Origin of the sequence: Reyranella sp. (assembly GCF_004297405.1) — a bacterium.
In the GTDB taxonomy this organism is placed as follows: Bacteria; Pseudomonadota; Alphaproteobacteria; order Reyranellales; family Reyranellaceae; genus Reyranella.
Genome location: NZ_SCVC01000042.1, coordinates 169,542 through 226,247 on the forward strand (window position 1 = coordinate 169,542; position 56,706 = coordinate 226,247).

Genomic DNA, 56,706 nt, shown 5'->3' on the forward strand with positions numbered 1-56,706 from the left:
TCGTCGCGGATGGCGAGAAAGCCGCCGATGCCCTCGAACGTGCCTTTCTCGTCGTAGACCTTGGCGAAGATCAGATGAAGGCGCGAGACGCCGCCGCCGGTGATCCAGTGCTTGCGGCCGTTCAGGACGTAGCGATTGCCCTTCTTGTCGGCGCGCGTGGTCATGCCGTTGGCGTCGGAGCCGGCCTCCGGCTCGGTGATGCAGATCGCCGGCTTGTCGCCCGACAGCACCATGTCGGCTGCCATCTTCTTCTGCTCTTCCGAGCCATAGGCCATCACCGCGCTGATCGCGCCCATGTTGGTCTCGACAGCAATGCGGCCGGTGACGGCGCAGGAAGCGGACAGTGCCTCGATCGCCAGTACCGCGTCGAGCCAACCTTTGCCCTGGCCGCCATATTGCTGCGGAATGGTCATGCCGATCAGCTTGGCGTCTTTCAGCAGATCGACATTATCCCAGGGATACTGCTCGGTACGATCGACCTCCGCCGCTCGCTTCGAGACGGGACCTGATGCCAGCTCGCGGGCACGAGCCTGCAGTTTCACCTGATCGGGCGACAGTCCGGACGCGTTCATCGCAGCAGCCTTTGCAAGAAGTGACTAGCGGCCCAGCGTATAGAACTCGTCGTTCGGACGCATCCGGGTGACGTTCGCCATACGATTGGACAGCGCGAAGAACGAAGCAATCGCCGCAATGTCCCACACGTCATCGTCGTTGAAGCCGTGCTTGGCCAGGGTGGCGAAATCGTCGTCGCCCACGGCATAGGCCTCGAACGACACCTTCATGGCGAAGTCTAGCATGGCGGTCTGGCGCGGCGTGATGTCGGCCTTGCGATAGTTGATGGCGACCTGATCGGCGATCAATGGGTTCTTCGCCCGGATACGCAGGATGGCGCCGTGCGCGATGACGCAATACTGGCACTGGTTGGCGTTGCTCGTCGCCACGACGATCATCTCGCGCTCGGCCTTGGTCAGGTTGCCGGGCTTGTCCATCAGCGCGTCGTGATAGGCAAAGAAGGCCCGGAACTCGTCCGGCCGGTGCGCCAGGGCGAGGAACACGTTGGGAATGAAGCCGGACTTCTCCTGAACGGCGACGATCCGCTCTCGAATGTCGGCAGGCAGGTCGGCCAGAGCAGGAAGGGGGAAACGGCTGGCGGGCAGCGAAGCAGGGGAAGACATAAATCGATCTCCAGCGAGGTCAGGCATTTGCAAGGCGCGGTGAGGAATAGCCTCTCGTGCCGCTGGGATCGATGCTGAAGATCGCCACAGGTTCGCTGCGACCGCGAACGACCACACTGCCCAAGGGGCTGAAAGAAAATTCCCCGTTGCAGTTCGAGCGGGTGCTTTCGGAAACCAGGATCCGCGTGCCGTGTTGCTTGTTCAGTTCCTCGAGCCGTGCGGCAAGGTTCACCGTATCGCCCAGCAAAGTGAAGCTCATACGCTGGCCGGCGCCGACCGAACCGCCGATCACGCCGCCGGTGCTGATGCCGATGCGCGTTGCGAACGACATGCCGACGTCGCCGAAGGTGCGGCTGCCGACCGCGCGCTGGATATCGAGGGCAGCCCGCACGGCCGCCGAGGCGTGGCCATCGCAGGCCAACGGCATGTTGAAGGACGCGAACAAGCCGTCACCAATGAAGGTATTGACCACGCCGCCGTGAGCGCGGATGGGCGCCAGTACCGTCTGGAGATATTCGTTCAGGGCGATCACGAGCTGGTCTGGCGGCAGGTGCTCAGCAATCGTCGTGAAGCCTTCGATGTCGCTGAACAGGATCGTCGCATCGCGCGTCTCGCCAGCCAGGACACCAGCGCCTTCGCGCCGCAGGATGGTGGCGGCGACACTTTCATCAACGTAGCGGCCGAAGGTCTCGCGAATGCGCTCCCGCTCCCGCAAGCCTTCGATCATGTTGTTGAATTGACCGGTGAGCTCGCCCACCTCGTCGTTCGAGGTGACAGGGATGCGCTGGCTGAGGTCGCCCTTGCTTACCTTGGTCATGGCTTGAGAGAGGGTGCGCAGCGGCCGTAGCAGCGAGCGGCTGATGTAGAAGGCTGATATCGAGACACCGACGACGGCCGAAGCGACGTCGACAAGGATCTCCATTTGCTGGCGATCGCCCTGGTAGGAAAAGAGATCGACCAGAATAGCCGCCAAGGGGCCGATCGAGATGACGACCAGCGCGACTACCAACTTGTTCCTGTAGCGGCCAAAGAACAGGCCGAGATTGCGGCCCTGATGCCGGAAGATGAAGGTGCAGAGCTGCGAGAGATAATCGCTGACGACGAAGTAGGTGAAGGTGAAGTAGAGCACCATCAGCACGGCACAGGTCGCGATGAAGTCGGCAATCGCCGGCACCGGAATGTTCGAGGCCGTGGGGCCGGCCCACAACGGCGAGGAGAGGCGGACGGCCCAGGTGATGAAGGTGAGTGCGAACACCCGCTGCGCCGTCAGCAGAGGGAGCTGCGTCAGCCGTCGCTGCACTTCGTCGAAGGGAATCTCGCCGTTGAGATAACGCCGAACCGGCTGAAAGAGCCGGGAGATGGCGAGGAAGTTGATGCCGACCAGCATGAGGGCGCCGAATCCCACGACGATCGGATAGTTGCGCCAGGTGTTGGCGATGACGGCGTAGATCGTGACGATTGACAGGTCGAGGAAGAACACCGACGTCGCCATCCAGAAATAGCGGCGGCTGATCGCGGCTACCTGTGCAGGCGTGGCCGGAATGATGCCGGAAGAAGACGCCGAAGAAGATGCGGTCGAGGTGTCGCTCATGCCGGAGGCCCCACACGATAGACAACGACGTCGCCACGATGGCCGCGCACGTCCGTGACACCCAGCCGCTCGCAGCCTTCGACGGCGCCGGCCGCGAGCACCGTACTCTCGGCCGCCAGGATCGTCGTGCCGAACTTCTTGTTGAGCTGTTCGATGCGTGAGGCGACGTTCACCGCATCGCCCAGCAACGTGTAATTCAGTCGGTTTTCAGTGCCGATCGTGACGCCGATCACCGGTCCAGTATTGATGCCGATGCGGGTCCGCAGTCCGGCCTTGCCGGCGAAGGGGGCGGCCGCAAGGGCTTGCTGGATCTCGATAGCCGCGTTCACGGCGGCAGCGGCATGATTGGCGATCGGCAGGGGCAAGTTGAAGCTCGCGAACAACCCGTCGCCGATGAAATTGTTCACAACGCCGCCATGACGCTGGATCACCGGTACGACGGTGCCGAGATAGGTGTTGAGCAGCGCCGCGATCTCTGTCGGCGTGGCCCCCTCCGAGAGACCGGTAAAGCCTTCGATGTCGGTGAACATCAGCGTGGCTTCGGCGGTCGTATCCACGGTGCGGCCGCTGCGTCCGCTGTTGCCGAGGATCGCGGTCGCCACGCTCTCACTCACGTATTTGCCAAAGGTATCGCGCAGATACTCCCGCTCGGCGAGGCCTTCGACCATCTGATTGAAGCGGCTGGCGGCATGGCCGAGCTCGTCATTGGTCGTGACGGGCAGGCGCACGGTGTAGTCGTCCTCGGCGACCCGCCGCAGGCCGCCATCGAGGCGATCGATCGGCCGGGTCAGCGCCTGGGAAATCCAATAATAGACGAAGGCGGCACCGGTCAGGGTGAGGGCGATGTCGGACGTGGCCTCGCGTATCAACCGCGCGCCCGAATAGCTGGCAATGTCGGCGGCCAGCAGGATCAGGCCGGAAAACGACAAGAACACCATGGCCAGCGCGACCTTGTTGCGAAACCGGCCGTGAAATGTCGCCATGTTGACGCCGTGTATCCGAAACAGGTGTTCGCACAAACGGTCGAAGTAGGCACTGACGACGAAATAGGTCAGCACGACATTGAATAGGGCACCGACCACGATTGTGGCGATGGCGTCTGTCAGCTGTGCCGGCTCCAACGTGGCGCCGAAGGAGATGCCGAGCTGATGAGAGAGCACGCGCATTGCCAGCATGGGAGTGTAGAGCACCCCCACGACGATGGCTGAATTGTAGGGCAAGCGGGCGAGTTGCGATTCGATCTGTCCGAACCTGGTCTCGCCCGAGACGAACCGCATGACCGGACGGATCAGCCACCAGGCACCCAAGCCGACGCCCACCAGCAAAAAGCAGGAGGCGATCACCAGAGTCGGGAACAGGATTTCAGGAGCCTGGTGAATCAGCGCGTAGATCGCGTCTGAAATCACATCGACCGCAAACGGCACCGCCATCGCCGCATAGTATCGGCGCTCGATGCTGGCCGACGCCGCAAGCGGCGCCGCATCGGTCGTGGCGGTCATCCCGCCGATATAGTGTGGAAAGCGGTCGAGCGGAATGGCTCCACCGCTTTCCTCCCCATTTGAACCGGAAAAGACTTTACGCTGTCAGTTCGCGTGCAGTGATGCGGTAGCGGAACTTGTCGGGATCGAGCGAATCGAGGAATCCCGACCGGTTCTCGGCCTGCGGGTACATCAGGAAGGCGATGGGTGGCTCCTTGGAGCCCGGCAGCTTCAGATCGTGCGCGACATTGTAGGCAAGCCAGTTGCCTTCCCAGGAACCGAACAGGGCACGACGGGCAGCAACGACCTTCGGATCGGTCATGGCGAGGTTGGCCGGTGGTTCCTCGAGGACCACCTTGCGCACGTCGGCCGGATCGACAGGGGTCCAGCCGGAGCCTGCGAGCCAGACCTCGGCGCGGCAATGCTGGGCCTTGGAAACGACCTCGGAGCCGGCGCCCAGCGCCTTGAAGCCGAACTCCGACGGCATCACGCGGATGCCATAGACATCGCGCGCCGGCAGACCGGCTGACCGGGCGAGACCGACATAGAGCGCATTCAGGTCTGCACACTTGCCGTTCAGGTTGCCGGTCTTGATCATGGTCGTAATGTCGCCGACGCCGCAGCCCAAGGTCTTGGCATTGCGGAAGGTATTTTCGACCACCCAGTCGTAGATCGCGCGTGCCTTGGCGACGTCGCCCTGCTTGCCACGCACGATCTCGTCGGCCGTCTCCTTCACGATGCCATCGGTTGGCAGGAAGGTGGTCGGCATCAGGTTCAGCTTGCGCTCGGCATCGCTCAGCGCAGGCGCGTTGCCCTTGCCCGGCACGACCGAGCGATTCTGGGCCTGGACCTGTGCGGTAACTTCGATCACGGGCGACGACTGATCGGCGGCCCATTCGACCCGCAGCATCTCGGTGCCATACTTGGGATCGCGCACGCGTTCGGCAACGCGCGCATTGCCTGTCCAGGTGACATTGCCCGGCCGCTGCCAGTCGGAGGCTTCAAAGGTCGGCAGCGGTATCCATGCCTTGGTGGCGCCTGCCGTCGGCTCGACCTTGGTGGTGAGCACGTAGCTGCGCCAGCCTTTGGGAACAGGGGCATAGGTGACGGCCTGCGCCGAGGCCAGGCGTGGTGCCAAGCCCAGCGCGCCGGCGGCAACGCCAGCCTTCAAAAGGTCGCGACGATTCATCTTTCAATCCTCCCCAATGGCGATCATTGCCGGGGAGGATGGTCTTTCCCGTCGTCAGGAAGGATCAGGGCCGTCCCGGATCAAGCCCGCGTCGCACGCGACAGCGGCAAGTACCGGAAGGGCGAGGATTGCAGCGCCGCGGCGGCGCCGTCAATGTTTCCTAGAGGCCGAGATAGGCTTGGCGCACGCGATCGTTGGTCAACAGCTCGGCGCCCGGCCCGTCGAGCTCGATGCGGCCGTTCTCCAGCACATAGCCACGATGGGCGATCTTGAGCGACGCCATGACATTCTGCTCGACCAGCAGAATGGTGAGACCTTCCTCGTTGAGACGACGGACGATGCGGAACACTTCCTGCACGATCGTGGGGGCGAGGCCGAGCGAGGGTTCGTCGAACATGATGAGCCGTGGTTGACCCATCAGGCAGCGCCCGATCGCCAGCATCTGCTGCTCGCCGCCAGAGAGCGTGCCGGCGGCCTGCTTGCGTCGCTCGGCAAGCCGCGGGAACAGGGTGAACACCCGTTCCAGTGTCTGTTTCTCGGCGGCGCGCGCATGCCGGGGCGTCGCGCCCATCTCGAGATTTTCTAGTACCGAAAGATTGGGGAAGACCTGCCGCCCTTCGGCGACATGACCGATGCCGACTTCGCAGACACGATAGGAAGGCCAGCCGGTGATGTCCTGACCATCGAAACGGATCTTGCCCTGCGCCGGCTTTTCGATGCCGTGGATCGCGCGAATGAGGGAACTCTTGCCCGCACCGTTGGCGCCGACGATCGCCACGATCTCGCCGGTCGCGATGGTGAGCGAGACGCCGGCCAAAGCCTGGGCGTCACCATAGTAGAGGTCGATACCATCGACCTGCAGGAGGGGGCCGCTCACGCTTCTTCCTCGCCGAGATAGACGTCGAGGACGGCCTGATGGCGCGCGATCTCCGCCGGCGTGCCTTGCGCGATCTTCTCGCCGTAGCTCACGACAACGACTTCTGCCGCCAATGCCATCACGGCGCGCATCACATGCTCGATCAGCAGGACGGTGAGACCGGTGCGTGCGTTGAGGTCGCGCAGAAAGGCGACCATCACATCGACCTCGGTCGGGCGCAGGCCCGCCATGACCTCGTCGAGCAGCAGCAACTTGGGCTCGGTCGCCAGAGCCCGCGCCACTTCGAGGCGCTTGCGATCGGGCAGGGTGAGGCTTTCCGCGGCCTGGTTGCGCCGGTCATGGAGGCCAAGCCCCTGCAGAATATCGGCGGCGGCAGCACGGGCGTCGGTAAGGTTCGGCCGCCGATGCAGGGCGCCAACCGTCACGTTCTCCAGCACGCTCAGCCCCTTGAAGGGCTTCACGATCTGGAAGGTGCGGCCCACGCCGGCATCGCACACGAGGTCGGGGCGCAGGCCGGAGATCTTCTTGCCGTCAAGGTTCACCTGGCCGGCATCCGGCCGGTAAACCCCGGCAATCATGTTGAAGATCGTGGTCTTGCCTGCACCGTTCGGACCGATCAGCGCGTGGATCGCTCCGGCCGGCACGGCGAAGGAGACATCGTGCACCGCACGCAATCCACGGAAGTTCTTGCCGACGCCGGCAAGTTCGAGGTGCGCGCCGCTCACCGCCGCTTCTCCCCGAAGCCGAAACGGTCGGCGAGCCATGGCCAGACACCAGCGGGGCGGTACATGACGATGATCAGCAGGGCGAGGCCGTAAAAGATCTGCTTGATGCCCGAGATATGGAAGACTTCGCTGAGGTCGGTGAAGATCTCACCGAGGCCGGTCAGCACGACGGCGCCGACGATCGGGCCGAACAGCGTACCGAGTCCGCCGATGATGGGCGCCAGGGTGAATTCGATGGATCGGCCCATGGCGAAGGCCGTCTCGGGGAAGAGGTTGTTGTAGTAGAAGGCGTTCCAGACACCGGCCAGCGCCGTCATCGCGGCCGAGATCACCACGGCGATCATCTTGCAGCGAAGCACCGGCACGCCGACAGCCTGGGCCGCCTCCGCATCCTCGCGAATCGCGAGCCAGTAGCGGCCGAGCCGGCTTTCCAACAGGAGACGGCACAGGATGAATGCGCCGACCGCGAGCGCCAGGATCACGTAGTAGAAAAGGATCGGCCCGCCACGCAGGTTCAGCAGGTTGACGGTGGCGTCGACCTTGAGGAACAAGCCGCCCGAACCACCGACCCAGCCCCAGTGATCGAAGGCGATACGGGTGAATTCACTGAAGGCGATGGTGAGCAGCGCGAAGTAGACGCCGGCCAGGGAGAAACGGAAGCCGAGATAGCCGACAACTGCACCGGCTGCGGACGCCGCCGCAACGGCGACGAACAGCCCAGCCCACGGGCCGATGCCATAGTGGAAGAAGAGGCCGGCCGCGATATAGCCACCGAGCCCGGCATAGAGAGCATGGCCCAGCGAAAGCTGGCCGGCGAAGCCCATCATGATGTTCCAGGCCTGACCGACATAGGCGAAGTAGAGGATCAGGATCAGGACGGAGAGGCCGTATTTGCCGAGAACGGCCGGCGCGACCAGCAAGCCCACGAGCAGCAGGCCAAGACACCAGAGCGCACGCGAGGGCACGCCATCGGTCAGGCGGCGTAGCAGGTTCATTGGCTGTTCTTGCCGAGCAGGCCCTGCGGCCGGAGCAGCAGCACCAGGATCAGGATGCCGAAGCTCACCATGCTCTTGAGGGAGGGCTGCAGCAGGAGGCCGGCCACGGCCTCGCTGACGCCGATCAGCAGGCCGCCCAGCAGCGCGCCGGTCATGCTGCCGAGTCCGCCCACGATCACGATCACGAAGGCGAGCAACGTGTACTCAGCGGCGAGGAAGGGCGTCACCGGGATGATGGTGATCATCAGTGCGCCGGCGGCACCCACGCAGGCGGCGCCGACACCGAACGTGAAGGCGTAGAGACGCTTCACGTCCAGGCCGACGACGAGGGCGCCCATGTGATTGTCAGCGGCGGCGCGGATCGATTTACCGATGCGCGTGCGGGTGAAGAAGAGCCAGAGAAGGCCAGCAATCGCGACCGCAACCAGCGCCGCATGCAGGCGCACGGCGTCGAACACCAGGGGGCCGAGTTCGTAAGAATCGAACTGCGACTCCATCTGCACGCCCCGCGAATCGGGGCCAGCGATGGCAAGGCAGGCGTTGACCAGAAGGATGGCGATCGCCAGCAGCAGCAGGAACTGCTGATGCTCGGGCCGGCCGATGAAGGGCGAGATGACGCCGCGCTGCAGGGCATACCCTGCAACGAAGAAGACGGCGGCGATCAGCGGCAGGCTCAGCATCGGCGAGACCTGCAGATATTCGAAGCCCATCCAGGCGAGGTACATGCCGACGACCATCAGCTCGCCATGCGCGAAGTTGACCACGCGCATGACGCCGAAGATCACCGACAGGCCAAGCGCCATCAGCCCGTAGACCATACCGGTCAACAGGCCCTTGGTGATCGCCTGGGCGAGCGAGAGAAGAAAGTCGGACGTCAAAGTGCTAGGTGCGCCGCTTGTCGTTCCAGCTGGGCATCGGGAAGACCAGCGGGGCAGCCGCGGACTCGAGCGGCAGGACGACGGTGGGCTTGCGCTTCAGGTTCTCGACCGCCGAGGCCTTGATGTTGACGTTCTGGCCCTTGGCGTCGAACTGGATCGGCCCTCCGATCATGACGTGCTGGTCGATCTTGCTCTTGCGCAGGGCTTCCATCAGGTCACCCGGCTTGGTCGACTTGGCGGTGAGCCAGGCGTGGGCGGCGATCAGGATGCCTTCGAAGGTGAAGCCGCCGTTCAGGTCGAGCTGGTCGTTGGGATATTTGGCGGCGTGGCGCTTCTCCAGCGACTGGGTCATGGCCGACTTCGGGTCAAGCCACGGCACGTTCGAGATCATGAACTCGCCGTACTTGCCCATCGTCTTCAGGAAGTCCTGCTCGTAGAGGCCAGGCGCGCCCGGGTTCAGGACACCCATCGGCTCCCAGCGCTGCTTCACCATCTCCTGCACGAGGAGCTTGGCGTCGTTGAGGCGGCTCACCGGCAGCAGCAGCTCGGCCTTGGTCGCCTTGGCCTTGCCGACTTCGACGGCGAGGTCCTTGGCCGCTGGATCGTAGCTGATCGTGTCGACCAGCTCGTAGGGCATGTCGAGCTTGGGGAAGAGCGCCTTGATGCCGTTGATCATCGACGTGCCGAACGTGTCGTTCACGCTCATCAGCACCGCCGTCTTCGGCGTCTTGCCCGAGACCTTGAAGATCTCCTTGTGCAGCGCCAGCGCGCCGGTGATCAGCATCGGCGCCGTCGGGAAGTTACGCACAACGAACTTGTAGCCCTGCTCCGTGATCTGCGGCGCTGCCGCGATGTTCACGATCAGCGGCACGCCGCGCTGTTCGCAGACCTGGGCGATGGCGATGGTCTGGCCGGAGTCGAAGGCACCGACCAGCATGTGGCAGCCGGCATCGATCGCCTTCTCGGCCTGCGTGCGCGCCACGTCGGGCTTGGTCTCGGTGTCGTAATTCACGATGTCGATCTTCACCGGCATCTTCATGTCGGCGAACACCTCGTTGGCGACGTCGGCGCCACGGCGGCAAGCCTGGCCGATCTGCGCCTGAAGGCCCGACGTCGGCAGCAGCAATCCAACCTTGAGGTTGGCCGGTCCGCCCTGTGCCAACGCCTGACGGATCGGCAGCGGCGCCCCAAGGAGCGCGGTACCGGCCAAGGTCGCCTGTCCGAAGCGACGGCGGGTGAATGTGTTGCGGCCGGTCATTGCGGCTCCTCCCTTTGAATTTGCTGGCCGGACTATAGAGACGGACCGGCCGCCGTGCTAGGTCGGCCGGCATGATGCATACGCTCGCCGACCTCAACCATGCGGCTTCCGCAGATTTTTGCGCGGCCGTTGGCGAGACGTTCGAGTTGGCACCCTGGGTGGCGGAGACGGTGGCCTCGAAGCGACCCTTCGCCAGCGTGACGGCCTTGCATGAAGCCATGATGGGCGTCGTGCGTGCCGCGCCGCGTGAGCGTCAGCTCAAGTTCCTGCGCGGACATCCCGATCTGGCCGGCAAGGCGGCCCGCGCCGGTACGCTCACAGATGATTCGCGGCGCGAGCAGGCAAGCGTTGGCCTCGATTCCTTGTCGGAGATGGATTTTCAGCGGTTCCATCGCCTGAATGATGCCTATAAGGCGAAGTTCGGCTTTCCCTTCATCGTCTGCGTGCGTCGACACACACGCGATTCGACCCTCGACCAGTTCGAGCGCCGGCTGCGCCACGACGCAGCCGGCGAATTCGCCACGGCCCTGCAGGAGATCTTCTTCATCACGCGGTTGCGTATGGCGGCCAAGGTGACGGGCGAGGGTATGCCCAGGGTCAATGGACGCCTCAGCACGCATGTTCTCGACACACATGCAGGTCGGCCAGCGGTCGGCATCGCCGTCGAGCTCTACGAATTTGCCGGCAAGCAGGCACATCTGATCGCGACCGCAGTGACCAACGCGGATGGCCGCACCGATGCGCCGCTGATCGGCAATCGGCCGCTGCCGATCGGCCGATATGAACTGCAGTTTGCGGTTGGTGACCACTTCCGCAGCAGGGGCATTGAGCAAAGCGACCCGCCGTTTCTCGATATCGTGCCTTTGCGCTTTTCCATTGCCGAGCCGGAGGGGCATTATCACGTGCCGCTGCTCTGCACGCCCTGGAGCTATTCGACCTATCGCGGAAGTTAGAGAGACGGAGGAGAAACAATGACGAGCTATAGCGACGTATCCTTGATGATCGACGGCGCCTGGACCAAAGGCGCTAACGGCCGGACGATTCCGGTCATCAACCCGGCGACGGAAGAAGTGATCGGCCAGGTCGCGCATGCCGAGAAGAGCGATCTCGATCGCGCGCTCGCCGCCGCCGAGAAGGGCTTCCAGCAGTGGCGCAAGGTCTCGCCGTTCGACCGCTACAAGATCATGCGCAAGGCCGCCGAGCTGATGCGCCAGCGCGCCGACGAGATCGCGCCGATCATGACCTTGGAGCAGGGCAAGCCGGTGATCGAGGCCAAGGGTGAGACCATGCTCGCCGCCGACATCATCGAGTGGATGGCCGAGGAAGGTCGCCGCACCTATGGCCGCATCGTTCCGGCGCGCTTCGAGAATGTGTACCAGCTCGTGACGAAGGAGCCGGTCGGTCCGGTCGCCGCCTTCACGCCGTGGAACTTCCCGATCAACCAGGTGGTGCGCAAGGCCTCGGCCGCGCTGGCCACGGGCTGCTCGATCATCGTCAAGGGTCCGGAAGACACGCCCGGCTCGTGCGCCCAACTCATCAAGGCCTTCGTCGATGCCGGCGTGCCGGCGGGCGTCATCCAGCTCGTCTACGGCGTGCCGTCGGAGATCAGCGAGTATCTGATCCCGCATCCGATCATCAAGAAGGTGACCTTCACGGGCTCGACGCCGGTCGGAAAGCAGCTCGCGGCCCTGGCCGGCGCGCACATGAAGCGCGTCACCATGGAACTGGGCGGCCATTCGCCGGCCATCGTGTTCGAGGACGCCGATGTCGATCAAGCAGTGAACATCCTGGGCGCCAACAAGTTCCGTAATGCCGGGCAGGTCTGCGTCGCGCCGACCCGCTTCCTGGTGCACGAGAAGGTCTATCCGGAGTTCGTCGAGAAGTTTACGGCCTACGCCAAGAACCTGAAGGTCGGTAACGGCCTCGACGCCGACACCCGCATGGGTCCGCTCGTTGCCGAGCGCCGCCTCCATGCCATCGACGGCTTCGTGAGCGACGCCATCGCGAAGGGCGCCAAGGTCCAGACCGGCGGCCAGCGTAAGGGCAACAAGGGCTACTTCTACGAGCCGACCGTCCTGACCGACGTGCCGCTCGACGCCAAGATCATGAACGACGAGCCGTTCGGCCCGCTGGCGCCGATCTCGCCGTTCAAGGATTTCGACGGCGTGATGAAGGAAGCCAACCGTCTGCCATGGGGCCTCGCGGCCTACGCCTACACCACGAACAGCAAGACCATGACCAAGGTCGGCGCTGCTTTCGAAAGCGGCATGGTTTCGATCAACCACCATGGCCTGGCGCTGCCGGAAGTGCCGTTCGGCGGCATGAAGGACTCGGGCTATGGCTCCGAGGGCGGCATCGAGGCGCTCGAGGCCTACCTCAACACCAAGTTCATCAGCCAGCTCGGCATGTAGGCCCGACCGACTTCGACGAAACGAAGCCCTTCTCCGAGCGATCGGAGGAGGGCTTTCTTTTGCGAAACTCCTCGCCCTTCGGAACGACGGACAATCGGCCGCTCGCCTTTTGCTCGCCACGACCTATATCGGTGCCGTCTTTCCTTGGGGGTGCAGACTGATGAAGCGCAGAGATCTCCTCGCAGGCCTTGCCGGCGTTCCACTCGTGGCCGGTCTCGGCGCAACGGCGGCAGCGCAGGAAGCCTATCCCAACCGGCTGGTGAAGATTTTGGTGCCCTTCGGGCCGGGCGGTTCGACCGATATCATCTCACGCCTGATCGGCAAGCAGCTCGAGACCATGACGGGCAAGCCTTTCGTCGTCGAGAACAAGCCCGGCGCCACCGGCATGATCGGGACCACGCAGGTCAAGAATGCACCGGCCGACGGCTATACGATCCTGCTCGGCTCGACCAGCACGCTGGGCGCCAATCCCAGCCTCTACAAGACGATGACCTACGATCCGTCGGACTTCACGACGGTCGCCGTCAACGGGGCTACCGGCAACTTCATGCTGGTGAAGCCAGACGCGCCGTACAAGACGGTGAAGGAGTTCGTCGAATACGCCAAGAAGCAGCCCAAGCCGCTCTTCTCCGGCTATGGCAACGCCTCATCGCGCGTTCCCGCGGCGCTGTTCGAGGTCACGACCGGCGTGAAGTTCGAGGAAGTCGCCTATCGCGACGCCGTTGCTTCGATCCAGGATCTCAACGCGGGCCGTGTCGACTGCGTGTTCCCTGACCAGGTGGTGGGCGAGAGCTATGTCCGCTCGGGTTATGTGCGCGCGTTGGCCGTCACTTCGAAGGAGCGCTCGCCGCTCTTCCCCGATGTTCCCGCGATCGCCGAAACCTATCCGAGCTATGTGATCATTGCCTACTCGTGCTTTTCCGTGCGCAAGGAGACGCCCGATGACATCAAGAAGAAGCTGAACCGCCTGATCATGGATGCGATCTACGAGCCGGCGATTCTGGAGCGTGTGAAGCAACTCGGCTTCATCCCGCCGCCGAAGGATTGGACCATCGAGCAATGCGATGCCTTCGTGGCCAAAGAACGCGAGGATTGGACCAAATACATCAAGCTCGCGAAGATCGAACCGCAGTGAACTTTCTCGCGCTTACCGTGCGGATTGAACGAAAACCCGGGGCGGACTAGCCTCTACCCATGCCTGCAGCACTGACGACCCGAATACGGGCGGCTGCAGGCGGGGGAGGAGAGCATGCCGGGAGACGGGACGACCGCCTTGGCGGTAGCGCACCGCTATTGGTCGCGGCTCGAAGATGGGATGAACCTGATCGCGGCCGCGGCGATCTTCTTCCTGATGTTTGTCGGTGTCTTCCAGATCATCGGGCGCACCGCCTTCAACACCGCCATCTACGGCTATATCGACTACATGGAGCAGGCGAGCGCGTTGTTCGCCTTCCTGGGCATCTCCTATGCCCAGCGGGTCGGCGCCCATATCCGCATGGACCTGCTGCTGCGTGGCTTCTCGCTGCGCTTCCTCTGGTCGATGGAGCTGTTCGCGGTCCTGGTGGCCATGCTTGCCATCACCACCCTGATCGACTCGACCTGGCAGAACTTCCTGCGCGCCTACCAGCTCGGTGACTCGACGATCGACATCAAGTTGCCGGTCTGGCCGACCAAGCTGCTGGTGCCCTTCGTGCTGGCGGTCCTGTGGGTGCGGCTTGCCCTGCAGGCGGCCGACTATGCACGGCTGATCCGCTTTCCCAATGCTGCGCCGATCGCGGTCCCGGTGATCGAGACCATCGAGGTGCAGGCGCAGAACGAGATCCAGGAAGCGCTGGGTCGAGAAGAGAAAACGGCAGGGGAGAAGCGGCCATGAGCGTCGAACCGCTGACCCTGGGCATCCTGGGCTGTGCTCTGCTGATCGCTCTCTGCGTGATAGGCGTGCGCATTGCCTTCGCCGCCGCCGTCGTCGGCGCCTTCGGGCTCGCCGTCCTGACAGGCTTCGGTCCCGGCCTGCAGACCGCCGGCGTCGTGCCGCATGCCTCGGTCGTGAACTACACGCTGAGCGTCCTGCCGATGTTCATCCTGATCGGCTACCTCGCCTACTACGCCGGCATCACGCAGGCTGCTTTCGAGGCGGCGCGACGCTGGCTGGGTTGGCTGCCGGGCGGTCTGGCAATCGCTACGGTCTATGCCGTCGCGGGCTTCTCTGCCGTCTCGGGCGCCAACACCGCGGCCGCGGCCGTCTTCGCCAAGGTGGCGATCCCCGAGATGCTGAAAGCCGGTTACAACAAGCGGCTGGCGGCCGGTGTCGTCGCGGCCGGCGCCACGCTCGATTCACTGATCCCACCCAGCGCGCTCCTGGTGGTCTACGGCATCATTACCGAACAGTCGGTCGGTAAGCTGCTGGTCGCAGGCTTCGCGCCCGGGATCTTTTCGGCCTTCGTCTATACCGCGATCATCCTGGTGATGTGCTGGCGCAACCCGAGCTATGGCCAGCCGATCCGCGGTTATACCTGGCCGCAACGCTTCAAGTCGCTGCCCGGCACGCTGCCCATCGTGCTGGTGATCGCCATCATCTTCTATTCGATGCTGTTCGGCTGGGCGACGCCGACTGAAGCGGGAGCGTTGGGCGCACTCTGCGTCTTTGTCATCGCGCTGATGAATGGCATGAAATGGCCCGAGCTGCGCGGTGCGTTACTCGAGACGGCGCGGCTCACGGCCGTGATCTTCACGGTCATATGGGGCGTGTTGATCTTCGTGCGCTTCCTGGGCTTCGCAGGCCTGCCTGAGCAGCTTGCGACCTGGGTCACCAGCCTCAACGTGCCGCCACTGGCGATCCTGCTCGCGATTTATGCGATCTATTTAATCCTCGGCACGATCCTGGAGGGCGTCGGCATGTTCCTGCTGACGCTCCCGGTCGTTTTCCCCGTTGTCGAGGCGCTGGGCTACGATCCGATCTGGTTCGGCATCATCCTGGTGAAGCTGAACGGAATCGCCACTCTGTCACCGCCTGTCGGGCTGGTCGTCTTCGTGGTAAACGGCGTGCGGCCAGACATCTCGGTCGCTGATATCTTCCGAGGTATCTGGCCTTTCATCATTGCCGATATCATCACCATCGCCTGCCTGACGGCCTTTCCCGAGATCGTTACCTTCATTCTGGAAGCGGCAGGCTGATCGCCTACGACTTCGGTTCAACTCCGGCCTGCTTCAACAGGAAGTTGAGCAGCTCGCGCCCGGGGATGCCTTGGGCTTCGCGCTTCACGACCCACTCCTCCCAGACCGGATCAGCGCCGGCCTTTCGGAAGGCAGCCAACTCGTCTGGTGTGAACTTGAGGAAGGTGAGTTTCTTCTTGAACAGCGGGATGTTCTTGTCGTCGGCCTCGGCATAGGCCTTCTTGACTGCCGCATGGCCCAGTTCACGGGCCTCCTCGAGAAGTGCCTTGTATTGCGGTGGCAGCTCGGCGTAGCGGTCGACATGGATCAGGGTCGGGCAGCCAACCGAACCCAGCATCATGTTCTCGGTGAACCACTTGCCGACCTCATAGGTCCGGTACGACTGGTGCGCGTAGGTCGAGGGAAAGGCAGCGGCGTCAACCGTGCCGCGTTCGAGCGAGGTATAGACCTCCGTTGCGTCGACCGAGGTCGGCACGGCGCCGAGTTTGCGCATGGCTTCGCCGATGCCGGCGAGCGCACGCACGCGCATCCCCTTGAAGTCCTCGACCGTCTTCGGCGCCTTGCCGCGGCCGACGAACTCGTTGTTGGGCAGCAAGGCCGACATGTAGGGGATCGCATTCCAGCCAGCGAACTCCTTCAGCACCAGCGGGTGCTTGTGGAAGGCATTGTGAACCTTTTCCTGCACCGTCGTGTCCGGGATCGGCAGGAAAGGAAGATCGAGCGCCGAATAGACCGGCAGTTTTTCCGGATGGTAGGAGGCGCAGATGTTGGTGGCGTCCAGGCTGCCGATCTTCAGGAGGTCGAGCAGTTCCTTCGGATTGCCGAAACTCTCATAGCCGATCTGGATCTTGAACTTGCCGCCGGTGCGTTCGTCGAGGAACTTGCGCAGCGTCTCGACATTCTGGGTGGCAGCGCGCGGCTTGCCCCAGGCGCCCAGCTTCCATCTCACTTCCGGCCCATCGACGATCTTCGCCTGGGCGAACGCACTACCCGACCACGCAACTACGCTGGCTACCACGACGGCAGCGATGGCCATGCCCTTGAGACGGTGCATTGATGCCTCCCGATGTTTCCTCCAAAACTTCTTCTTTGGTCTGGCCGCCGTAGCGGCCAACCTGGAAAGCCTACCTCATCGGCAGACGGGACGGTAGCGACGGCTCGACCGTGCCGTTAAGCTCCCGGCCGCATGGGTGGGACGACATGAACCGGATCTCGCGGCGCACCGCGCTGATGGCGTTGGCGGCAGCCGGCATTGGAGCAGCGGCAGGGGGAGCGCGTGGCGCAGGCTGGCCGACGCGGCCTGTCTCGTGGATTGTGCCCTTTCCGGCTGGCGGCGGTTCAGACATGTTCGCCCGTCCCATCGCCGTGCGGGTGAGTGATCGCCTCGGCCAGTCGATGGTGATCGAGAACAGGCCTGGCGCCGGTGGCACGATCGGCACGGCCGTGGCAGCGCGAGCGGCGCCAGACGGATACACGTTGCTGGTCGGCGATACCGGCCTCATCTACGCGCCAGCCGTTTATCCGAAGGCCGGCTTCGACTTCACACGCGATTTCGCGCCGGTCGCTGCCTTCGGGCGGGTGCCCTATGTGCTGGTGGTCAATCCCGCGCACCTCGATGTCCGCGATCTCGCAAGCTTCATCTCGGCGGCCAAGGCGAAGCCGGGCTCGATCGATATTGGTTCGGCAGGCCTAGGCACCGTCACTCACCTGGCCATCGGTCTGTTCGAGGATCGAGCCGGGATCGAACTCAACCACGTGCCCTATCGCGGCGGCGCGCCGATGCTCCAGGATCTGCTGGCCGGCCAGATCGCAGCTGCCTTCGTGTTGCTCAGTCCGGTCGCAAGCTACGTAAACTCCGGCAAGCTGCGCGCGCTTGCGATCGCTAATCGTCGCCGCGATGCCTTGCTGCCAGGGGTGCCCACCATGCACGAGGCGGGCCTTGCCGAGTTCCGGATGACGACCTGGTTTGGTCTGTTCGCGCCACGGCGAACGCCTGACGAGATTCTCGATCGGCTGCACGGTGCCGTGCAAGCCGCACTCGTCAGTGACGACGTCCGGCGCCTGTGGCTCAGCCAGGGCGCGCGCGTCGAACTGGAAAGCCGGGCCGCGTTCACTGATTTCATTCAGCGCGAGAGCGTGCGGTGGAACCGCATCGCCAAGGCCGCCAACATCGAGATGGAGTAGCCGATGAACGTTTCACGTCGCGTCGCGCTCGGCGGCCTCCTGGCGATGAGTACCGGCACGCCGTTGCTTGCCGCCGACTGGCGGCCGACGCGGACCATGAACTGGATCGTGCCATTCCCGCCCGGCGGCTCGAACGACACCTTTGCCCGGCCGATTGCAGCCCATGTCGGCGAGCAGTTCGGCCAGCCGGTCGTGGTCGACAATCGTAGTGGGGCCGGCGGCACCCTGGGTGGCATGATCGTGGCCCGGTCGCGACCCGACGGCTGCACACTCCTCGTCGCCAATTCGGCACAGACTTTTGCGCCGGTGGTCTACGCCGAATCGGGCTTCGATTTGGCGCGCCTTTTTGCGCCGGTCAGCCTCCTGGCCAAAGTGCCCGTCAGCCTCGTCGTCAATCCAGCCAAGCTCGACGTAAAAGATTTCGCAGGTTTTCTCGCGGCGGCGAAGAAATCGCCCGGCGCCATCAACATCGGCTCATCGGGACTCGGCACCATGCCGCATCTCGCCATCGAACTCCTGCAGCAGCGCACGGGCATCAGCCTGACGCATGTTCCCTACCGGGGCGGCGGGCCGGCTCTGCAGGACCTGATCTCGGGGCAACTCGACGCAACGTTCCAGCCCCTCAGCACCATAGCGTCCTACGTGCAATCCGGCCGCCTGCGGGCGCTTGCCGTCGCGACGATGGCACGCGAGCCGGTGCTGCCCAACGTGCCGACCTTTGCCGAGGTAGGGGTTCCCGATTTCGATGTCAGCACTTGGTACGGCCTCTTTGCTCCCAAGGCGACGCCGATTGCCCCGCTCGATGCCCTGCACGCAGCCGTGCAGAAGGCACTGGCCGCGCCAGATGTGAAGCATATCTGGCAGGAACAAGGCGCCCGCATCGTTCTCGAAAGCCGCCAGGCATTCGGTGACTTTGTCACTCACGAGATCGAGCGTTGGAGTGCGATCGCGCGGAAAACCGGCCTGCCGATGGAGTAGGCGCTTACGTTTCGCCGCCGCCGTTCACCTGGATCATCTGGCCGTTGATGTAGGCGCCGCCGTCGGCCACCAGCAGCCCGACCACCGAGGCGATCTCCGCCGGCGTACCCATGCGGCCGAGCGGCACCTTGGCCATCGTCTCCTGGCGATGATGCATCGATGCCGCGTCACTCTCGACATCGGCGGCGATGGGTCCCGGCGAGATGGCGTTGGTGGTGATGCCCTTGGGGCCAAACTCCTTGGCCAGTGCCTTCGTAAGACCCCAGGCACCGTGCTTGGCCACGGAGACCGGTGCGCGGCCGGCATAGCCATGGATGGCGTTCATGCCGGTGAAATTGACGATGCGGCCCCAGTTCTTCGCCATCATGCCGGGCAGGCAGGCCTGTGCCAGCCATACCGCGGCATCGAGATCGACCGACAGGACGCGCCGCCAGTCGGCCTCCTGCATTTCGAGGAAGGGCTTGGCCGGTCGCAGGGCCGCATTGTTCACCAGCACGTCGACCGCGCCGAAGCGCTTGATAGCTTCGTCAGCGATGCGCCTGCATTCCTTTGGGTCGCCGATATCGGCCATCGCGACCACGGCATCGACGCCGGCGCGGGCCGCTTCCTTGGCGACGGCCTCGCAGGCTGCGCGGTCCTTCGAGCCGTTGATCACGACGTTGAAGCCCGCACCAGCCAGCTCCAGTACACAGGCACGGCCGATATTGCGGCCGGCGCCGGTTACCAAGGCAGTTCTCCGCACCGCAGTCATCTTCTATGCTCTCGCTTTGTTTATCTTCGAGGGCGTTACGTGGAGCAAAGAACGATCCCGCTCGGCGAACGCCCGGCGCGACTGTGGACTGGCGGAAAAGGTGACGCAATCGTGCTGCTGCATGGTGGCTGGGCCGGTGCCGAGGCCTATTGGTCGACCATCACCGATGATCTCGAAAAATCGCATCTCGTCGTCGCTCCGGAGCTCCCGGGTATCGGCACGGTCGACGAGCCTCCGTTGCCAACGTTCAGCGCCTACGCGGCCTGGCTGGCGGCGCTCCTCGATGCGCTCGGGATCGAGCGCGCCGTCATTGTCGGCAACTCCCTCGGCGCATCTGTCGCCTGGCGCTTCGCTGGTGACTATCCCGAGCGTTGCCGATCGCTGGTGATGGTGAACGGCTATCCGCCGCCGGCCTATCCGTCGGGGGTGCGCTGGCTGGCCGCCAAGACACCCCTGCGCGCCATGGCGCGAGGCAACGTGGCGCAGTTCTACGGCCATGAAGTGCTGGGCCTCGCCTTCCACGATCGCGCCAAGGTGCCGGCCGGCATTGCACAGTCGCTCGAGCGCTTCTCGCGGGCCGACATCGATCGTGTGCTCGACATCATGCTGTCGGGCGAACCGCCAAGCCCCCCACCCAAGTCGAAGACCTTGCTGATCTGGGGGGAGGCCGACCGTTCGCCCGTGTTCGACAAGCAGGGCGCCCGGAAAATGCGGCAGTCACTCGATGAGTCGAAGTTGGTGACAATTCCCGAGGCCGGACACCTGCCGCAGGTCGAGCGGCCGGCGGAGTTCCGCCGGGCTCTGCGCGATTTCCTGAAGGCCTAGATCACGCCGCCGGACTTGAGGGCGGCAATCTTTGCCGGGTCGTAGCCCAGGTCCGACAACACCTCGTCGGTGTGCTGGCCAAGGTCGGGTGTCGGCTTGAGAGCTGCAGGCTGCGGAAAATCCGAGAGGTTGATCGGCTGGCCGACGACCTTGATGTCGCCAAGCTTGGGATGGTTCACCGGCCGGGCAATGCCGAGATGCTGGACTTGCGGCTCGGCGAAAGTCTTGTCGATCGTGTTGATCGGCCCGCAGGGCACGCCCGCCTTGTTCAGTGCCTCGATCCAGTGAGCCGAGGTGTTGGTCCGGGTCACTTCGCCAATGCGTTCGTTCAGGGCCTTGCGGTTCTGTGAGCGCAGCGTCGGGGTGGCATGCTCGGGATGGTCGATCAGCGTAGCGGCGCCCAGCGCCTCGGCGGCACGCTTCCACATCTTGTCGCCGGCCGCGGCGATGTTGATGTAGCCGTCCTGGGTGGGGAACACGCCGGTCGGAATCGATGTCGGATGGTCGTTGCCTGCCTGCTTGGCCACCTCGCCCTTCATCAGCCAGCGCGATGCCTGGAAGTCGAGCATGAAGATCTGCGCTTCGATCAGCGAGGTATGGACCCACTGGCCCTTGCCGGTGCGCTCGCGATTGTAGAGCGCCAGCATGATGGCCTGCGCCAGTAGCAGGCCGGAGGTGAGATCGGCGATGGGAATGCCGACCCGCATCGGTCCACGGCCCGGTTCGCCGGTGATCGACATCAGGCCGCCCATCCCCTGGGCGATCTGATCGACGCCGGGACGCGCCGCATCGGGGCCGCTCTGGCCAAAGCCCGCGATGGAGCCATAGACGATGCGCGGGTTGACCTTCGCCACCGTGTCGTAGTCGACCTTCAGGCGATGCTTCACGTCGGAGCGGTAGTTCTCGACGATGACATCGGCCTTAGCCGCGAGCTTCATGAAGATCGCGTGGCCCTCGGCGCTCTTGAGGTTGAGCGTCATCGACTTCTTGTTGCGGTGCAGGTTCTGGAAATCGAAGCCGTGCCGCGCTCCGCCCATAGAGTCGTTCTTTTCATCGGAGGGCGGCTCGATCTTGATCACATGTGCGCCCCAGTCGGCGAGCTGGCGCACGGCCGTGGGGCCCGCGCGATGCGCGGTCAGGTCGAGGACCGAGAGATGGGAAAGCGGCAGGGCGGTCATGGCCTACTTCCCCTTGAAGACCGGCTTGCGCTTCTCCATGAACGCGCGACGGCCTTCCCTGAAGTCTTCGCTGTCGAAACAAGCCTCGACCATCTTGTCGAGCTTCTTGTGATCCTGCTTGGACTCGGGCTTGGCGATCTCACGTGCCGAGGCCTTGGCGAGCGCGATGGTGAGGGGTGCATTCTGGGCGATGGCGCCGGTGATGCCATCGACCATGGCGTCGAGTTCGGCATCGGAAGCGACGCCGTGAACCAGGCCCATATTGTAGGCTTCCTGTGAGGAATACTGCTTGGCCGTGAACAGGAACTCCATGGCGCGCGGCAGGCCGACGATGCGGGAGAGGCGTTCAATCCGGAGGAAGCCGTAGCCAAGACCGAGTTTGGCAGCCGGTACGCCGAAGCGGGCGCCCTCGTTGCAGTAGCGCAGGTCGCAGCAGGCGGCGAGGTTCATGCCGCCGCCGATGCAGTAGCCGGTGATCTTGGCAATGGTCGGCTTGGGAAAGTCGTAGAGCGCCTCGTAGCCTTCCTTGGAGATCGCGTCGTATCGCACCTGCGCTTCGGCGTTGGCGCGCTCGCTTTCGAACTTGGAGATGTCGGCGCCCGAGACGAAGGCCTTGCCGCCGGCGCCGCTCACCACGACGCAGCGGATCTCCGGATCCTGGGCGAAGCCCTTCAGGATGCTGACGAAGCCGTCCCACATGTCGAGCGACACGGCGTTGAGCTTGGCCGGATTGTTGAAAACCAGATGGCCGACCTGGCCCTCGCGTCGCCCGATGATCTTCTGTTCCTGCATGCCGGTATCCCTTCGGTGAGGGGCGGGAATATACAACACGATTGTCATGGAGCGCGAAGCCAAGCATCCTCGACCGGCAGGGAGGAAACGTGGCCTCAGTCGAACTGAAGGGCCTTTCCAAGCACTACGGTAGCGCTGCCGCGGTAGACAATGTGTCTCTGCGTGTCGAGCACGGGCAACTCGTCTGCCTGCTGGGGCCGTCGGGCTGCGGCAAGACCACGACCTTGCGGCTGATTGCGGGTTTCATCGAGCCCTCGGCAGGCGAAATCGAGGTCGGTGGCAAGGTCCTGTCGTCACTATCGCGCACCGTGCCGCCGGAAGGCCGCAACATGTCGATGATTTTTCAGAGCTATGCGCTCTGGCCGCATATGACCGTGGCGGAGAACGTGGCCTACGGTCTCAAGATCCGGAAGCTAGATCGCTCCACCATCGACACCAAGCTCAAGGCGATCCTCGGGATGGCGAGGCTCGAAGCGCTGGCGGACCGTTATCCCGGCGAGCTGTCGGGCGGACAGCAGCAGCGCGTGTCACTAGCCCGCGCGCTCGTGGTTGAGCCGGAAACGTTGCTGCTCGACGAGCCGCTCAGCAACCTCGACGCCAACCTGCGCGAGGAGATGCGTTTCGAGATCCGCCGCCTGCACGACCAGTACCGCTACACCACCGTCTACGTGACGCACGACCAGGCCGAAGCCATGACGACGGCCGATCTCATCGCTGTCATGAACAGGGGCAAGGTCGAGCAGCTCGGACCGCCGGAGGAGATCTATGCCCGGCCACGTTCGGAATTCGTGGCGCGCTTTATCGGCGGCTCCAACATTCTGCGCGGGCAGGCATTGGATGATGTGCGTGTGTCCGTGGCAGGCAAGGCACTGCGCACGACGGGCCGCAAGCTCCAGGCCAGTCGCCCCATCTCTCTTTCGGTTCGCCAGCACGAGATCGGCATTGGCCTCGAGGCACCTCCTGTGGGGAGCGACAATCACCTTCACGGCGTCGTGACGCGGCAGGTCTTTCTCGGTTCGACGCGGGACTATACCGTCGCGCTCGATGACAAAACGGAGTTGCGCGTGACGGCGCTGCCTAGCTGCATCATCGCGCCAGGCCAAGCCGTGTGGCTCCATCTGCCGGCAGAACAATGTCGGGCCTTGGCGGAGGACGTGCCATGACCAGGAAGCTAACGCGACGCCATGTGCTTGCTGCTTCGGTGGCGACGGGTGCGGGCGCCTTCGCTACACCGGTGCGCGGCGCGCCGCCCGAGGCGCAAAAGATCACGCCCGCCCTGATCGAGGCGGCCAAGAAGGAGGGAAAGTTCTCCTGGTACACCTCGGTCGACCTCGCCCTCAGCGAGAAGGTCGCTAATGCCTTCGAAGCGAAGTATCCGGGAGTGAAGGTCAAGGTCGAGCGCTCGGGTGCGGAGCGCAACTATCAGCGCATCGGCCAGGAATATCAGAACAAGATCTACAATTGCGACGTCGTGAACAGCTCTGACGCTGCTCATCTCATCGTCTGGAAGCGTGCCAGCATGCTGGCACCGTTCGTTCCGGAGGAAGTCGCGCAGTACTTCCCGGCGGCGCACAGAGATCCCGATGGAATGTTCGCCTCCTGGCGCATCACGCTCTGCCCGGTTGCCTACAACACAAAGCTGGTGAAGGTGGAAGAGGCGCCAAAGTCCTATGCCGATCTGGTAGATCCGAAGTGGATGGGCAAGATCGTCAAGGCGCATCCGGGTTACAGCGGCACGATTATGACGGCGACCCAGCAGCTCAGCCGCGATCTCGGTTGGGCCTGGTTCGAGAAGCTCGCCAAACTGAAGGTGATGCAGGTTCAATCGGCAACGGAGCCACCCAAGAAGCTGGCCCAGGGCGAACGCGCGGTGATGGCTGACGGCGGCGAGTACATTGTCGAGGAGCTGAAGACGCGTGGCGAGCCGGTCGAGATCGTCTATCCGACCGAGGGCACGCCGCTGATCACCGGCCCTTCGGGGATCATGGCGCGGGCTCCCAATCCCAATGCGTCGCGGCTGTTCCACGCATGGTCGATGACGCGGGAGGCCCAGCAGCTCAACATCGATGTCGGTGCACTCCGCTCCGCCCATGCGCTAGCCAAGGATCGTCCGGACATGAAGAAGTTCTCCGACATCAAGACCTTGCGCGAGGAGCCGGACGTGGTCGCTGACCAGGCCGATGCGCTCAAGGCGCAGTACCTCAAGATTTTCAAGGTATAGACAATGCGCCGTCGCTCGCTGGTTGCCGCTGGTCTTCTTCTTCCGTTCGGAGCACGCGTCCTTTCGGCTGCCCCACCGCCGCAAGCGATCACGCCGGAGCTGGTCGACGCGGCCAAGAAAGAGGGAAAGGTTACCTATTATACTGCGATGGATCTTTCCGTCGCCGAGCCCGTGGCCAAGGCGTTCGAGGCGAAATATCCCGGCATCAAAGTTGCGGTCGAGCGCACCGGCGCGGAGCGGCTGTTCAATCGCATCGGCCAGGAAGTCGGCAGCAACATCAAGCGCGTCGACGTGGCCAACAGCTCCGATGCGGCGCACTTCATCGTCTGGAAGCGACAAGGCTGGCTGGAGCCCTTCCTGACGCTCGACATGGCGGAGAACATTCCAGCCGACCAGCGCGATCCTGATGGCACCTTCGTCAACCAGCGCACCCATCTTTCGGCCATCGCCTACAACACCAGCCTGGTGAAGCCGGAGGATGTGCCCAAGGGTTTCAACGACCTGCTCGATCCCAAGTATGTGGGCAAACTGGTGAAGGGCCATCCCGGCTATTCCGGCACCATCATGACGGCCACGCACCAGCTGGCGAAGGCACTGGGCTGGGCCTATTTCGAGAAACTGTCCAAGCAGAAAGTGCTTCAGGTCCAGTCGGCGACGGAGCCGCCCAAGCGTATCGAGGCGGGCGAACGCGCCATTGCCGTCGACGGCAGCGACTATCTCTTCTGGATGGCCAAGGAGCGGGGCGCCCCGATCGAAGTCGTGCATGCCATCGAGGGCACGCCGCAGATCTCCAACCCCATGGCGATCTTCAAGGCGGCGCCCAACCCCAACGCGGCGCGCCTCCTGGTGGCGTGGATCATGTCCGCCGAAGGACAGCAGTTCATCGTGAACCTCAGTGGCCAGTATCCGGCGCACAAGCTGGTCAAGGCCAAGGCCGGCCGGCCGGCGCTCGCCTCGATCAAGACGCTGCCGGAGGATCCTGCCGAGGTCGAGAAGAGCGCGGACGAGATCAAGACGCGGTATCAACGCCTCTTCAAGGTATGACGCGCGACCTTTCGCGCCCGATCCTGCTCGCCGTCAGCGCATTGCTCGCGGCGATGATCGTGCTGCCGGTGGGCTGGCTGTTGGTGGTGAGCCTGACCGACAAGGAAGGCGGCGCCACGCTCGCCAACTTCGTCGCTCTCTTCACCGATCCCACTTTCGTCGATCCGCTCGTCACGACATTGATCATCGCCTGCTCGGTCAGTGTGATCTGCTGTCTGGTCGCGGCACCGCTTGGCTGGTTGGTGGCCCGAACCGACATGCCGCTGGCCCGCACCGTCCGTACACTCGTCATGGCTTCGCTGGTGACGCCGCCCTTTGTCGGCGCCATCGCCTGGGAGATGCTGGCTGCGCCCAATTCCGGCCTGTTGAACCAGCTTTGGCGTCTTGTCAGTGGCATGCCGGCCGACGAGGCGCTGTTCGACATCTACAGCCTGACCGGCCTGATCTTCGTCATCTCCTGCTACACGTTCCCCTATGTCTTCATCCTCGTCGCCAACGCGCTCGACCGCATGCCGGGCGAACTCGAGGATGCCTCCTCGATGCTGGGGGCGAAGACATGGCAGACGGCCCGCCGCATCACCGTGCCGTTGGCGCTGCCGACCTTGCTCGCCGGTGCCCTGGTCGCGTTCCTGCAGGCACTGAACCTGTTCGGCTCGCCTGCCATCCTGGCGATCCCGGCGGGTTTCCATACGCTCACGACCCGGATCTGGAGCCTGTTCCAGTTTCCGCCCAAGCCGGAGCTCGCAGCCGCCGCCTCGGTCCCGCTGCTGGTGCTCACCATCCTGCTGCTACGGGCCCAGGCGATGGCGCTCGGCCGCCGCGGCTATGCGGTGCTCGGCGGCAAATACGGAGCACCGCGACCGATTCGTCTCGGCTGGCTCAGAGGGCCGGCTGTGGCGCTGGCCCTGTTCATCCTCGCCATGCCGCTCTTCCTGCCCTATGCGGCGCTGTTCAATTCGGCCTTCTCGCGCGTGGCCTCGCGCATCGTGACGCCCGAAACCATCACCCTGCACAATGTGCGCTTCACCTTCCTCGAACTCAGTTCGACGATGCCGGCACTCAAGAACACCTTCCTGCTTGCGACCGCGTCCGCGACCTTGGGCGCGCTCCTGGCGCTGCTCATCGCCTACATCGTGGCGCGCAAGGCTGTGAGGGGACATCGCGTGCTCGCCTTCCTCGCCACGGCGCCGCTGGCCATTCCGGGCATCGTGCTGGGCGTCGGGCTTTTCCTCGCCTACACGCGACCGCCGCTCGCGCTCTACGGCACGCTGTGGATTTTGCTGATCGCCTTCGTCACCATCGAGCTGCCGGCCGCCTATCAGCAGCTCGGATCGGCCTTCCATGCAGTCCATCCCGAACTCGAGGAGGCCGGGCGCATGCTGGGAGCCACACAGTTGCGCACTTTGGCCGATATCACCGCACCGTTGCTCCGGTCGGCGGTGATCGCCACCTGGTGCTTCATCTTCGTCGCGACCATTCGCGAGCTGTCGGCGGCGGTGATCCTGTTCACCTCTGAGACCAAGGTGCTCTCGGTACTGATCTTCGATTTGAAGGAGAGCGGGGATGTCGGCGCCATCGCCGTGCTCAGCCTCTCCATGGTGGCGATCACCACGGTCGTGATCGCTGCCGCCAACCGGCTGCATGCCCGGCCGCAGGTGCGCCCGGCAACCTAGAACAGCAAGGGCTCAGCGCTCGATCAGTTTGAACGACGCGAAGAAACGCCGGCTGTTGTCGGTGTCTTCCTGGTCGGGCGGCGCGGCATAGATCGACTGGTAGAGTGTGTTGTTGCGATAGACCATGAGATTAACGATCACCAGCTTTGATTCGGTGTCGTACAAGGCCACTCGACGGGCCGGGATGTTGCTGATCGTCAGCCGATTTTCTTCGCGCAGCTTGCTCTTGCCGTCTTCCAGCATCCCGTCGCGCGCTGCATCGAGCGCCTCGTCGGCTTCCATGCCGGTGCTCTCCGGATAGACGGTGTACATGCTGACGTAGCCAGCCTGCCCGACTTCGACCGATGCGCTATGGGTTTCCACGGGGCCGGCTGCGGACTCCGATGTTTCGGATTCGATGGTCGGTTCGCCCGGCAGGTCGATACTGAAACCGGCGCCTACCGGCCGATATGTCGACCATTGCTGTCCGTGCGCGCCCCACGGCAGGGCGAGCGCGAGCAACAACGGCAGGACGAGGCGACGAAACACAGAACCCTCCCAATCGGATGCTGCGCTAGTTCAGGATCGCAACATCGTCAGGTGTGATCGGCTTGTCGAGCAGCCCGAGCTGGTCGAGCGTCTTGATGGTGGCTTCCCAGCCGGCGCGTGTCTGCTGCCCGGTCGGTGGTCCCGAAAGCTGTTGTGAAACCGTCGCCATGCTGCGGTCGATGTAGCGCGGTGCAAGCCGCGGGAAGATGCGGGAGAAGTGCATGGCAGCGTCGGCCGGCCGCTCCCTCACCATGTTGTAGCCTTCCTGTACCGCTTCCTCGATCTTCTGTGCGATCTCGCGCTTCTCCGGATCAGCCCAGGCTGCATCGTTCACGATCAGATTCAGGCTGTAGGCGCGGACACCAAAGTCGCTGAGACGGATCATCATGATACGGCGGCCCTCGGCGATCAGCTCGGCCGGTGCCATCTCGTCATAGTCGATCAACGCATCGACTTTCTTCTCGACCAGATCGTAGGCGTTCCAGTCGACGGTCGTCTCTTTGATCTTGCTGCGGTCCAGCTTGTTGGCCGCCAGCAGGGCCCGAAACTCCTCGTTGGTGATGCTGCCCGGCACCAGACCCAGAGTCTTGCCGTAGAGGTCGCGTGGGTGGGCGATGCGGTCCTCGGTGCGCGTGTAGATGACCGTCGGCGACTTCTGATAATAAACGGCCAGGCTCCTGATCGGCAGGCCCTTGGAGCGGCCGATCGCCGTGGCAATGCCACTCGAGGAGCCGATCCAGAATTCCTTGCCCTCGCCGATCATCTTAGCCGAAGAGACCGCCCCCTGTGTTTCGGAAAACCTGACGTCGAGCCCACGGCGCTCGAAGGCCCCCATCTCGCGGGCCAGGAAGAAGCCTGCGAAGGTCGGCAGGGCTTTCCAGTCGAGCAGCAGTTTGACCTGCTGCAGGGTCTCGACGGGCTGTGCGGCGGCTGGCGCCGTGAGGGCCGCCGTTGCGGCCGCCAGGAGGAGAAGGCGACGGGGCAGGGATCGAATAGACATGCTGTTATCCCGCAGGAAGCATCTAATCACCGCGGGGGCAAACAAATTGTCGTCAATCCCGCCCGATGTCAGGTCACGACAAGAAATCCCATGACCAGCGCCGCAGTGCCCCCCAGGCCAATCAGCAGCGCCAGCACCGGAATATTGGCCAGGAAGGCCAGCGCCATGCAGGCCAGAACCAGCCCGATATGTAGGATGGCGAACAGGATCAGCTTGCTGAAGCTGTGGAAAGCTTGTTCGTGTTCACGCAATTCCTGCGTGGTCAGGCCAGGAGTGTCGGCGGCACCGGCCGTTAAGTTCTCAGCCATAGTAGCCCCATTTGTACAATCGAACCTGACAGGCCAACGCCACTCATGTGGCACGGTTGCAGGTGATCAAGGGGCAGCTAATCAGGGAAGGTTGAGTTGCCAGCTTACGCCGAACCGGTCGGCGACCCAGGCGAACTTGCGGCTGAATGGGTAGGCGTCGAGCGGCATCATGATCTCGCCGCCGTCGGCCAGTTTCTCCGCGAGGATGGCGATCTCCGTTCCTGAAGAACAGGTGACAAAGAGGGAGATGGCCGGCGTGAAGGTGAAGGGATGCTTCACGGCGCTGTCGATGAACATGAATTGCTGGCCGGCAAGGGTTGCTGTCGCACGCATCACCGATCCTTCGGCGCCGGGGCCTTCGGTGCCGTAGCGCGTGATGTCAGTGATCTCCGAGTCGGGAAGCAGCGAGACGTAGAAGTTCATCGCCTCCTCGGCGCGGCCCTCGAACATCAAGAAGGTGGTGATCTTCGCCGTCATGCGTCTCTCCTACCGGTCTTGTCGAATCCCTGCCGCGCCGTCATATCATGACGTTCATGAAGATAATCCCAACCGCCCTGCTGGCGTTCCTTCTTGCGGTTCCCGTTCTTTCCGCGGTGGCGCAGTCTCTCGAAGCGCAGATGAAGCAGGCGGCGGGCGCCTACGAGCGCAAGGACATGGCGACAGCCGTGCGCATTTGGAAAGTGTGGGCCGAGAAGGGCAATGCCGAGGCGCAAACCCTGCTGGGGGCGATGTACTGGAGCGGCGAAGGCGTGCCGCGTAATCACAAGGAAGCCGCGAGGCTCTACCTGCTAGCGGCGCAGCAGGGCTATGCCAGGGCCCAGAACGATATCGGCTTCATGCTGGGGTTCGGTGAGGGCATCCCGCCGCACGACGATGTCGAGGCCTACAAATGGCTCAAGCTCGCCATCGATCGCTACACGGCGAAGAACCAGGATCGCCTGGATCAGGCACGCAAAGACCTTGCCACGCTCAAGGCTCGCATGACCCCTGCGCAAATAACCGACGCCGAAAGGCGGGCAAAGGCCTGGAAACCGGTGGTGTCCAAGCGCTGATTCAGCGGCTAGAATGGGCGGATGCATCGGCCGCCACGGCGATGTCACCGTCCCTAAATGAAACTGGCGCTAGACTGGAACGCATGAAACGGCCCTCGGTCGCTGCGGCTTTCACTGTTTTGCTGCTCGTCGGATCGATTCCCACCGGGGTCGCGGTTGCCGATTCGCGACTCGAGTCCGTACCCGTTGACCAGGTCGATCACGCCGCAGAGCAATGTCCGTCTGAAGCCGAGATAGCTCTGCGGGTCGATGAGCCGGTGGATCAGCCGTCGGTTACAGCCAGCCTGATCGATCATCTGCAGTTCATGCGTCTGGTTTCACTCGATGGTCAGTTGGCACGTGTCCTGGCCCTCGAAATCGAGCCCGAGGAAGTACAGCCGCAGATTGTCCTTGCGGATCCTCTTCCGCCGCCCGTCTCGACGGGCCCGGTTTCGGAAGAGGTGCTGGCGTACGGTCGCCGCGAGGAAGAGCGCTTGCTGGGCGACGGCAAAGACAAGGAACGCCTGCGGGCCTATTTGCCGTTCGAGCGCCAGCGCGGCCTGACAGGCGTCGTCGTAGGCGACTCGCTCGCGGCATCTGCGGCTGCGGCCGGCGTCCCGGCGCCTGCGATGCTTGAAGTGCTCGAAGCCCTTGCGACCTCGGTCGATCTCGATGGTACCTTGCGCAACGGCGACAAGTTCTATGTGCGCTTTGAGCAGAGCTTCACGATCGACGGCGCCCCGCTCGATGTTGGCCGTGTCCTCTGGATTGAGTTGCGCACGGCCAAGGGCGCGGTGGCGATCCACCGCTTCCGTTCGCGCGACAAGACCGAGCGCTTCTGGATGACCAGCGGCCAGGCCGCAACGCCGCCGTCGGTCCGGCTGCCGCTCGACACCGTTTCGATTTCGTCGGGCTTCGGTTTGCGCGCCGATCCGTTCGATCAACCCCCGCCGATGTATGCCGGTAAGCCGCAAGGCGCTGGTGGCCCGGTGCGCAACCGGCCAGCACTGCCGCCCGGCCTGCCGACCGGTGGTGCGCTCGATATGCCTCGGGTCAATGTCGCCACGCCGCTCGGCGCATCGCTCGGGCTTTCGGCCTACGGCGGGGCAAAGCCGCCGGCGCCGATTCTGTCGCCGTCAGCCCGCAGCGCCGGCCGTTCCTTGTTCATGCATGAGGGGGTCGATCTCGTGGCACCTAACGGCACGCCCGTCCATGCCGCCGCCGATGGGGTGGTGGTCGGCGCCGCGCCCAACGGCCGCTACGGCAATTGGGTGCGTATCGATCACGCTGGCAAGCTGACGACTGTCTATGGCCACCTCGCGGGGTTCGCGCCGGGGCTGCAGCCCGGCATGATGGTGTCGAAAGGCGATGTGGTCGGCTTCGTCGGCAGCACCGGTCGTTCGACTGGCGCACACCTTCACTTCGAGCTGCTGAGCGAAGGCAAGCCGGTGAACCCCATCACGCATCCCGAGCTGAAGCGGGCCCAGCTGCGTGGTCCCGACCTCGATAAGTTTCGCAAGCAAGTCGCCCAGAGCGTCGCCGAACGCGACCGTGAGGCGAAGGCTATCGTTTCAGACACCGACTGACGTCGCTTCGGCTGACTTCTCTCGAGTCTTCACAGCGAAGGCTTCCTCCGGCGACAGCACCAGCCGGTTTCGGCCTACCAGGGCGAACCACAGGATCCCCAGCGCGAACCAGGCGCAGACGCCCAGCACGCCCGACACGAAGACCGGGTCGAGGAGCTGGTAGACCAGTGTTACGGCGGCAATGGCGATAGTGACGATGGCGCCGCCGACACCCATTGGCGAGCGATAGGGACGCGTGAGGCTGGGCAGGCGGGCGCGCAATACGAGGAAGCTCACGGCCTGCAGCAGATAGGAAAGCATGGCGCCCGCCACGGCCATGTTGAGCAGCATACCCTGGATGACGGCAGCTCCCTTCTCCGCACCCATACCGAACCAGAGTCCGAGCATCAGGGTGAGAGCTACGACCGAGCCCGCGATCAAGGCGACATGCGGTGTCTTGTGGCGTGGATGGGTGATCGAGAGAAAACGCGGAAAGTAGCCGGCGCGCGACAGCGAATAGATCTGCCGCCCCTTGGCGAACAGGATGGTGTGAAAGCTCGAGATCAGGCCGACACAGGCGACCAACGCCAGCCCTTTGGCGAGGCCACTGCCGAAGGTGGCGCGAAATCCGTCGAGCAGCGGTTCGCCAGAGCTTGCGAGTTGGAAGGCGCCCGGAGCTACGGAGGCGTTGAGCCAGACGACCAGACTTGCCGAAACGAAGAGCGTCAGCAATCCGGCTACGATGCCGCGTGGGATATCGCGGCTCGGCTGCATCGCCTCCTCGGCAGCAAGTGGAAGCTGCTCGATGGCGAGGAACAGCCAGACCGCAAAGGGCAAGGCCGCCAAAGCGCCGTGCAGGCCGAACGGCAGCAGTGGTCCATTGCCCTGGGGCAGCTCGATGGGTTTGCCATCAGGACCGGCACCGATGTTGAGGGCATAGCGGCTGAAGTCGGCAACGGGCAGTGCCGAGGCCCAGAACACCGCAAGGCAGGCCAACGCCGCCAGGGTGACGATCACGGTGACGCGGAAGGAGAGTTCGACACCGAGGATGTTCAAGGTCACGAACAGCACGTAGCCCGCAATCCAGTAAAGCGGCAGCCAGGCGGGCGGAGTATCGAAGACGGCGGCCAAATAGGTGGCGAGGAAGGAGACCACGACGGCCGGGGTGAGAACATACTCGACGTTCTCGCAAAGGCCGGTGATGAAGCCGCCCCAGGGCCCCATAGAGGCCCGCGCGAAGGAGTAGGCGCCGCCTGTATGGGGCAGTGCGGCCGCCATCTCGGCGATGCAGAAGACAAGGCCGAGATACATAACGGCAATGGCCGCCGCCGCCAGTGCATAGCCGCCCCAACCGCCAGCCAGCAGGCCGAGATTCCACCCTGAATAGTGGCCGGAAATGACAGCCCCGACACCCAGGGCCCAGAGCGAGAAGACGCCCGCGTAGCGACGCAGGCCGCGGCGCGCGAAGTAGTCGACAGAAACAGTCTGGTAGGGCGTGCCGGTTGAACTCATGCGTGGTTATACTAGACGCTGATCGAGATAGGGAACGAGGTCGAAGACGTGAGTGCCGTTGCCGTTGTACTGCTCGCCTTTGCCTTGATTGTCCTCAGCACCGGATTGGGTCTGCTCCTCCGCCACCGCTTGCCCGAGCGGCATCTCAGTGGCGATTCGAAGGAGGTCATCAAGCTCGCAACGGCGCTCGTGGGTACGATGTCGGCCCTGGTCATTGCGCTTCTGTTCGCGTCGACCCGAGCATCCTACGAGGCCATGGGCAGCCAGATTTCCCATCTCACGGCAAACGTGATCGAGCTCGACCGCATCCTGAAGGGCCTCGGCGACGAAGGAACGGCGCTGCGGAAGGTCCTGCGCGAGGACGTGAAGATCCTCGCCGACTCGATCTGGCAGTCCGAATCGGGGAACTCCACCAAGGCCATTGCCGAGGAAGTCAGTGTCGTCGCCAAGCTGCGCCAGCTCGTGACACAGGATCCGCAGGGCGTTTGGCAGGCCCGTGCGCTGGCGGTGAGCAACGCGTTGGCCCAGATCCAGTTATCGATCCAATCTCACCCGTCGGATTCGATGTCCAAGCCGTTCGTCTTTCTGCTGGTTCTGTGGCTCTGCTTCATCTTCGCGACCTTCGCCATGTCGTCGGCTCCGAACACGACTCTTCTCTTCGTGCTCTTCTTTTGTGCCCTGTCGGCGGCGAGCGCGATCTATCTGATCCTCGAACTGGGGCAGCCGTTCGACGGACTCATGCAGGTGCCCAGCGCGCAACTTCGCAACGCGCTGCCACCGCTTTAGCGGACGAAGCCTCAGAGGCTGGTCGCGGCTGCGGTCAGTCCCAGGCCGCGTCGACGATCTGTCCGGCATCCGACAGGAGAAGGGTCAGCCGGTTGGGATCGTATTCATAGCTCGGGATGCCGTCGTTCGGACGGATGATGCGCAGCGGGTAGGGCAGGTCCTCCTCGCGCACGATATTGCCTGCCGCCTGACCAGCCGGCGCCGCGGCGCCCTTGGCTTGGAAGTATTTGCCAAGACACTTCGCGCAATCTTCCTTGGGAGCAGCAGCCTCGGCGAAACCAGGCAAGGTCTTGAGCGTGACCGAGTTGTAGCCCGACCGGACGCGAATGCCCTTATAGGGATGACCACCGCCCAGCGGCAGCAGCGCTTCGACGACCATGAACGGACCGAGCGGCGACATGCTCGGCGGCGCGCTCGACTGGAAGATCAGGTCGAGCATGCCGTCGATGCCCTTGCCGACGGTGATGGGCAGGAGGTGAGGAGAGGTCCAGGAGTTGGAGGTCACCAACCCGCGGGCGCGCACGATGTCGATGCCGCCGGTGCGTTCGGAACGCAGCAGTTCGACGCTGGTCACGAACATGACGGGGTAGGGACGACCTTCGGACGGCTGCCCGGGCGGTTGGCTCTGCGGCGGGCCGCTCTGCTGTGGTGTGGCAGGCCCGCCCTGGGGGCCACCCTGCGGCGGCCCTTGCTGTGCGCTGAGTTGGGCGGCGCCCAGCATCGAGCCGGCGGCCACCAGGGAAGCGAGGGCAAAGAGCTTGGTTCTGGTCATGGCATCCTCGGAGGCTGCGCGGCGGTCTGGCCGCTCGGGAGAGGCGGAAGCGGGTTGATGACAGGGGATTCGGCAGCGGCCCAACCCTTCTCGAGGCGGTCATAGGCCTCGAGGATCAGATCGGTCGGAACCATTTGGGTTAACGTGCAGTAGGAGGTCTCGGTACCGGTGAAACTGCCGTTCTCGAACAGCTTGTTGACCGGCGCACCGCCACCGCAGACGGAGAAGTAGTCGCACGAGGTGCTGCAGGCGCGCACGCCCTCGCTGATGTCGCGATAGAGCGGCGAGGCAAGGCAGGCGTCGCGAATCTCGGCCATCGACTGGAAACGAATGTTGCCCAGAAGATAGTCACCATAGGTCTCGTTCTTCAGTCCCAGCAGCTCCGGCGAGAAGCTCGAGACATTGCCGTGGCTGTCGACGTTCAACATGGCGAGCGGTTCGACCTGAATGTTGCGCGTCGGCGCGCCCTCCGGCCGGAAGACGCGAGGCAGAGTGAGATCGATCTCGCGTACGAAGCGGACGCGGCCGCTGTGGCGCGCTTCATGCCAGAAAGTCCGCAGGAAGGCCGCATAACGTTGGCGCAGTGCCGGGCCATGAAACAGGCTCGACACATGGTCGCCTTCGGACTCCTCGACATTGAAACAGACCTGGTCGATGCCCTCGGAGATATAGAAGTCGAGCAAGTCATGCGGCATGCCGAGGCTCGCCTTCGACAACACCGAGATGACGTGAAACGGCACGTCGTTTTCGCGCAAGGTGCGGACGCCAGCGATCGTCTTGTCGAACGTTCCCTTGCCGCTGCGTGTCTTGCGATGGAGGTCGTGCAGATCGCGCGGCCCATCGAGGCTGACGCCGACGCCGACGTTCCACTGCTTGAAGAGCCTGCACCAATCGGCATCGATCAACATGCCATTCGTCTGGAACGAGTGCTTTACGACGACATTGGCTGGACGCAGCCGGTCGATCGCGGCGAAAGCTTCCTCGTAGAAGGAAACCGGCACCACCAAGGGCTCGCCAGCGTGCCAGACTACGATGAGTTCAGGGCAGGACCAACCAGACGCAAAAATCTCCTCGAACAGCCGCGTCACCGTCGATTGGGCGATCACGTGCGTGTTCGAGCGGTCTGGCAGGTAGCAATAAGTGCAGGCGATGTTGCAGAACGCCGTCGGCTGCACGACCACCATGCCGATTTCAGGCGTGGCAGGCATCGGGGGCTATTACCAGTTATGCCAGCCGTTGTGCCAGCCATTGCCCCAGTTGTGCCAACCGCCGTTGCCCCAGCCGCCATTGTGCCAGCCGTTGCCCCAGTTGTGCCAACCGCCGTTACGCCAGCCGCCGTTGCCCCACCAGGCTACGAGCTGCTCGGGGTCGACAGCGACGAAGGGCTCGCCATCTTTGCGGTACTGTTCGATTGCGCCCGAGACGTCGTTGCGAATGGTCTGGAGACGCTCGGCAACGGAACCGCTCTTTGCCTCCGGTTCCGGAACCGCCGTGGCTGCAGCATCGGCCGCCGCCAAAGTCACTGACAGGCCAAGCGCTCCGGAAGGCAGAAGTTGCGCCAGCGCGCGCAGTGAACGTCGATCCTGGGCCATGTAATCTCCCCCTGAAGGCGCGCCACGTTAGACGCACCCGCAATCCATTCGCAAATGAAAACATCCGCTTAGAGATGCAGACCTAGCCTCGGCTGACGGATCGCCCGGAAGGCATGAATGGAGAGCGACCGAAAACGGGTGAAGAGGCGATCCTGGCCAAGCCTGCGTCGGCGTTTGCCAAGTCAGGCGAAGCGGTATGCAATTGCCGTCATGAAAACGGACCAGGTTCGAAAGTACGCTTCCGAGGCTTTTCACTTCGAGAGCGACGAGGAAACGCCCAACAATCCACGGCTGCCGCTGGTGGTCTATCGTGACGTGGTACCGGACCAGGCCATGGGCGACGCGGCGACATGGTTCGAGCAAACTTTCGCAGACAACGGTTGGTCCGATGGTTGGCGGAACGGCATCTACCCGTTCCTGCACTTCCACACGGGCACGCATGAGGTCCTGGGGATCGCGCGCGGCCGCGCAACGGTCGAGTTCGGCGGCGCCAAGGGGCGTGCTCTGACAGTCGAGGCAGGCGATGTCGTCGTCTTGCCGGCCGGCACCGGCCATAAGCGGCTCGACGCCAGCGCCGATCTGTTGGTGGTCGGCGCTTACCCGAGCAACGGACGGTTCGACCAGAAGCGGCCGGGGCAGGTCGATCGCGAAGCCGCGAGCCGTGCTGTCGCGGCCGTACCATTGCCAGAGAGGGACCCGGTATCCGGCTCGACGGGACCGGTGATCGAACTGTGGAGGGGGAGGTGAGTGACGGGTCGCGACCACTGCGTATCTAGTATCAGAGCTTCGTCCATCCTGTAGAGCAGGCTGCCTATATGAGTCGGCTGCAGGCGTTGCTGGATGCCGTGGCGTCGCCCGGCGTGCGCTTCGAGGTCCACGGCCTCGACCCGCCCGACCGCTACTTCCACCCGCTGACTGAACTGCGTTGTGCAACCCAGGTGATCCGTCTCGCTCTGGAGGCTGAGCGTGCGGGCTACGACGCCTTTGTGATCGGCCATTTCCAGGAACCGGGGCTGCTGGAAATTCGCGGCGCCGTCGATATCCCCGTGATCGGGCTCGGCGAAGCGACCTTGCTCGCCGGGCTCACGATGGGCCGCAAGATCGGCCTCGTCACCATCGATCCGTCGTTCATCGATTGGCACGAGCGACAAGTGCGTGCCCATGCTCTTGACGCGCGAATCGCAGGCATCCATGCGCTTCATATGAGCTTGCCGCGGTTCATGAAGGCCTTCTCCGAGGAGGCGACCTACGCGGAGGTGCGTGCCGAATTTGTCGAGCAGGTGCGGCCGCTCGTGGTGGCCGGTGCAGAAGTCATAGTCCCGGCAGGCGGGCTGCCGATGTTGCTCTTCTCCCGAGAGACACCATTCCTGATCGATGGCGCACCTGTGCTGAACGGTATCGTCGTGACCGCCAAGGCAACCGAGATGGCCCTGGAGCTGAAGCGCCTCACCGGCACGGTAGTGAGCCGGCGCGGTGCCTATGCCAAGGCATCGCCGGAGGCTCTTCAGGAGTTTATGAGCGCACGCTGGCGAGTTAGCTCGTTTTGTCGAGGACGGCCCTGATCATGCGAGCCAGGTCGCGCTTACGGAACGGCTTGGCAAGGAGGCGCACTCCTGGATCGAGCCTACTCTGAGAGGCGATCGCCTCCTCGGTATAACCTGACATGAAGACCACCGGCGTGCCCGGCCAGCGTCGGGCGACTTCGTCGGCGAGGCTCTTGCCGCTGATCGCGCCGGGCATGATCACATCGGTCAGCAAGAGGTCGTAGGCCGGTTGCGCGGCGGCAAAGGCTGCAAGCCCGGTAGCACCGTCCGCCGCCTCGTCGACCGCGTAGCCCAAGCTCGCGAGTTGCCGGACCACCCCATTGCGAACCTGCGGATCGTCTTCGACAACCAGGATGCGTTCCTTGCCACCGGCCAAGGCAAGGTCGCTTGCCGGCACCGGCACCTCGCCGTCGCCAACGATGCGTGGCAGGTAGAGCTTTATCGACGTGCCTCGACCTGTCTCGCTGTAGACCTTGATATGACCCTGCGATTGTTTGATGAAGCCGTAGACCATGCTCAAGCCGAGCCCGGTACCGCGGCCGATTTCCTTGGTCGTGAAGAACGGTTCGAAGACCTTGTCGAGATTTTCGGGGGCGATGCCGGCGCCAGTATCGGTGACAGCGATCATCACCTGCTCGCCGGTCGTGGCATCGGGGTTTTGGGCGACATAGTCCTCGTCGAGCACGACATTGCCCGTCTCGAGCAGCAGCCTGCCACCTTCCGGCATGGCGTCACGTGCGTTGATGCAGAGATTGACCAGGGCCGACTCAAGCTGGGTGCGGTCGACATTCGTGGTCCAGAGGTCGCGGATCAGGGCCGTTTCGACGGTTATGTCCTCGGCGAGCGTGCGGCGGATCAGGCGCACCGTCGATGCCACGATGTCGTTGAGGTTCGTGAGTTGCGGCTGCAATGCTTGCTTGCGTGAGAAAGCGAGAAGCTGGCGCGTGAGCTCCGCGGCCCGTTGCGCCGCCCGGTCGATTTGCCGGACGCGATCCTGGACGCCGCTCGCCGCGGTCTCGTCCTCGATGATCGTGTCGACGTTGGCCAGGATCACCATCAAAATATTGTTGAAGTCGTGCGCGATGCCGCCGGTGAGCTGGCCTAGCGCTTCCATCTTCTGCGCCTGGCGCAGTTCGCCCTCGGTGCGGTGATGCTCGGTCAGATCGTGGACGACGCCGACATAGATCGGTTCACCGCCTGAGGTGGTCTCGCCGACCGCAAGGTACATCGGAAAAGTTGAACCATCCTTCCGACACCCCGTCACTTCGCGAGGTTGCCCGATGATCTTGCGGATACCGGTCTCTAGATAGGTTTGGAGGTACTGGTTGTGCCCCGCCCGTACGGTCGACGGCATTAACATTATGATGTTGCTGCCGATTGCCTCGTCGGCGACATAGCCAAACAGCTTTTCGCAGGCGCGGTTGTAGACCTGGATGACGCCCTTGCTGTCGATGATGATCAACCCGTCGACAAGCGTGTCGAGTACGGTGTCGACTACTGAGCGCAGTCGGCTCTCGCTGGCGCTCAACTGTTCCTGCAAGGCAGTGCGTTCGCTGACATCCCGTGTGATCGCACCAAAACCCAGGAGCTGTCGCGCCGGATCGCGGACAGCCGTCAGAACGGTTTCCGCGGTGAAAAGGCTGCCATCTCGGCGCACGCGCAGCCCTCTGATCTCGTAACGTCCCTCGGCGGCAGCCTGGCGAAGCCCTTGGGCCGGCACATCGGCTACAACATCCTCCGGTCGATAGAAGATCGAACAGGGCCGGCCGATGACTTCGTCCGCCTCGTAGCCCGTCATTGCTCGGGCGCCTTCGTTCCAGTCGGCGACTCGCCCCTCGGTATCCAGGGTAAAGATCGCGTACTCTTCGACGTTGGCGATGAAGTGCTGAAGGATTGGCGAAGGCTCGAATGGTCCTTTTTGCAAGCGCGCTTCAGATAAGTGCGCATGCTCCTTCGTCCGTCCGGCAACGATATCGCCGGGCGGGGGCACGCAATCCACCGTCGTCCGACGCCTGCGCATCGTCGACGAACTCCTCTCCGGCGCCGCCACACCCCATCGGCCGCACGCCACAGCTATACGAAGATCCCCTGCACCTGGAACTTATTAGAACGGCAATGCAGATTTCCAGTCAATCACATCCGATTGAGGGCGCCGTTCAGGGTTCGCAGCGACATCGGCTTTTCGATGATGGTGCAGCGAGGCATCCCACCTCTGGCCTTCAGCCCGTCGATCCGCGCCGCATCGTGCGCACCCGACATCAGGACCCAATGGCAAGCGGGGAGCTTCGCTGCAGCCCCCGCATAGAAGTCGATGCCGTTGCCGTCTGGCAGATTCACATCGCAAACAATTGCCTCGGCAGACGAATTGCCGGCAGCGAGGCGTTGGACAGCCGTCCGCGCATCGTCGAGTGAGCCGCAGGCCGTGACCTCATGGCCGCGGCGTTGCAGATACTCGCGAATTTCCGTCCGGAGATCCTCGTCATCCTCGACAAGAAGTATCCGCACAGCCACTCCGGGAGGGCGCCGAACGACGCCACACTTCTGCTAACGAAGATGGAGTGAAGCTCTGCTCGCCGGAGCAAGTCAAGAATTGCCCACGTTCAAACGTGAATACCTAGGCGCTGCTTCGGGAGAGGCTGAAAGAGCCGAAGGGCAAGGGAAGCAGCCGTTTCTTCGGCAGCGGCGGCGGCAGGCCGGTTCGGGTCGTCGTGCGGATCAACGTCAGTACAGCGCTGCGCAGCGGGCCCAGCGCCACAGGCTTGTTCATGAATGTAAAAATGCCGGTGTTGGCCAATGTGTGGTCCGAGAGCCCATCGATGCGGCCCGACATCACGATCATCGCCGTACCTGGGCTCAGCCGCTTGATCCGTTCGGCGACTGTCACGCCGTCGAGATCGGGCAGATTGTAGTCGATCAGAGCTACCTTGGGCCGCAGCCGGGCAACCGTATGGATCGCAAGTGAGCCACTGACCGTGGCATCGACCCTGAGGCCGGCCCGTCGCAGGTAGCAAGCCAGTTCCTCGGCTTGTGTGGGATCGTCTTCGATGATGAGGACATCGGTTAGGAACGACGCTGTGCCCGGGTCATCTTGAGACATGCCCTAGGATAGGGCGGTTCGGTGTACTTTTCACGACGGATCGCCTCCGGATCGGAGGAATCGTCTTAGCCCGCTCTGCGGCTCACGTAGGTATCGAAGAACCGCTCGACGGCATCGAGCCCGTCCAGACTCAGCCGGACGATAGTGCGCCGCTTGTCGCCAATGTCGCCGGCGCGTTCGATAAGGCCGTGCGCCAGCAACTGCTCCATACGGCGAAGCGCCGTCGTCAGTGGCACGCCGGACGCAGCGCCCAGACTTGTCACGGTGACCTCCGCGCCGGCCAACCGGGCATCGTAGAGGTCGAGCAGCATTTCCCAACATGGATCGGAGAAGAGCTCAGTGGGGAAGTACTGACTGCGCATCTTGCGCATCGACTGCATGTCTTTGAGGGCGGCGCGTTTACGGTCGAACGGTCCGTTGGCGAACGCTTCAGCCGGCGTTGTCGCCGTCCGTTCACGGGACTGCCGTGCGAGCAGGGCAGACTTTACGGCCCGGACCAGTCGCGGACCGTCGACCGGCTTGGTGAGCAGGTCCCGAGCGCCGAGCCGAATCGCCTCGACGGCATCGTCGAAACCAGCATGGCCGCTCACGAAGATCACTTCGGGCCGACTACCATCCGCCAACCGGCGGAGATGTTCGGCGAACTCGAGGCCTGTCAGGGCTGGCATACGCAAATCCGAGACTACAACCTTCGCGCGATTCCCGTCGCTCAGAATCTTCAGGGCCTGCCAGCCATCGTTTGCGGATAGGCAAGAAAGGCCGGCCTTGGCGAGGCACTCGACCAGCTCCTCGACAGCGGCCGAATCGTCGTCGACCACCATCGCATCGACGTCGTGAAGTGGGCGAGCCGGACGATTGGAGCTTGTCATAAACGGCAAGGTTCTCCTTGAGTTCAGGCGTTCGCCTCCAGAGTGGAGGCGATCGAGGATACGCAATGCCTCCAAAATTGCCCGCTTCGAGGTATACTCCGCAAGGGTTGAGCGCGTCGCCGCTGGGGTTTTTGTGGGTGCCGGCGTCCGATAGTGGCATACGTTGGGGATGGCGGTGTCGTTGGGACGAACCAAAAAGGCTGGAGAGCGGCCGGCGGGTAGCAGCGCTTTGAGTCTGCTGAACGGCTGGACGAGCGTGCAGCGCACTGCATTCGCCTGCGTGGTGCACATCCTGATGATCTGGACCGTAGTATTCCTGATTACCGAGGACAACTACGAGCGTGCGGTCGAAAGCTGGAAGACATCGGCCGAGAACATCGCACTCACGGTTGCAGCACATGCAGCCCAGACACAGGGTGCGGCAGATCTGGTCGTAAAGAGCATGGTCGATTGGATCGCCGACGAACGTATCGAAACCGAGCAGCAGTTTCGACAGGTCATGGGCGAGCGGCGCTTTTTCGACGCAATGCGCGACCGCATCATCGGCCAGCCACAGATCGGTATCGCGCTGATCGTCGCAGCCAACGGCGATATCGTGAATTCGACGCGAGCTTGGCCGCCATCACCAATCAATGTCGCCAACCGTGAATCGTTCAGGATCGCCATCGAACCTGGGGCCATGGCGCTCAGTGCGACGGCGACCGGTCTGGTAACTGGCCGCCCTCGCTTCTATATCGCGCGCAAGATTGAGTCGCGGAGCGGAGAACTGCTTGGCGTCGTGGGCGTGGGCCTCGAGGCCGACTTCTTCGCAACCTTCTACAAACGGATCGCTCTTGGTCCCGACAGCGCGCTGGCGCTCTTTCGCAACGATGGCACCTTGCTGGCCACCAGTCTGCCCGACCAAAAGCTTGGTGAGCGCTTTGGCAAGACGTTACCCCAGCAATTGATCGAGGGAGGCGATTCGGGACAGGCCGTTCTTGCTCACGGATCGTTTCCTGCCTTCTCCGGCGGTAGCCTCTCAAGCATTGTCGTCGCCACCAGGCTCGAAGGCTTGCCGGCCTATGTAACCGTCGTAGTCGGTGAAAGCGCGTTCCTGACACCATGGCGTGATCGCAACTTGCTGATCGTCGCCATTGGTATTCTGTTGACCGGGCTTACGGCTTTTGCCGGGCTGCGTATGGCGCACCTGATAGAGCGCACAGGGGCGGCTGCGCGCGAGGCATCCGAGCGGCAGGTGCTGGCCGCCATCGTCGACACGCCGTCCGCGATGACCGCTGTCGTCGATCGACGCGGCAAGGTCGTTCATGCCAATTCACTTTTCCGACGGTTGCTCGGTAGCGGGGACGACGGCGCCGTAACGGAAGCCCTCTACAATCCTGCCCTCGAAGGCGTCGAGCCGCTCCTCATGTTCATCAACGGTGAGGCGCCCACAGCCGAGATCGATCTCAGGCTGATGCAGCCGGGCGATCAGACCCGGCGGCTACGCTTTTCCCTGTCACGGCAATCCCTGCCGGATAGCGGCGAAAGTGTCATTCTGGTTGGACATGACGAAACATTGCGCCATCAAGCCGAGCGCGCGATCGCCCTGTCGGGCAAGCTGGTGACCCTGGGTGAGATCACGACCGGCATTGCCCATGAACTCAGCCAGCCGCTGAACGTCATCCGCATGGCGGCGCAAAACGCCCTGGCTGAAATCCAATCCGAGCCGCAGCCTGTAGTCGCTGGTGACGAGGATCCCGCGCAACCGATACCGGCAATGTCGGATCATGAGTTCCGTGACTTTGCCGTCGCCAAGCTCAATCGGATCGTGGCCCAGGTCGATCGCGCCGCCGCCACGATCTCGCGCATGCGCATCTTCAGCCGCTCGACTCGTGAGGGCCCACAATCCTTCGACCTGCGCGATGCCTGCCGCGGTGCGATCGCCCTGGTGGCGCAGCCTTTTCAAGCCGCCGGCATTGTCTTCAACGAAACGCTCGGTGGCGAACCGCTCATGATGGTCGGCCACCAGCCGTTGATCGAGCAGGTGCTGGTCGCCGTTCTTGGCAATGCGCGCGACGCCCTCAGCGAAACATCGCGCAAGGACAAGGCGGTCGACGTCCTGGCTGAACGTGGTGCCGACGGGCGCCTGCGCGTGCGAATCTCGGATAATGGCCCCGGTGTTCCGGAAGCCATTCGCGAGCGCATCTTCGAGCCGTTCTTTACGACAAAGCCGGAAGGGCAGGGCACGGGGCTTGGCCTTGCTGTCGCTTACGGTATTCTTCGCGATTCCGGAGGTAGCCTGACTTTAGAAGCAGGCGGGGCTGGCGCCACTTTCCAGATCGACCTGCCCGGTAACTTCTCCAGCGGTTCTCAGGCATGACCATTGGCGTTCTGTTCGTGTCCACCGGCGGAATCTGTCGAGCGCCGATGGCGGCGGGCGTATTTCGTACCTTCGCGCGACGTGGCCGGATCGAGCATATGTTCGACATCGCCGCTGCCGGTACGTTCGATGGCCATGCAGATGACCCACCTTCGCTGCTGGCGCGCGAGGTTACCGAACGGCGCGGTTATGCATTTGGCTTGGCGGCGGTACGGCCGCTGCTGCCGGACGATCTGGCGCGCTACGATCACTCGATCGCCATGGATCGCACTAACCTTGCTGCCATGCGCTGGATGGCGCCAGCCGGGTGCGTCGACCGACCGCAACTTCTCATGCGGCATGTCCGCGAAGCGGGCGCCATCGACATTGTGGATCCCTATGGTGGCAGTGCAGCAGACTACGAGCGGGCGCTCGACCTGATCGAGAGAGGTTGTGCTGGTCTGATGATGACCATTGTCCACGCCCTTCAAGGATCGACTGGACAGGGCGCCGCGACTTAACGACGGGTGAAGAGAAGGTCTTGTTGGTGCGCCGGCATGGTCTCGACCCGGTGCAAGGCCGTGGGATGACGCCAACGCAGGTACCAGTCGAGTTCGTAATCGTTGTCGATCGCCCAGGCCGAGAAGCCGGCGGCGCGCAGCTGGTCGAAGACATCGCACCATGCGGGGAAGTCGTCCTGGGGGCTGGCCTCGACGACAATGTCCATGGTCGGTGGATACATCGAGAGCTGGTCGAGGATGTGCCTCAGGATCGGCGGTTCTGCGCCTTCGACATCCATCTTGATGAGACGAAGGCGCTGGATTTCATCGGCAGTCAGTATCTGATCCAGCGGTAATGCTTCGACGGAGGCCGTCAATGTGCCGCCGCGTGAGGCAAGCGTGGTGGCGGCTCCAATATTGCCCTCGTTGATCTCGTAGAGCGCGAGAATACCCGGCTTGTCGGAGACGGCGGCGTTGACCGCACGCACGTTCACCGAGGCGGCGTTGAGCGCGAGATTGCGCTGCAACAGTTCGAAGGTCCGGGGCGAGGCTTCGATCGCCACGACCTGGCCCGCGCGACCGACGCGCGCGGAGGCGAGCAGGGTGTCGTAGCCAATGTTAGCGCCGATATCGACGAAGACGTCGCCGCTCTTGAGGTTCTGTTCGATGACCCGCGAGACGTCCGGTTCCCAGACGCCGAAATGCAGGATCATGCGCTGGATCAAATCGTTGGGATTGCAGTGGAGCCGAGCGCCGAAGAAGGTCGTGGCGACATGCTCAGGCCCCAAGACGCGCAATACCTTGTTGTAGCCCCGGAAGGCAAACCGAGCCGCATCGAGCGGCAGGCGCTGGATGGTTCCCACAATAGCTCGGTGCAACAGGCGGATCATGCTCCCATCCTACAGCGCGATGCAGCGAGAGCCGAGTGCGGTTCCAAACCGGCCCGCTGGCGTCGCCTGAAAGGGGCGAACTGGGCCTACTTTTCCGTTCTCACGCCCCGGCGCGGCCTGTATAGGCAGGACGCGCGTCGGGCCTCAAACTGGCGGCGACTTTGTGGAGCCGCTTCGTGAACCCGACCGAGACGTCCTTCGCTGCGTTCGCCCTCATGCTCGTGGGTGCACTGAGCGGCGTCGTTTTGCGCCGTACCCTGCCTGACCATCATCTCGACCAGAATACGAAGGATGTCGTACGCCTAGGCGCAGGCTTGGTCGCGACGATATCCGCGCTGGTCTTGGGCCTGCTCATAAACTCGGCCAACAGCACATACGAAGCCCAGCGTACCGAGGTCCGCAAGATTGCCGCCGACATCATCCTGCTCGATCGCCTTCTCGCGCAGTATGGGCCGGAGACCAAGCCGATACGGCTCGAACTGCGGCAAGCCGTCGGCACGATGATCGACCAGATCTGGGGGGCGGCTCAGGAGAGTGCGGCCGGGGCTGGTACAATTGGCCCGACATCCGTTGGAGCGCATATCTACTCGTCGATCCACACGCTTCCTACCGACTCCAGCCTCCAGCGCGCCGTTCAAGGCCAGGCGTTGCAGACAGCTATCGAGATTTCGCATGCGCGTCTGATGCTCTACGAGCGATCGAAATCGACCATGCCGGCGCCGTTTCTCGCCGTCCTCGTTTTCTGGCTAACGGCCCTCTTCGTGAGCTTTTGCCTGTTCACGCCGGTCAATCCTACCTCTGCGGTCGCGTTGATCGTGATCGCACTGTCTGCATCGGCTGCTTTGTTTCTTATCCTCGAGATGGGGCAACCGTTCAGCGGCTTCATGCAGATATCGGATGGCGCCTTGCGCACGGCGTTGCAGCCGCTCGCCCAGTAGCGAGCGACTGCGCCCGAAGTCCTACAGTTTTGCGACGAGAGCGGTGAGCTGATCGGCGCAGATGCCCCAGCCTTGATGGAAGCCCATCTTCTCGTGCGCCTCACGGTCCTCGACCGTCCAGTGGCGCACACGAGCCGTGTATCGTGTCTTGCCGCCTTCATCCTCGAAGGTGAGGATCAACGTCATGAAAGGCTTCTCCGAAGGCTCCCAGGCCGTCGAGAAGGCGTCTGTGACGACGATGCGTTCGTTCGGCACAACTTCGAGGTAGACGCCGCGGTTGGGCATATCCTGCCCATCAGGGCCGCGCATCACGATGAAGTTGGCGCCGCCCGTCCGCACGTCGAGTTCGGCGACCGGTGTGGTGTAGGGCAGGGGCGCGAACCACTGCTTCAGCAAGGCCGGGTCGGTCCAGGCCCGGTAGAGCTTCTCGCGCGATGCATCGATCAGGCGGGTGAGGACCAGTTCGCGATCGGCGGGAAAAGAGGCAGTCATTGCGGGGCTCCTGTTGAGGTTCTGTCCCAAGGACGAACGACGGGGCAGGTATCCGACACGCGCCATAGCTTTTTTCTTTACGCGCAGGCAGCCTGCAACCTAGCCTCTGGACTGGGGGTGCATTGGGCACATGGTCGAAGCCAGGTCCGACAGGAACGACGCCCTGGACGTCGATTTCGTGGCCCTGCCGACGGGCACGAAGATCGGACGATACGAAGTGCTTGCCGTGCTGGGGCAAGGCGCCTTTGGCATTACCTACCGTGCACGTGATGCCCAGCTCGGCCGTGAAGTTGCCCTCAAGGAGTATCTGCCGACCTCGTTGGCCGTTCGCCAGCATGGATCGACTGTATCGCCCCGCTCGACCAGGGTCGTCGATGATTTCACCCGAGGGCGTGAACGCTTCGTTGCCGAAGGCCGCACCTTGGCGACACTCCATCGCGCGCCCGGGATCGTTCGGGTCTTCGACTTTCTCGAGCTGAACGATACCGCTTATATCGTCATGGAACTGATCCATGGCGATACCCTCGACCGACGCTTGAAGGCGGTCGGACGGCTGGAACCGTCGGCCGTGGGCCGGATCCTGTGGACGGTGCTCGATGGCCTCGAACAGGTTCACAATGCGGGCTTCCTGCATCGCGATATCAAGCCGTCCAACATCATGCTCGATGAACAGGGCAACCCGACGCTGATCGACTTCGGGGCCGCGCGCGCCGCGATGACCGGTCATGTGGCGACGATGACGGCGATCTTCACACCAGGTTATGCCGCTGCGGAGCAGATGAGCACGGCAGACCAAGGACCGTGGACGGACATCTACGGACTGGCTGCAACGCTCTATCATGCGATCACGGGAAAGGCGCCACCTAGCGCCATCGATCGCGTGCTGGACGATCGGTATGAGCCGATCGCGCGATTGGCCGGTTCCGGGTTTGCGCCAGGTCTTCTTGCCGGCCTCGATGCCGGGCTTGCCGTGCGCGCGCCCGATCGCCCACAGTCGATCGCTGCATGGCGGACGATCTTCTCCAGGCTCGATCCTGATGCGACCGTCATCTCGCGACCGCGGACTTCACCTTCGACGCCCGCGCCGACGCCGACGCCGGCGGTGGTATCGGCCCCCACAAGAGGTCGCTCCGGTTTCTATGCCGGAGCTGCCGTGGCAGTGCTGCTGCTCGGAGGCGGTGGCGCCTATGTTGCGCTGATGTCCGAGCCTTCACCGCAGCGCGTGTCGCTCCAGAACTTGAAGACCGAAGATCTCGAACGTCTTCTGATTGAACGCCGCGCCGCCGATGCTGCGGCGGCCGAGAAACGGCGGCTCGAGGAAGAGGCCCGGCGTAAGGCCGACGTCGATACCGCAGCCAAGCGACAGGCCGATGCCGATCTCGAAAGGGCACAGCAGCAACTTCAGAAAGCCGAGCAGGAGCTGGTCCGGCTGCGTGGTGAGATCGAGACGAACCGGCAGCAGGTGCGGAGCGACGCCGATGCCACGGCACGGCGCGTAGAAGCGGAGACGGCGCAGCGCCGGGCGGAAGCCGAGATTGCCGCCCTGAAGCAGGCGGAACTCGATGCGCGCGGGAAGGCAGCTGCGGAAGCTGAGACCAAGCGTCGGGCCGACGAGGCGCTGGCCAAAGCGCAGGCCGAACGTCAACGCGCTGACGCGGAGGCATTGCGCACGGCAGTGGCGCCGACCCGCGTCGCTGGTGTTGCTCCTGCTGCATACGATGGAACTTATGGCGGTACTTACGACCAGATGGGGGCACGCCCGGGAGACCAGGCCCTCCGGAGCGTGTCACTACGAATTGTGGGCGATTCCGGTAGTGGCAGCCTGAACAATCCCGTTTGCGGCACCAGCCCGATCTCGGTCCGCGTTTCGCTGGCTGGAGACATCTCCGGCGAGGCGACGACCTTTGATGCAGCTTGCCAGCGCCTGCCGCTGACGGTGAAGGGCAAGGTCGGTAGCGGCCGTCTGCAAATCCAACTGGCTGGTGTCGGTATCAGTGGTGGGGCGAGTCTCGCGCTCTTGGGAGAGCCCCCGGCAGTTCCGACTGCTGTGAAACCGACGTCTCCGGCGGTAGTCACGCCACCACCTGTCGACACCGCGCGGTGGATTGGTCGCATCAAATGCGGGACATGGCCGGGCCACGGCCTGCCTCTCGATCTTTCCTCGGCGGGTGGCCAGACGGCTGCCGGCCCGCGAGACAACATGGCTTTCTCCATGACGATCAGCGGCGGTCGTTACTCCGCCAGCGTCAAATGGACGGTCCCCGATCCGATCCGAAGCTTCAGCGGCACTTTCTTCGGCACGATTTCGGGCGAGCGGATTTCGGCGACGACAATCGCCCGCTCCGACTTCAAGACCTTGGCGGGACCGCCAGATGATCAGTGCATGCTCGAGCTTTCCAAGGTGCGCTAACGCACCGCTGAGACGCCCGGCGTGACGCCGCCGTATTCGTGACTGACGCGACCATTCCAGCCGTATCCGACATAGCCGCCGGCGGCATCGTAGAGATAGTCGAAGCCCTGCAGGAACATCCGGCCCGTGTTCACGAAGATGCCCGCATCCTTGACCACCTCGACCTTGGCGGGGTGGAGCGGGTTGCCGCGGCGGCCGACGGTCAGGTTGTAGTGTGCGGGCTGCGGCTGCCGCCGATCTGGCAGGTAGATCTCGATGCGTGTGCCCTCCGGTGCCACGTGTCCGCGCCGCAGGCCGGTGCCGTCCGGCGGCGAGAGGAACATGTAGTCGATGCCGGTATCCATCAGCATGGTGCCGCGGCCCGGCCGCCCATCGACCGCGATTGTCATCGGCGCGCCGTTCCAGTCCGGCACGCCGGGAGGATGGGTTTTGGGCGTGAGCTTCACGAAGGCCATGTGGCGGGTGAGGTCGGGCGTCATGCCGAGATGCACGGCGTTGCGGGTGATTACATAGCCCGGCCGTACGCGGCTCACCGGTTGGCCCGATGCCAGCGATGTCAGGCTGACGAACGGATTCTTGGGCGCCGAAACGGCGGTGCCTTGCGCGGAGTCGCGATCGAAGCCCACGCCCATGAAGCCGACATTGCGCGGATTTTCCTCGGGCCGACAATCGCGGGCGTGTTCCAGACACGTGATATGGGTGACGCGCAGCACTTGCACCCGTGCCGTCGCCAGCGGGGTGTGAGCGTCACGCTGGATCACTACGTCGGTGAGGTAGTGTTCGCCATTCAGAATACGACCGCTGCTGTTGTAAACCAGCCGCCCCGGCCCCTGCGCCACGTCACCCGGCCCTGGTCTGAAATGCTCAGCCGAAGTGACGATACCGGTCGAGCCGGTGTCCATACCGAACCATCGCGGAGCGGCACCGTTGAGCTTCAACCAGACTTGTGGCACGTGCTCCATCGAGATCGGCCCGTTGGCGAACGGAATCTCCAGAGCGGTAAGCCCTTCGTATTGTCGCCAGGGTTCTTGAGTTCTGTCTGCAACTTGAGCTCGACCGTCGGTCGTCAGCGCGGTCGCGACGGCGAAGGCAAGCAGGCTCACCGAAAGCGAGCGCGTCATTCTGGTCATTGAAGCTTCTCCCAATTTCATTATCGCCTAGTGATGTGACCATCCCATGCGCGCAATGCTGATGTCTTCTCACAGTAAGGTCTTGCATCCAAACGTCTGCTGGGGCGTTGTGCAGGGGTGGTAACGGTTTGCCCCCCACACCGTGCCGTGCTGGGCAAGAATGTGTTTGTCCGCTTGTTGGGCATGATGGCGGTCGTGATGATGCTTTGGGCATCGTTTTGCGGCATCGCGCAGGCTCGGACAGCGAAGATCGAGCTCACCATGTCCGGCGACGAGGGCATGCAGGCCGATATCAAGAGCCTCGTCGAAGGGATCGAGAAGAACCAGCCGCTGACGGGGGATAGCCTTTCGTTGCTGCAAGGTGCCCAGGCAGCCCTGTCGAGAGTAAATGCAGCGTTGCGTTCCCGCGGCTTCTACGATGCCGAGGCGACTGGCACCGTGGACGGCCATCCTATCGCTGACGCGGCAGCTCTCGACGCGATCGAAGCACGGCCTGATACCGATGCGATCTCATTTTCCTTCGATATCAAGACGGGCCCGCGTTACCGCATCGGCCAGTTAGTGATCCGCCCGCCCGGCGCCATGGTCTCCCTGCCCGATATCGATCGCAGCAAGCTCGACCTTGCGCCCGGCGATCCGGCCGATGCTGGAGCGATCATCGGTGCCCAGGACAAGCTGCTCACCGAACTGCGCCAGCACGGCTACGCGCTGGCGACGGTCAAGGACCGCGAGGTCGTCGTCGATCATGCGACACGCGAGGCCGACGTCACTTTCATCGTCGAAAGTGGGCCGACGGCGCGCATGGGGCCCGTACGTTTCTCCGGCACCGAGAAGATCGACACGGTCTGGCTGCAGCGCCGTGTGCCCTTCAAGGAGGGTGAACCCTACGAACCTGGCAAAGTCGATGCGCTGCGTGGCAAGCTCACGTCGCTCGGCGTCTTCAATGCGGTACGCATCCGGCCCGCGACCGGCCTCGATGCCAATGGCGAGCTGCCGATCGATGTCGAGCTGACCGACCGGCCACAGCGCTCTATCGGGTTCGGCATGAGCTACGAAACCCAGCTCGGCTTCGCCGTCGACGGCTTCTGGGTCCATCGCAATCTGTTCGGCCAGGCCGAAAGCCTGCGTCTTTCGGCAGAGATCAATCGCATCGGGCAAAACGCGCTCCTCGATACGGGCTTCGCCTTCCGGGCGGCCTTCCGCAAGCCTGACTGGTGGCTGCCCGGCCAGGATGCGCGGCTCGAAGCGGCAGCGTTGCGCGAGGTGCTGGACGCCTACACCCGCAACGCCATCACGTTTCAGGCTGGTTTCGATCGTACCGTCTCCCCGCATCTCCAGGTGCGTTTCGGGCTCGCCGCCGAGTTCGCGCAGATCACCCGCAACGGCATTACCCAGGATTACAACCTCCTCGGTGTCCCGATGACGGTGCTCTACAACAGGGCGAACAGCGACGTCGACCCGACCAAGGGCTATCGGCTGCAGTTCGATGTGACGCCCTGGCTCGACATCGGCCCGGCGGGCAATTTCTTCACGATCATGCGTCTGACAGGCCGCAGCTACTTCGATCTCGCCGAACCGGGACGTACCGTTCTGGCGACGCGCGCGTCCTTCGGCACCGAGCCTGCCACCAACATCAACAGCATCCCGCCGGACAAGCTTTTCTACGCCGGCGGCGGCGGCTCGGTCCGCGGCTTCGTCTACCAGAGTGCGGGGCCGCGCGATGCCTTCAACAATCCGCTCGGCGGCGCCAGCGTCATCGAGGCAAGCGTCGAGTTGCGCCAGCGGATTGGGCAGTCGTTCGGCGCGGTGGCTTTCGTCGACGCCGGCAGCGCCTATCCCGACTATCTGCCCAACTTCTCATTGTTCGCCCCACGAGTCGGCGCGGGCGCTGGCATCCGCTATTATACCGACTTCGGTCCGATCCGGTTCGATGTCGGCATTCCGCTCAATCGGCGCGAGGGCGATCCACCGTTCGGTGTCTATGTCAGCCTGGGACAGGCTTTCTGATGCGGGTCGTACGGCTCCTTACCTGGACACTGGGCGGCGTTTCCGCGGTGCTGGTCGTCGCGTTCGCGTCTTTGCAGACCTCGCCCGTGCAGCGTGCCCTGGCGTCCATCGTGTCCGACTTGGCCTCGACGCCGGAAAGTAAACTCAGCATCCAGGGATTGAGTGGTTTCATCCCGACGGATCTGAAGATCGAGCGCGTGGAACTCGCCGACCGTCAGGGCCCCTGGCTCACGATCGACGACGCACAGGTCCGCTGGTCATTCTGGTCATTGTTGAGCGGGCGTGTGCACATCGACATCGTTTCCGCGCGGCGCATCGATGTCGCCCGACCACCGGAACCGGCAAAGGCCGAGGCAGGTAGCACGAAAAGCGGTGGCTCTCTGCAATTGCCCGTCGGCGTCGATCTGCAGGCGCTCTCGATCGAGGAGCTGCATGTCGGTGCGGCGCTCGCACAAGTCGATTCACGCTGGAAGATCACCGGTAACGCGGTGCTGCCGGCAAGTCTTGCCGACGGTCGGCTCAAGCTCGAGGGAAACCGCCTCGATGGCCCGGTCGGGCGTCTCGGGGCGGATATCCGCTTTGACGCCAACACGCAGGCCGTCGACGGCGAGGTGACTTTCGATGAAGGGAAGGGTGGTGTCGTCGCGGCCCTGCTCGAGCGGCCTGACATCGAGGGCTTCGCGACCCGCCTGGCCATTCGCGGCGACGCCCATGCAGGCAGTGCCGATCTGACTTTGTCGGCAGCCGATGCCGCGACCGCGACGGGCAAGGCAAGCTGGCAACCTCGTGATGCCACGACAGAGATCGTCGTGCGCCTCGATGCCGCCGGACCCGGCTTGCCCAAGGGACCGGTGACGGATGCGATCCGCGGGCCCCTGGCGCTGACGGCGACGGCTGCGCTCGACGACAAGCTCGTCACGCTTCGCGAGGCGCGATTGACCTTGGGGCCGGTCGGCGTGACAGCGTCGGGCCAATACGAGCGTGCCGCCGATCGCCTGCAGGGCACCGTGACCGTGGAGTCCGCAGAACCGGGACCCTTCGGCCCGTTGCTGGCGGGTGCAACCTGGCGCGGCCTGAAGTTGGAAGCCAAGGCTGATGTCAGCGCGCTCGCGACGCGGCCGCAGGGAATGCTTCTGCTCACCGGTGGCGCGGAAGACATATCCGTGACCGCGATCGATGCCCGCTTTCCGGCGCTGGGAAAGGTGGCGCTCGATGCGCGCGTCGGGGTGCGCGACAAGACGTTGACGATCGAACTGTTGGACATCGCCTCGTCGCCTGCGTCACTGAAAGGCACGGGCACCTACGTCATCACTACGGAACGTGGAGAGGGCAAGGTTACGCTGACCCTGCCGAGCTTGACGCCGTTCTCGGCATTGGCGGGGCGCGATCTGGCGGGCCGGGCCGATCTCGACCTGACCGCGACGAGCGACAAAGGCGATCTCACCCTTACGTGGCAAGGCGCGCTGCGCGATTTGGGAGTGCCGGACCTTCCGCACGATCTTGTCGCTTCGCCGGTGTCGCTCGGCGGCACTGCCGGCCTGAAGCGCGACGAGACCTGGTCTTTGCGCGGGGTGCGGATCGCGACTGAAGGCGGTGCATTCACCATCGACGGCAACGGCCACGGATCGACAGGAACGCTCGACCTGTCGCTGGACCTGCCGAAGCTTGCGGCGCTTCGGGCCGATGTCGCGGGCGTTGCCTCGGCCAAGGCAACGATCACCCTGCGGGGCGATGGTACCGACCTCAAGCTGACCGCGGCTCTTCGCGATCTCGCTTATCAGCAGCTCAAGGCCCAGAAACTCGATCTCTCGACGACGGCATCACTCGACGCGACAGGGGCAGCTCGTGGAGCGGTCGAAGCCAATGGTGAAGTCGCTAGTCAGGCACTTACCCTAAACGGCCGCTTCGAGCGCGATTCAACGGGTGGCATCGTCGTGCCGTCGTTCCAGGGACGTTGGGCGAGCGCTATCCTCGATGTTGCCAATCTGGCCGTCACGCAGGCCCGTACGACGGGCCATGCGAAGCTCAGCATGGCGCGCCTGCAGGATCTGTCTCCCTTGATAGGCACTGAGCTTGCGGGATCGCTCAACGCCGAAGTGACGGCCGATCCCGCATCGCCAGCAGGCCGGCTCGACGTTCACGTGCGGGGCGCAGACATCAGGAGCAGTGGCCTTGCCGTCGGCGCGCTCGACTTGGCCGGCACGATCGATGATCCGATGGGCAACGCCCGTACCGATCTCAAGCTGACGGCGAGCCGGTTGGCTGGCGCATCGGGCGTCAACGGCCTGACGGCGACGGCCAAAGGCGATCGACAGGGTCTCGATATGACAGTGCAGGCAACAGGCAGCACTGCCGCCAATCTCGCTGCCCGACTGGAGATGGCCGAGAAGGAGATCCTGGTCGCGCTTCAGCGCTTCGATGGTCGATACGACCGTGTCCCACTGGCGCTGGCGGCACCGACCAAGATCCGTATCGCCGGAGAGCAGATCAGGATTGATCCGACCAACCTGCGGCTGGGGGGCGGCCGGTTGACCGCCGGCGGTACGCTCGATCCGGTGGCCAGCGATCTGCAGCTCGAACTGGCGGCGCTGCCACTCTCACTGATCGAGGCCTTCGCGCCCGGTACCAATCTCGAGGGCACGCTGAACAGCCGTGTGCGGGTGCAGGGTCCGATGGCAGCACCGCGCATCGAGGCCACCTACAATGCCGCAGGTGTGCGGCTGCGGATGCCGGATACGGCCTTGGTGCCACCATTGGCGCTGCAGGGCACGGCATCGCTGGTCGGTCAGCAGGCCGCTCTCGACGCCAGGATCACCGCGGGCGGCGCAACCAACCTGACACTGAAAGGCCAGGCGACTCTGCCGCAAGGACGTGCACCTCTCGCGGCAACGGCGACAGTGGGGGGATCGGTCGATATCGCTCCCTTTGCGCCATTGCTGGGCAACGATGTTCGCGGCGTCACCGGCACGGTGCGTCCGAACCTGTCGTTCGACATTGCGGGTTCGCGCGTTACGGGCAGCGGGACAGTCGATTTTTCGAATGGCGCACTGGCGCTGCCCGAGGCCGGTCTGCGCCTGAGCGGTGGCGAAGGCCGGCTGGGTCTGCAGGGCGACGTCCTGCAGATTCAACGGTTCACTTTCCAGACTGGGCGCAGCGGCAGCGTCTCGGCAAGCGGCACGGTGCGGCTCGATCCAGAGCAAGGGCCTACCCTCGATCTTACGGTCGGCAGCCAGCGCGCCTTGCTGGTGAGCCGGCCCGACCTCGTGGCGACGGTATCTAGCAATCTCAAGATCACCGGCTCGACGACGAGCGGCATTGATGTTGCCGGTCCGATCACCATCGATCGTGCGGAGATCGCCGTCGGCGCCGCGCAATCGATCGACTTCCCGACGTTACAGGTGCGCGAGATCAACCGCCCCGGCGCCGCACCGCCGCCACCTGTCGATCTCAATAAGCCGAAGAAAGCGGAGCCGAAGCAGGGTGCCGTGCCGATCCGTCTCGCACTGACCATCAACGCGCCGCAGGCAATCTTCGTGCGCGGCCGTGGCCTCGATGCAGAGATGTCGGGCCAGTTCCAGGTTAGCGGCACACCATCGGCACCGGAAGCCATCGGCGGGCTGACGATGCGACGTGGTGAATTCACGCTGGGCGGTCGCCGGCTCAATTTCACCCGGGGCGTCGTCACGCTGGACAATCTCAATACGATCGACCCGGCGCTCGACTTCGTCGCCTCGACCAGCGTGCAGCAGACGACGATTACCATTACGGTTTCCGGCACGTCGCGAGCCCCTGCCATTGCCATCAGTTCCTCGCCGTCGCTGCCTGCCGACGAGGCCATGGCGTTGCTGATCTTTGGCAAGTCGGCGTCGAGCCTCAGCGCTTTCGAGTTGGTGCAAGTGGCGGCGGCAGTGGCCGAACTCACCGGCCAGTCACCCGGCAGCAGTTTCATGGGTCGCTTGCGTCAGGGGCTCGGCCTCGATCGGCTGAGCGTCGGCTCGTC

General features: G+C 63.7%; 53 protein-coding genes (2 of these 53 running past the window's edge). 23 read left to right on the forward strand and 30 right to left on the reverse strand.

The window, feature by feature from the left end; translation table 11 throughout:
• The 10 genes from acdA to EPO50_RS27030 all read right to left on the reverse strand — a co-directional run.
• A protein-coding gene (acdA, locus tag EPO50_RS26985; protein WP_296349382.1) for a 3-sulfinopropanoyl-CoA desulfinase crosses the window boundary here: on the reverse strand, positions 1-572 show its 5' end (the start). 622 nt of this gene lie to the left of the window's left edge; the window shows 572 of its 1,194 coding nt (coding positions 1-572); it begins with the start codon at positions 570-572; the stop codon falls past the left edge of the window.
• 24 nt (positions 573-596) lie between these two features.
• Positions 597-1,175, reverse strand: coding sequence for a peroxidase-related enzyme (locus EPO50_RS26990; protein WP_296349384.1), 579 nt, complete (start codon positions 1,173-1,175; stop codon positions 597-599).
• A 19-nt stretch (positions 1,176-1,194) separates the two neighbouring features.
• The gene (locus tag EPO50_RS26995) at positions 1,195-2,766 is read right to left on the reverse strand and encodes an adenylate/guanylate cyclase domain-containing protein (protein WP_296349386.1); all 1,572 of its coding nucleotides are present in this window, start codon (positions 2,764-2,766) and stop codon (positions 1,195-1,197) included.
• Positions 2,763-4,265 carry an adenylate/guanylate cyclase domain-containing protein gene (locus EPO50_RS27000; RefSeq protein ID WP_296349388.1) on the reverse strand — a complete coding sequence of 501 codons (1,503 nt, stop codon included), beginning with the start codon at positions 4,263-4,265 and terminating at the stop codon, positions 2,763-2,765. The genes EPO50_RS26995 and EPO50_RS27000 overlap by 4 nt, the downstream gene beginning before the upstream one ends.
• A 76-nt stretch (positions 4,266-4,341) precedes the next feature.
• Complete coding sequence (locus tag EPO50_RS27005; protein ID WP_296349389.1) at positions 4,342-5,433, reverse strand: transglutaminase family protein; 1,092 nt, start codon at positions 5,431-5,433, stop codon at positions 4,342-4,344.
• A 160-nt stretch (positions 5,434-5,593) separates the two neighbouring features.
• The gene (locus tag EPO50_RS27010; protein WP_296349391.1) at positions 5,594-6,310 is read right to left on the reverse strand and encodes an ABC transporter ATP-binding protein; all 717 of its coding nucleotides are present in this window, start codon (positions 6,308-6,310) and stop codon (positions 5,594-5,596) included.
• Complete coding sequence (locus EPO50_RS27015) at positions 6,307-7,035, reverse strand: ABC transporter ATP-binding protein (RefSeq protein ID WP_296349394.1); 729 nt, start codon at positions 7,033-7,035, stop codon at positions 6,307-6,309. The genes EPO50_RS27010 and EPO50_RS27015 overlap by 4 nt, the downstream gene beginning before the upstream one ends.
• Positions 7,032-8,030 carry a branched-chain amino acid ABC transporter permease gene (locus EPO50_RS27020; RefSeq protein ID WP_296349395.1) on the reverse strand — a complete coding sequence of 333 codons (999 nt, stop codon included), beginning with the start codon at positions 8,028-8,030 and terminating at the stop codon, positions 7,032-7,034. The genes EPO50_RS27015 and EPO50_RS27020 overlap by 4 nt, the downstream gene beginning before the upstream one ends.
• Positions 8,027-8,908, reverse strand: coding sequence for a branched-chain amino acid ABC transporter permease (locus EPO50_RS27025; protein WP_296349397.1), 882 nt, complete (start codon positions 8,906-8,908; stop codon positions 8,027-8,029). The genes EPO50_RS27020 and EPO50_RS27025 overlap by 4 nt, the downstream gene beginning before the upstream one ends.
• Before the next feature lie 4 nt (positions 8,909-8,912).
• Positions 8,913-10,166: an ABC transporter substrate-binding protein gene (locus EPO50_RS27030; protein ID WP_296349398.1), complete on the reverse strand. Its 1,254-nt coding sequence runs from the start codon at positions 10,164-10,166 to the stop codon at positions 8,913-8,915.
• A 71-nt stretch (positions 10,167-10,237) separates the two neighbouring features.
• Here EPO50_RS27030 and uraD point away from each other — a divergent pair, with 71 nt between their 5' ends.
• The 5 genes from uraD (at position 10,238) to EPO50_RS27055 (ending at position 15,751) form a co-directional block, all read left to right on the forward strand.
• Entirely contained in the window at positions 10,238-11,119 is an 882-nt protein-coding gene (gene uraD / locus EPO50_RS27035; protein ID WP_296349401.1) for a 2-oxo-4-hydroxy-4-carboxy-5-ureidoimidazoline decarboxylase, read from the forward strand.
• An 18-nt stretch (positions 11,120-11,137) separates the two neighbouring features.
• Positions 11,138-12,577 carry an NAD-dependent succinate-semialdehyde dehydrogenase gene (locus tag EPO50_RS27040; RefSeq protein WP_296349403.1) on the forward strand — a complete coding sequence of 480 codons (1,440 nt, stop codon included), beginning with the start codon at positions 11,138-11,140 and terminating at the stop codon, positions 12,575-12,577.
• A gap of 160 nt (positions 12,578-12,737) precedes the next feature.
• Entirely contained in the window at positions 12,738-13,712 is a 975-nt protein-coding gene (locus EPO50_RS27045) for a tripartite tricarboxylate transporter substrate binding protein (RefSeq protein ID WP_296349404.1), read from the forward strand.
• Between the two features lie 114 nt (positions 13,713-13,826).
• Complete coding sequence (locus tag EPO50_RS27050; RefSeq protein WP_296349406.1) at positions 13,827-14,450, forward strand: TRAP transporter small permease subunit; 624 nt, start codon at positions 13,827-13,829, stop codon at positions 14,448-14,450.
• Positions 14,447-15,751, forward strand: coding sequence for a TRAP transporter large permease (locus EPO50_RS27055; protein WP_296349408.1), 1,305 nt, complete (start codon positions 14,447-14,449; stop codon positions 15,749-15,751). Before EPO50_RS27050 ends, EPO50_RS27055 begins: the two co-directional genes overlap by 4 nt.
• A 4-nt stretch (positions 15,752-15,755) precedes the next feature.
• On the opposite strand, the gene dctP is transcribed toward EPO50_RS27055, so the two are convergent.
• Complete coding sequence (gene dctP, locus EPO50_RS27060) at positions 15,756-16,805, reverse strand: TRAP transporter substrate-binding protein DctP (protein ID WP_296349409.1); 1,050 nt, start codon at positions 16,803-16,805, stop codon at positions 15,756-15,758.
• A 146-nt stretch (positions 16,806-16,951) separates the two neighbouring features.
• Between dctP and EPO50_RS27065 the strand changes: the two genes are divergently transcribed.
• A complete protein-coding gene (locus tag EPO50_RS27065; protein WP_296349410.1) occupies positions 16,952-17,935 on the forward strand; it encodes a tripartite tricarboxylate transporter substrate binding protein in 984 nt (327 codons plus the stop codon).
• A 3-nt stretch (positions 17,936-17,938) separates the two neighbouring features.
• The gene (locus tag EPO50_RS27070; protein ID WP_296349411.1) at positions 17,939-18,913 is read left to right on the forward strand and encodes a tripartite tricarboxylate transporter substrate binding protein; all 975 of its coding nucleotides are present in this window, start codon (positions 17,939-17,941) and stop codon (positions 18,911-18,913) included.
• Between the two features lie 4 nt (positions 18,914-18,917).
• Here the strand turns inward: EPO50_RS27070 and EPO50_RS27075 are convergent, their stop codons facing one another.
• Positions 18,918-19,640 carry an SDR family oxidoreductase gene (locus EPO50_RS27075; protein WP_296349412.1) on the reverse strand — a complete coding sequence of 241 codons (723 nt, stop codon included), beginning with the start codon at positions 19,638-19,640 and terminating at the stop codon, positions 18,918-18,920.
• A gap of 63 nt (positions 19,641-19,703) precedes the next feature.
• Here EPO50_RS27075 and EPO50_RS27080 point away from each other — a divergent pair, with 63 nt between their 5' ends.
• Positions 19,704-20,489 (forward strand): alpha/beta hydrolase, encoded by a 786-nt coding sequence (locus EPO50_RS27080; protein ID WP_296349413.1) that lies wholly within the window; start codon positions 19,704-19,706, stop codon positions 20,487-20,489.
• Here EPO50_RS27080 and EPO50_RS27085 read toward each other — a convergent pair.
• The gene (locus EPO50_RS27085; protein ID WP_296349414.1) at positions 20,486-21,667 is read right to left on the reverse strand and encodes a CaiB/BaiF CoA-transferase family protein; all 1,182 of its coding nucleotides are present in this window, start codon (positions 21,665-21,667) and stop codon (positions 20,486-20,488) included. The two genes, EPO50_RS27080 and EPO50_RS27085, sit on opposite strands and share 4 nt — an antisense overlap.
• Positions 21,668-21,670: 3 nt before the next feature.
• A complete protein-coding gene (locus tag EPO50_RS27090) occupies positions 21,671-22,459 on the reverse strand; it encodes an enoyl-CoA hydratase (protein ID WP_296349415.1) in 789 nt (262 codons plus the stop codon).
• 89 nt (positions 22,460-22,548) lie between these two features.
• Here EPO50_RS27090 and EPO50_RS27095 point away from each other — a divergent pair, with 89 nt between their 5' ends.
• Genes EPO50_RS27095 through EPO50_RS27110 form a run of 4 tightly spaced genes read left to right on the forward strand, consistent with a single transcriptional unit; the run spans position 22,549 to position 27,397 of the window.
• On the forward strand, positions 22,549-23,622 hold the full coding sequence (locus EPO50_RS27095) for an ABC transporter ATP-binding protein (RefSeq protein WP_296349416.1): 1,074 nt from the start codon (positions 22,549-22,551) through the stop codon (positions 23,620-23,622).
• Positions 23,619-24,680 carry an extracellular solute-binding protein gene (locus tag EPO50_RS27100; RefSeq protein WP_296349417.1) on the forward strand — a complete coding sequence of 354 codons (1,062 nt, stop codon included), beginning with the start codon at positions 23,619-23,621 and terminating at the stop codon, positions 24,678-24,680. Before EPO50_RS27095 ends, EPO50_RS27100 begins: the two co-directional genes overlap by 4 nt.
• Positions 24,681-24,683: 3 nt before the next feature.
• Positions 24,684-25,724 (forward strand): ABC transporter substrate-binding protein, encoded by a 1,041-nt coding sequence (locus EPO50_RS27105; protein WP_296349418.1) that lies wholly within the window; start codon positions 24,684-24,686, stop codon positions 25,722-25,724.
• Positions 25,721-27,397 carry an iron ABC transporter permease gene (locus EPO50_RS27110; RefSeq protein WP_296349419.1) on the forward strand — a complete coding sequence of 559 codons (1,677 nt, stop codon included), beginning with the start codon at positions 25,721-25,723 and terminating at the stop codon, positions 27,395-27,397. Before EPO50_RS27105 ends, EPO50_RS27110 begins: the two co-directional genes overlap by 4 nt.
• Positions 27,398-27,409: 12 nt before the next feature.
• On the opposite strand, the gene EPO50_RS27115 is transcribed toward EPO50_RS27110, so the two are convergent.
• The 4 genes from EPO50_RS27115 to EPO50_RS27130 all read right to left on the reverse strand — a co-directional run bounded on the left by EPO50_RS27115 (position 27,410) and on the right by EPO50_RS27130 (position 29,710).
• Positions 27,410-27,901, reverse strand: a complete 492-nt coding sequence (locus EPO50_RS27115) for a hypothetical protein (RefSeq protein ID WP_296349420.1) — start codon at positions 27,899-27,901, stop codon at positions 27,410-27,412.
• 49 nt (positions 27,902-27,950) lie between these two features.
• Positions 27,951-28,925, reverse strand: a complete 975-nt coding sequence (locus EPO50_RS27120) for an ABC transporter substrate-binding protein (RefSeq protein ID WP_296349421.1) — start codon at positions 28,923-28,925, stop codon at positions 27,951-27,953.
• A 68-nt stretch (positions 28,926-28,993) separates the two neighbouring features.
• Positions 28,994-29,233, reverse strand: coding sequence for a hypothetical protein (locus EPO50_RS27125; RefSeq protein WP_296349422.1), 240 nt, complete (start codon positions 29,231-29,233; stop codon positions 28,994-28,996).
• 81 nt (positions 29,234-29,314) lie between these two features.
• Positions 29,315-29,710 (reverse strand): VOC family protein, encoded by a 396-nt coding sequence (locus EPO50_RS27130; protein WP_296349424.1) that lies wholly within the window; start codon positions 29,708-29,710, stop codon positions 29,315-29,317.
• A 56-nt stretch (positions 29,711-29,766) separates the two neighbouring features.
• Between EPO50_RS27130 and EPO50_RS27135 the strand changes: the two genes are divergently transcribed.
• On the forward strand, positions 29,767-30,285 hold the full coding sequence (locus tag EPO50_RS27135) for a tetratricopeptide repeat protein (protein WP_296349426.1): 519 nt from the start codon (positions 29,767-29,769) through the stop codon (positions 30,283-30,285).
• 53 nt (positions 30,286-30,338) lie between these two features.
• Here the strand turns inward: EPO50_RS27135 and EPO50_RS27140 are convergent, their stop codons facing one another.
• Entirely contained in the window at positions 30,339-30,581 is a 243-nt protein-coding gene (locus EPO50_RS27140; protein WP_296349428.1) for a hypothetical protein, read from the reverse strand.
• A gap of 9 nt (positions 30,582-30,590) precedes the next feature.
• Between EPO50_RS27140 and EPO50_RS27145 the strand changes: the two genes are divergently transcribed.
• Positions 30,591-31,850 carry a M23 family metallopeptidase gene (locus EPO50_RS27145; protein WP_296349430.1) on the forward strand — a complete coding sequence of 420 codons (1,260 nt, stop codon included), beginning with the start codon at positions 30,591-30,593 and terminating at the stop codon, positions 31,848-31,850.
• On the opposite strand, the gene EPO50_RS27150 is transcribed toward EPO50_RS27145, so the two are convergent.
• Positions 31,836-33,341 carry an amino acid permease gene (locus tag EPO50_RS27150; protein ID WP_296349431.1) on the reverse strand — a complete coding sequence of 502 codons (1,506 nt, stop codon included), beginning with the start codon at positions 33,339-33,341 and terminating at the stop codon, positions 31,836-31,838. The genes EPO50_RS27145 and EPO50_RS27150 overlap by 15 nt on opposite strands.
• Positions 33,342-33,389: 48 nt before the next feature.
• On the opposite strand from EPO50_RS27150, the gene EPO50_RS27155 reads away from it, so the two are divergent.
• Positions 33,390-34,127: a hypothetical protein gene (locus EPO50_RS27155; protein WP_296349433.1), complete on the forward strand. Its 738-nt coding sequence runs from the start codon at positions 33,390-33,392 to the stop codon at positions 34,125-34,127.
• A gap of 34 nt (positions 34,128-34,161) precedes the next feature.
• On the opposite strand, the gene EPO50_RS27160 is transcribed toward EPO50_RS27155, so the two are convergent.
• The 3 genes from EPO50_RS27160 to grrA are packed head-to-tail and all read right to left on the reverse strand — an operon-like array spanning position 34,162 to position 36,491.
• On the reverse strand, positions 34,162-34,899 hold the full coding sequence (locus EPO50_RS27160) for a hypothetical protein (RefSeq protein WP_296349435.1): 738 nt from the start codon (positions 34,897-34,899) through the stop codon (positions 34,162-34,164).
• Complete coding sequence (grrM, locus tag EPO50_RS27165) at positions 34,896-36,107, reverse strand: cyclophane-forming radical SAM/SPASM peptide maturase GrrM/OscB (protein WP_296349437.1); 1,212 nt, start codon at positions 36,105-36,107, stop codon at positions 34,896-34,898. Before grrM ends, EPO50_RS27160 begins: the two co-directional genes overlap by 4 nt.
• 9 nt (positions 36,108-36,116) lie before the next feature.
• Positions 36,117-36,491 (reverse strand): GrrA/OscA1 family cyclophane-containing rSAM-modified RiPP, encoded by a 375-nt coding sequence (gene grrA / locus EPO50_RS27170; RefSeq protein WP_296349439.1) that lies wholly within the window; start codon positions 36,489-36,491, stop codon positions 36,117-36,119.
• A 210-nt stretch (positions 36,492-36,701) separates the two neighbouring features.
• Here grrA and EPO50_RS27175 point away from each other — a divergent pair, with 210 nt between their 5' ends.
• Positions 36,702-37,238, forward strand: a complete 537-nt coding sequence (locus EPO50_RS27175) for a cupin (RefSeq protein ID WP_296349441.1) — start codon at positions 36,702-36,704, stop codon at positions 37,236-37,238.
• Between the two features lie 68 nt (positions 37,239-37,306).
• Positions 37,307-38,053, forward strand: a complete 747-nt coding sequence (locus EPO50_RS27180) for an aspartate/glutamate racemase family protein (RefSeq protein ID WP_296349443.1) — start codon at positions 37,307-37,309, stop codon at positions 38,051-38,053.
• Here the strand turns inward: EPO50_RS27180 and EPO50_RS27185 are convergent.
• The 4 genes from EPO50_RS27185 to EPO50_RS27200 all read right to left on the reverse strand — a co-directional run bounded on the left by EPO50_RS27185 (position 38,025) and on the right by EPO50_RS27200 (position 41,953).
• Positions 38,025-39,959, reverse strand: a complete 1,935-nt coding sequence (locus tag EPO50_RS27185) for a PAS domain-containing sensor histidine kinase (RefSeq protein WP_296349444.1) — start codon at positions 39,957-39,959, stop codon at positions 38,025-38,027. The two genes, EPO50_RS27180 and EPO50_RS27185, sit on opposite strands and share 29 nt — an antisense overlap.
• A 209-nt stretch (positions 39,960-40,168) precedes the next feature.
• On the reverse strand, positions 40,169-40,540 hold the full coding sequence (locus EPO50_RS27190; protein WP_296349446.1) for a response regulator: 372 nt from the start codon (positions 40,538-40,540) through the stop codon (positions 40,169-40,171).
• 109 nt (positions 40,541-40,649) lie between these two features.
• Complete coding sequence (locus tag EPO50_RS27195) at positions 40,650-41,132, reverse strand: response regulator (RefSeq protein ID WP_296349449.1); 483 nt, start codon at positions 41,130-41,132, stop codon at positions 40,650-40,652.
• Between the two features lie 65 nt (positions 41,133-41,197).
• Positions 41,198-41,953: a response regulator gene (locus EPO50_RS27200; RefSeq protein ID WP_296349452.1), complete on the reverse strand. Its 756-nt coding sequence runs from the start codon at positions 41,951-41,953 to the stop codon at positions 41,198-41,200.
• Positions 41,954-42,257: 304 nt separating this feature from the next.
• Between EPO50_RS27200 and EPO50_RS27205 the strand changes: the two genes are divergently transcribed.
• Together EPO50_RS27205 and EPO50_RS27210 are read left to right on the forward strand one after the other, a co-directional pair.
• A complete protein-coding gene (locus EPO50_RS27205) occupies positions 42,258-44,360 on the forward strand; it encodes an ATP-binding protein (protein ID WP_296349454.1) in 2,103 nt (700 codons plus the stop codon).
• Positions 44,357-44,860: a hypothetical protein gene (locus EPO50_RS27210; RefSeq protein WP_296349456.1), complete on the forward strand. Its 504-nt coding sequence runs from the start codon at positions 44,357-44,359 to the stop codon at positions 44,858-44,860. The genes EPO50_RS27205 and EPO50_RS27210 overlap by 4 nt, the downstream gene beginning before the upstream one ends.
• Here the strand turns inward: EPO50_RS27210 and EPO50_RS27215 are convergent.
• Positions 44,857-45,729, reverse strand: coding sequence for an FkbM family methyltransferase (locus EPO50_RS27215; RefSeq protein ID WP_296349459.1), 873 nt, complete (start codon positions 45,727-45,729; stop codon positions 44,857-44,859). The two genes, EPO50_RS27210 and EPO50_RS27215, sit on opposite strands and share 4 nt — an antisense overlap.
• Before the next feature lie 176 nt (positions 45,730-45,905).
• On the opposite strand from EPO50_RS27215, the gene EPO50_RS27220 reads away from it, so the two are divergent.
• Positions 45,906-46,667: a DUF4239 domain-containing protein gene (locus tag EPO50_RS27220; RefSeq protein ID WP_296349461.1), complete on the forward strand. Its 762-nt coding sequence runs from the start codon at positions 45,906-45,908 to the stop codon at positions 46,665-46,667.
• 21 nt (positions 46,668-46,688) lie between these two features.
• Here EPO50_RS27220 and EPO50_RS27225 read toward each other — a convergent pair whose 3' ends face one another.
• Entirely contained in the window at positions 46,689-47,159 is a 471-nt protein-coding gene (locus tag EPO50_RS27225; protein ID WP_296349463.1) for an SRPBCC family protein, read from the reverse strand.
• Between the two features lie 130 nt (positions 47,160-47,289).
• Here EPO50_RS27225 and EPO50_RS27230 point away from each other — a divergent pair, with 130 nt between their 5' ends.
• Complete coding sequence (locus EPO50_RS27230; protein WP_296349465.1) at positions 47,290-49,569, forward strand: protein kinase; 2,280 nt, start codon at positions 47,290-47,292, stop codon at positions 49,567-49,569.
• Here EPO50_RS27230 and EPO50_RS27235 read toward each other — a convergent pair.
• On the reverse strand, positions 49,566-50,699 hold the full coding sequence (locus tag EPO50_RS27235) for a hypothetical protein (RefSeq protein WP_296349467.1): 1,134 nt from the start codon (positions 50,697-50,699) through the stop codon (positions 49,566-49,568). The genes EPO50_RS27230 and EPO50_RS27235 overlap by 4 nt on opposite strands.
• Positions 50,700-50,846: 147 nt before the next feature.
• Between EPO50_RS27235 and EPO50_RS27240 the strand changes: the two genes are divergently transcribed.
• Positions 50,847-52,706, forward strand: a complete 1,860-nt coding sequence (locus EPO50_RS27240; protein ID WP_296349469.1) for an autotransporter assembly complex family protein — start codon at positions 50,847-50,849, stop codon at positions 52,704-52,706.
• Positions 52,706-56,706, forward strand: partial view of a translocation/assembly module TamB domain-containing protein gene (locus tag EPO50_RS27245; protein WP_296349471.1) — the 5' portion only. Its footprint extends 214 nt past the window's final position; the window shows 4,001 of its 4,215 coding nt (coding positions 1-4,001); its start codon is at positions 52,706-52,708; its stop codon lies off the right edge, out of view. Before EPO50_RS27240 ends, EPO50_RS27245 begins: the two co-directional genes overlap by 1 nt.

Coding starts and splice junctions, on each gene's coding strand:
- uraD (WP_296349401.1), top strand. CDS start 10,238: ATGATGCATACGCTCGCCGACCTCAACCATGCGGCTTCCGCAGATTTT.
- EPO50_RS26990 (WP_296349384.1), bottom strand. CDS start 1,175: ATGTCTTCCCCTGCTTCGCTGCCCGCCAGCCGTTTCCCCCTTCCTGCT.
- EPO50_RS27230 (WP_296349465.1), top strand. CDS start 47,290: ATGGTCGAAGCCAGGTCCGACAGGAACGACGCCCTGGACGTCGATTTC.
- EPO50_RS27005 (WP_296349389.1), bottom strand. CDS start 5,433: ATGAATCGTCGCGACCTTTTGAAGGCTGGCGTTGCCGCCGGCGCGCTG.
- EPO50_RS27130 (WP_296349424.1), bottom strand. CDS start 29,710: ATGACGGCGAAGATCACCACCTTCTTGATGTTCGAGGGCCGCGCCGAG.
- EPO50_RS27100 (WP_296349417.1), top strand. CDS start 23,619: ATGACCAGGAAGCTAACGCGACGCCATGTGCTTGCTGCTTCGGTGGCG.
- EPO50_RS27065 (WP_296349410.1), top strand. CDS start 16,952: ATGAACCGGATCTCGCGGCGCACCGCGCTGATGGCGTTGGCGGCAGCC.
- EPO50_RS27120 (WP_296349421.1), bottom strand. CDS start 28,925: ATGTCTATTCGATCCCTGCCCCGTCGCCTTCTCCTCCTGGCGGCCGCA.
- EPO50_RS27000 (WP_296349388.1), bottom strand. CDS start 4,265: ATGACCGCCACGACCGATGCGGCGCCGCTTGCGGCGTCGGCCAGCATC.
- EPO50_RS27235 (WP_296349467.1), bottom strand. CDS start 50,699: ATGACCAGAATGACGCGCTCGCTTTCGGTGAGCCTGCTTGCCTTCGCC.
- EPO50_RS27180 (WP_296349443.1), top strand. CDS start 37,307: ATGAGTCGGCTGCAGGCGTTGCTGGATGCCGTGGCGTCGCCCGGCGTG.
- grrM (WP_296349437.1), bottom strand. CDS start 36,107: ATGCCTGCCACGCCTGAAATCGGCATGGTGGTCGTGCAGCCGACGGCG.
- EPO50_RS27090 (WP_296349415.1), bottom strand. CDS start 22,459: ATGCAGGAACAGAAGATCATCGGGCGACGCGAGGGCCAGGTCGGCCAT.
- EPO50_RS27160 (WP_296349435.1), bottom strand. CDS start 34,899: ATGACCAGAACCAAGCTCTTTGCCCTCGCTTCCCTGGTGGCCGCCGGC.
- EPO50_RS27020 (WP_296349395.1), bottom strand. CDS start 8,030: ATGAACCTGCTACGCCGCCTGACCGATGGCGTGCCCTCGCGTGCGCTC.
- EPO50_RS27055 (WP_296349408.1), top strand. CDS start 14,447: ATGAGCGTCGAACCGCTGACCCTGGGCATCCTGGGCTGTGCTCTGCTG.
- EPO50_RS27070 (WP_296349411.1), top strand. CDS start 17,939: ATGAACGTTTCACGTCGCGTCGCGCTCGGCGGCCTCCTGGCGATGAGT.
- EPO50_RS27225 (WP_296349463.1), bottom strand. CDS start 47,159: ATGACTGCCTCTTTTCCCGCCGATCGCGAACTGGTCCTCACCCGCCTG.
- grrA (WP_296349439.1), bottom strand. CDS start 36,491: ATGGCCCAGGATCGACGTTCACTGCGCGCGCTGGCGCAACTTCTGCCT.
- EPO50_RS27200 (WP_296349452.1), bottom strand. CDS start 41,953: ATGGTGGTCGACGACGATTCGGCCGCTGTCGAGGAGCTGGTCGAGTGC.
- EPO50_RS27135 (WP_296349426.1), top strand. CDS start 29,767: ATGAAGATAATCCCAACCGCCCTGCTGGCGTTCCTTCTTGCGGTTCCC.
- EPO50_RS27085 (WP_296349414.1), bottom strand. CDS start 21,667: ATGACCGCCCTGCCGCTTTCCCATCTCTCGGTCCTCGACCTGACCGCG.
- EPO50_RS27040 (WP_296349403.1), top strand. CDS start 11,138: ATGACGAGCTATAGCGACGTATCCTTGATGATCGACGGCGCCTGGACC.
- dctP (WP_296349409.1), bottom strand. CDS start 16,805: ATGCACCGTCTCAAGGGCATGGCCATCGCTGCCGTCGTGGTAGCCAGC.
- EPO50_RS27125 (WP_296349422.1), bottom strand. CDS start 29,233: ATGGCTGAGAACTTAACGGCCGGTGCCGCCGACACTCCTGGCCTGACC.
- EPO50_RS27210 (WP_296349456.1), top strand. CDS start 44,357: ATGACCATTGGCGTTCTGTTCGTGTCCACCGGCGGAATCTGTCGAGCG.
- EPO50_RS27050 (WP_296349406.1), top strand. CDS start 13,827: ATGCCGGGAGACGGGACGACCGCCTTGGCGGTAGCGCACCGCTATTGG.
- EPO50_RS27140 (WP_296349428.1), bottom strand. CDS start 30,581: ATGATCGATCAGGCTGGCTGTAACCGACGGCTGATCCACCGGCTCATC.
- EPO50_RS27195 (WP_296349449.1), bottom strand. CDS start 41,132: ATGTCTCAAGATGACCCGGGCACAGCGTCGTTCCTAACCGATGTCCTC.
- EPO50_RS27145 (WP_296349430.1), top strand. CDS start 30,591: ATGCGTCTGGTTTCACTCGATGGTCAGTTGGCACGTGTCCTGGCCCTC.
- EPO50_RS27045 (WP_296349404.1), top strand. CDS start 12,738: ATGAAGCGCAGAGATCTCCTCGCAGGCCTTGCCGGCGTTCCACTCGTG.
- EPO50_RS27030 (WP_296349398.1), bottom strand. CDS start 10,166: ATGACCGGCCGCAACACATTCACCCGCCGTCGCTTCGGACAGGCGACC.
- EPO50_RS27150 (WP_296349431.1), bottom strand. CDS start 33,341: ATGAGTTCAACCGGCACGCCCTACCAGACTGTTTCTGTCGACTACTTC.
- EPO50_RS27105 (WP_296349418.1), top strand. CDS start 24,684: ATGCGCCGTCGCTCGCTGGTTGCCGCTGGTCTTCTTCTTCCGTTCGGA.
- EPO50_RS27175 (WP_296349441.1), top strand. CDS start 36,702: ATGAAAACGGACCAGGTTCGAAAGTACGCTTCCGAGGCTTTTCACTTC.
- EPO50_RS27110 (WP_296349419.1), top strand. CDS start 25,721: ATGACGCGCGACCTTTCGCGCCCGATCCTGCTCGCCGTCAGCGCATTG.
- EPO50_RS27215 (WP_296349459.1), bottom strand. CDS start 45,729: ATGATCCGCCTGTTGCACCGAGCTATTGTGGGAACCATCCAGCGCCTG.
- EPO50_RS26995 (WP_296349386.1), bottom strand. CDS start 2,766: ATGAGCGACACCTCGACCGCATCTTCTTCGGCGTCTTCTTCCGGCATC.